General features: G+C 44.9%; 50 protein-coding genes and 1 pseudogene (2 of these 51 cut by a window edge). 7 read left to right on the top strand and 44 right to left on the bottom strand.

Going from position 1 to position 57671, the window contains the following annotated elements; all coding sequences use genetic code 11:
• The 19 genes from rpsN to ACH59B_RS11015 all read right to left on the bottom strand — a co-directional run.
• Positions 1–9: the start of a 30S ribosomal protein S14 gene (gene rpsN, locus ACH59B_RS11105; protein ID WP_016821123.1), read on the bottom strand. It extends 261 nt beyond the left edge of the window; the window shows 9 of its 270 coding nt (coding positions 1–9); its start codon is at positions 7–9; its stop codon lies beyond the left edge, outside the window.
• 264 nt (positions 10–273) lie between these two features.
• Positions 274–1242, bottom strand: a complete 969-nt coding sequence (locus tag ACH59B_RS11100) for an ABC transporter ATP-binding protein (protein ID WP_263560252.1) — start codon at positions 1240–1242, stop codon at positions 274–276.
• A complete protein-coding gene (locus ACH59B_RS11095; RefSeq protein WP_019687089.1) occupies positions 1235–2218 on the bottom strand; it encodes an ABC transporter ATP-binding protein in 984 nt (327 codons plus the stop codon). Before ACH59B_RS11095 ends, ACH59B_RS11100 begins: the two co-directional genes overlap by 8 nt.
• A 13-nt stretch (positions 2219–2231) precedes the next feature.
• Entirely contained in the window at positions 2232–3158 is a 927-nt protein-coding gene (gene opp4C / locus ACH59B_RS11090; protein WP_107734166.1) for an oligopeptide ABC transporter permease, read from the bottom strand.
• A gap of 15 nt (positions 3159–3173) precedes the next feature.
• Positions 3174–4127, bottom strand: coding sequence for an ABC transporter permease (locus tag ACH59B_RS11085; protein ID WP_090886983.1), 954 nt, complete (start codon positions 4125–4127; stop codon positions 3174–3176).
• Positions 4128–4234: 107 nt separating this feature from the next.
• Positions 4235–5959, bottom strand: coding sequence for an ABC transporter substrate-binding protein (locus tag ACH59B_RS11080; protein WP_167438425.1), 1725 nt, complete (start codon positions 5957–5959; stop codon positions 4235–4237).
• Positions 5960–6179: 220 nt separating this feature from the next.
• On the bottom strand, positions 6180–7094 hold the full coding sequence (locus ACH59B_RS11075; RefSeq protein ID WP_016821117.1) for a class I SAM-dependent methyltransferase: 915 nt from the start codon (positions 7092–7094) through the stop codon (positions 6180–6182).
• A gap of 127 nt (positions 7095–7221) precedes the next feature.
• Complete coding sequence (locus tag ACH59B_RS11070; RefSeq protein WP_167438426.1) at positions 7222–8160, bottom strand: ArsR family transcriptional regulator; 939 nt, start codon at positions 8158–8160, stop codon at positions 7222–7224.
• Positions 8161–8308: 148 nt separating this feature from the next.
• Positions 8309–9313, bottom strand: a complete 1005-nt coding sequence (locus ACH59B_RS11065) for a dockerin (protein ID WP_404303733.1) — start codon at positions 9311–9313, stop codon at positions 8309–8311.
• 191 nt (positions 9314–9504) lie between these two features.
• Complete coding sequence (locus ACH59B_RS11060) at positions 9505–10662, bottom strand: amidohydrolase (protein ID WP_167438427.1); 1158 nt, start codon at positions 10660–10662, stop codon at positions 9505–9507.
• A 54-nt stretch (positions 10663–10716) separates the two neighbouring features.
• On the bottom strand, positions 10717–11733 hold the full coding sequence (locus ACH59B_RS11055) for an LLM class flavin-dependent oxidoreductase (protein ID WP_167438428.1): 1017 nt from the start codon (positions 11731–11733) through the stop codon (positions 10717–10719).
• A gap of 14 nt (positions 11734–11747) precedes the next feature.
• Positions 11748–12500: an amino acid ABC transporter ATP-binding protein gene (locus ACH59B_RS11050; RefSeq protein ID WP_019687082.1), complete on the bottom strand. Its 753-nt coding sequence runs from the start codon at positions 12498–12500 to the stop codon at positions 11748–11750.
• A complete protein-coding gene (locus tag ACH59B_RS11045) occupies positions 12497–13207 on the bottom strand; it encodes an amino acid ABC transporter permease (RefSeq protein WP_016821111.1) in 711 nt (236 codons plus the stop codon). Before ACH59B_RS11045 ends, ACH59B_RS11050 begins: the two co-directional genes overlap by 4 nt.
• Positions 13204–13983 (bottom strand): amino acid ABC transporter permease, encoded by a 780-nt coding sequence (locus ACH59B_RS11040; RefSeq protein ID WP_164965526.1) that lies wholly within the window; start codon positions 13981–13983, stop codon positions 13204–13206. Before ACH59B_RS11040 ends, ACH59B_RS11045 begins: the two co-directional genes overlap by 4 nt.
• Before the next feature lie 76 nt (positions 13984–14059).
• Positions 14060–14911 carry a transporter substrate-binding domain-containing protein gene (locus ACH59B_RS11035; RefSeq protein WP_016821109.1) on the bottom strand — a complete coding sequence of 284 codons (852 nt, stop codon included), beginning with the start codon at positions 14909–14911 and terminating at the stop codon, positions 14060–14062.
• 160 nt (positions 14912–15071) lie between these two features.
• On the bottom strand, positions 15072–15962 hold the full coding sequence (locus ACH59B_RS11030; RefSeq protein ID WP_249507429.1) for a LysR family transcriptional regulator: 891 nt from the start codon (positions 15960–15962) through the stop codon (positions 15072–15074).
• 107 nt (positions 15963–16069) lie between these two features.
• Entirely contained in the window at positions 16070–16600 is a 531-nt protein-coding gene (gene ssuE / locus ACH59B_RS11025) for an NADPH-dependent FMN reductase (protein ID WP_249507428.1), read from the bottom strand.
• 17 nt (positions 16601–16617) lie between these two features.
• Positions 16618–17958, bottom strand: coding sequence for an LLM class flavin-dependent oxidoreductase (locus tag ACH59B_RS11020; protein ID WP_019687078.1), 1341 nt, complete (start codon positions 17956–17958; stop codon positions 16618–16620).
• Between the two features lie 29 nt (positions 17959–17987).
• Positions 17988–18257, bottom strand: coding sequence for a glutaredoxin family protein (locus ACH59B_RS11015; RefSeq protein WP_013370895.1), 270 nt, complete (start codon positions 18255–18257; stop codon positions 17988–17990).
• Between the two features lie 271 nt (positions 18258–18528).
• Here ACH59B_RS11015 and ACH59B_RS11010 point away from each other — a divergent pair, with 271 nt between their 5' ends.
• Positions 18529–19398 (top strand): DUF421 domain-containing protein, encoded by an 870-nt coding sequence (locus ACH59B_RS11010; RefSeq protein ID WP_019687077.1) that lies wholly within the window; start codon positions 18529–18531, stop codon positions 19396–19398.
• 120 nt (positions 19399–19518) lie between these two features.
• Here the strand turns inward: ACH59B_RS11010 and ACH59B_RS11005 are convergent, their stop codons facing one another.
• Complete coding sequence (locus ACH59B_RS11005) at positions 19519–19848, bottom strand: antibiotic biosynthesis monooxygenase (RefSeq protein WP_019687076.1); 330 nt, start codon at positions 19846–19848, stop codon at positions 19519–19521.
• A gap of 131 nt (positions 19849–19979) precedes the next feature.
• On the opposite strand from ACH59B_RS11005, the gene ACH59B_RS11000 reads away from it, so the two are divergent.
• Positions 19980–20846, top strand: a complete 867-nt coding sequence (locus tag ACH59B_RS11000; protein WP_017428365.1) for a LysR family transcriptional regulator — start codon at positions 19980–19982, stop codon at positions 20844–20846.
• Positions 20847–20851: 5 nt separating this feature from the next.
• Here the strand turns inward: ACH59B_RS11000 and ACH59B_RS10995 are convergent, their stop codons facing one another.
• Positions 20852–22039 (bottom strand): GTP-binding protein, encoded by a 1188-nt coding sequence (locus tag ACH59B_RS10995; protein WP_017428364.1) that lies wholly within the window; start codon positions 22037–22039, stop codon positions 20852–20854.
• A 183-nt stretch (positions 22040–22222) separates the two neighbouring features.
• Between ACH59B_RS10995 and ACH59B_RS10990 the strand changes: the two genes are divergently transcribed.
• Positions 22223–23203: a multidrug resistance efflux transporter family protein gene (locus ACH59B_RS10990; RefSeq protein WP_025364719.1), complete on the top strand. Its 981-nt coding sequence runs from the start codon at positions 22223–22225 to the stop codon at positions 23201–23203.
• A 69-nt stretch (positions 23204–23272) separates the two neighbouring features.
• Here the strand turns inward: ACH59B_RS10990 and ACH59B_RS10985 are convergent, their stop codons facing one another.
• The 4 genes from ACH59B_RS10985 to ACH59B_RS10970 all read right to left on the bottom strand — a co-directional run bounded on the left by ACH59B_RS10985 (position 23273) and on the right by ACH59B_RS10970 (position 30201).
• The gene (locus tag ACH59B_RS10985) at positions 23273–24247 is read right to left on the bottom strand and encodes an aldo/keto reductase (protein ID WP_126665651.1); all 975 of its coding nucleotides are present in this window, start codon (positions 24245–24247) and stop codon (positions 23273–23275) included.
• A gap of 273 nt (positions 24248–24520) precedes the next feature.
• The gene (locus ACH59B_RS10980; RefSeq protein WP_249507427.1) at positions 24521–27196 is read right to left on the bottom strand and encodes a YhgE/Pip domain-containing protein; all 2676 of its coding nucleotides are present in this window, start codon (positions 27194–27196) and stop codon (positions 24521–24523) included.
• Between the two features lie 929 nt (positions 27197–28125).
• Positions 28126–28755 carry a DapH/DapD/GlmU-related protein gene (locus ACH59B_RS10975; protein ID WP_016821095.1) on the bottom strand — a complete coding sequence of 210 codons (630 nt, stop codon included), beginning with the start codon at positions 28753–28755 and terminating at the stop codon, positions 28126–28128.
• Between the two features lie 69 nt (positions 28756–28824).
• Positions 28825–30201, bottom strand: coding sequence for an MATE family efflux transporter (locus ACH59B_RS10970; protein WP_025364717.1), 1377 nt, complete (start codon positions 30199–30201; stop codon positions 28825–28827).
• A gap of 120 nt (positions 30202–30321) precedes the next feature.
• On the opposite strand from ACH59B_RS10970, the gene ACH59B_RS10965 reads away from it, so the two are divergent.
• Entirely contained in the window at positions 30322–31212 is an 891-nt protein-coding gene (locus ACH59B_RS10965) for a helix-turn-helix domain-containing protein (protein ID WP_404303725.1), read from the top strand.
• Positions 31213–31410: 198 nt separating this feature from the next.
• On the opposite strand, the gene ACH59B_RS10960 is transcribed toward ACH59B_RS10965, so the two are convergent.
• The 6 genes and pseudogenes from ACH59B_RS10960 to ACH59B_RS10935 all read right to left on the bottom strand — a co-directional run bounded on the left by ACH59B_RS10960 (position 31411) and on the right by ACH59B_RS10935 (position 38583).
• Positions 31411–32211 carry a Cof-type HAD-IIB family hydrolase gene (locus ACH59B_RS10960; protein WP_025364715.1) on the bottom strand — a complete coding sequence of 267 codons (801 nt, stop codon included), beginning with the start codon at positions 32209–32211 and terminating at the stop codon, positions 31411–31413.
• Positions 32212–32559: 348 nt separating this feature from the next.
• Positions 32560–32865: pseudogene (locus ACH59B_RS10955) on the bottom strand (transposase); the annotation flags it as partial.
• Between the two features lie 203 nt (positions 32866–33068).
• Positions 33069–33677, bottom strand: a complete 609-nt coding sequence (locus tag ACH59B_RS10950) for a DUF2062 domain-containing protein (RefSeq protein ID WP_016821089.1) — start codon at positions 33675–33677, stop codon at positions 33069–33071.
• Positions 33678–33810: 133 nt separating this feature from the next.
• The gene (locus tag ACH59B_RS10945; RefSeq protein ID WP_103042390.1) at positions 33811–36264 is read right to left on the bottom strand and encodes a glycogen/starch/alpha-glucan phosphorylase; all 2454 of its coding nucleotides are present in this window, start codon (positions 36262–36264) and stop codon (positions 33811–33813) included.
• Positions 36265–36310: 46 nt separating this feature from the next.
• On the bottom strand, positions 36311–37414 hold the full coding sequence (gene glgD / locus ACH59B_RS10940; protein WP_016821087.1) for a glucose-1-phosphate adenylyltransferase subunit GlgD: 1104 nt from the start codon (positions 37412–37414) through the stop codon (positions 36311–36313).
• A gap of 23 nt (positions 37415–37437) precedes the next feature.
• Entirely contained in the window at positions 37438–38583 is a 1146-nt protein-coding gene (locus ACH59B_RS10935; RefSeq protein ID WP_039277181.1) for a glucose-1-phosphate adenylyltransferase, read from the bottom strand.
• Between the two features lie 255 nt (positions 38584–38838).
• On the opposite strand from ACH59B_RS10935, the gene ACH59B_RS10930 reads away from it, so the two are divergent.
• Complete coding sequence (locus ACH59B_RS10930) at positions 38839–38976, top strand: hypothetical protein (RefSeq protein ID WP_013370876.1); 138 nt, start codon at positions 38839–38841, stop codon at positions 38974–38976.
• 128 nt (positions 38977–39104) lie between these two features.
• On the opposite strand, the gene ACH59B_RS10925 is transcribed toward ACH59B_RS10930, so the two are convergent.
• From ACH59B_RS10925 to ACH59B_RS10900, 6 genes are all read right to left on the bottom strand, one after another.
• Positions 39105–39917: a DUF3891 family protein gene (locus tag ACH59B_RS10925; protein WP_039277178.1), complete on the bottom strand. Its 813-nt coding sequence runs from the start codon at positions 39915–39917 to the stop codon at positions 39105–39107.
• A gap of 135 nt (positions 39918–40052) precedes the next feature.
• Complete coding sequence (locus tag ACH59B_RS10920; RefSeq protein WP_045243821.1) at positions 40053–40853, bottom strand: response regulator; 801 nt, start codon at positions 40851–40853, stop codon at positions 40053–40055.
• Positions 40843–42765, bottom strand: coding sequence for a sensor histidine kinase (locus tag ACH59B_RS10915; RefSeq protein WP_045243822.1), 1923 nt, complete (start codon positions 42763–42765; stop codon positions 40843–40845). Before ACH59B_RS10915 ends, ACH59B_RS10920 begins: the two co-directional genes overlap by 11 nt.
• A gap of 44 nt (positions 42766–42809) precedes the next feature.
• Entirely contained in the window at positions 42810–44456 is a 1647-nt protein-coding gene (locus ACH59B_RS10910; protein WP_045244223.1) for an extracellular solute-binding protein, read from the bottom strand.
• A 26-nt stretch (positions 44457–44482) separates the two neighbouring features.
• Positions 44483–45370: a carbohydrate ABC transporter permease gene (locus tag ACH59B_RS10905; protein ID WP_045243823.1), complete on the bottom strand. Its 888-nt coding sequence runs from the start codon at positions 45368–45370 to the stop codon at positions 44483–44485.
• 14 nt (positions 45371–45384) lie between these two features.
• Positions 45385–46353, bottom strand: coding sequence for a sugar ABC transporter permease (locus ACH59B_RS10900; RefSeq protein ID WP_045243824.1), 969 nt, complete (start codon positions 46351–46353; stop codon positions 45385–45387).
• Positions 46354–46608: 255 nt separating this feature from the next.
• Between ACH59B_RS10900 and ACH59B_RS10895 the strand changes: the two genes are divergently transcribed.
• Entirely contained in the window at positions 46609–47499 is an 891-nt protein-coding gene (locus ACH59B_RS10895; RefSeq protein WP_045243825.1) for a hypothetical protein, read from the top strand.
• 168 nt (positions 47500–47667) lie between these two features.
• On the opposite strand, the gene ACH59B_RS10890 is transcribed toward ACH59B_RS10895, so the two are convergent.
• The 4 genes from ACH59B_RS10890 to ACH59B_RS10875 form a co-directional block, all read right to left on the bottom strand.
• Positions 47668–48525 (bottom strand): DNA-binding protein, encoded by an 858-nt coding sequence (locus ACH59B_RS10890; RefSeq protein WP_016821078.1) that lies wholly within the window; start codon positions 48523–48525, stop codon positions 47668–47670.
• A gap of 177 nt (positions 48526–48702) precedes the next feature.
• Positions 48703–49149 (bottom strand): acetyltransferase, encoded by a 447-nt coding sequence (locus tag ACH59B_RS10885; protein ID WP_045243826.1) that lies wholly within the window; start codon positions 49147–49149, stop codon positions 48703–48705.
• Between the two features lie 123 nt (positions 49150–49272).
• Positions 49273–50772, bottom strand: a complete 1500-nt coding sequence (locus tag ACH59B_RS10880) for a UxaA family hydrolase (RefSeq protein WP_016821076.1) — start codon at positions 50770–50772, stop codon at positions 49273–49275.
• 17 nt (positions 50773–50789) lie between these two features.
• Positions 50790–52283: a tagaturonate reductase gene (locus ACH59B_RS10875; protein ID WP_017428346.1), complete on the bottom strand. Its 1494-nt coding sequence runs from the start codon at positions 52281–52283 to the stop codon at positions 50790–50792.
• A gap of 314 nt (positions 52284–52597) precedes the next feature.
• Between ACH59B_RS10875 and poxB the strand changes: the two genes are divergently transcribed.
• Positions 52598–54322 carry a ubiquinone-dependent pyruvate dehydrogenase gene (gene poxB / locus ACH59B_RS10870; protein ID WP_045243828.1) on the top strand — a complete coding sequence of 575 codons (1725 nt, stop codon included), beginning with the start codon at positions 52598–52600 and terminating at the stop codon, positions 54320–54322.
• 102 nt (positions 54323–54424) lie between these two features.
• Here the strand turns inward: poxB and ACH59B_RS10865 are convergent, their stop codons facing one another.
• The 3 genes from ACH59B_RS10865 to uxaC form a co-directional block, all read right to left on the bottom strand.
• Positions 54425–55429: a LacI family DNA-binding transcriptional regulator gene (locus ACH59B_RS10865; protein ID WP_404303718.1), complete on the bottom strand. Its 1005-nt coding sequence runs from the start codon at positions 55427–55429 to the stop codon at positions 54425–54427.
• 86 nt (positions 55430–55515) lie between these two features.
• Positions 55516–56916: an MFS transporter gene (locus tag ACH59B_RS10860; RefSeq protein ID WP_016821072.1), complete on the bottom strand. Its 1401-nt coding sequence runs from the start codon at positions 56914–56916 to the stop codon at positions 55516–55518.
• Positions 56917–57067: 151 nt separating this feature from the next.
• Positions 57068–57671, bottom strand: the 3' portion of a protein-coding gene (uxaC, locus tag ACH59B_RS10855) for a glucuronate isomerase (RefSeq protein WP_404303716.1). The gene runs 821 nt beyond the window's last position; only the last 604 of its 1425 coding nucleotides appear in the window; its start codon lies beyond the right edge, outside the window; it ends in the stop codon at positions 57068–57070.

Here is a 57671-nt window from a genome sequence, read left to right as displayed (position 1 = left end):
CTTGGCCATGTACAATTCCTCCTTGTTATATATGCCAATCATAAAGGTTCCCCATCGCGATCGCGGGACGGAAGGACACAAATATGGACATGCTTTTGCATTTTAATAGTAATAATTACGATTAATGTTTAATATACCTCTGCTTCAAGTAGATTGTCAACTCAAACATTTCAAAACACTATACAGCAAAAAGCCGTTGCTCTAGCAGAACCGTTTCATTGCGGTGAACGGTCTGCCGTGACAACGGCACAAAACTTGCTGAGTTAACTTCGTTCATTCAGCCAAATGGCAAGCCACCCAGTGATCTGGGCGAGCTTCACGATAGAATGGAATCTCTTGAGAACAGCGGTCGATTGCAAAGGGGCAGCGCGTATGAAACTTGCAGCCCGAAGGCGGATTCACCGGACTTGGAATATCCCCTTTGAGCAAAATACGTTCTCTTTTCAGCTTCGGCACTGGTATAGGCACAGCCGACAGCAACGCCTTCGTATACGGATGCAGCGGATTGCCGAATAACTCGTCACGCGAAGCTGTTTCGACCATAGAGCCTAGGTACATCACGCCAATACGAGAACATAAATGTTCAACTACGCTCAAATCGTGGGAGATGAACAAATATGTCAGACCCCGCTCGGCCTGCAATTTGGCAAAAAGGTTAATAATCTGCGCCTGTATGGACACATCCAGCGCTGACACCGGCTCATCAGCGATGATCAGATCCGGTTGAAGCGCCAGCGCGCGGGCAATGCCAATCCGTTGACGCTGACCTCCCGAAAATTCATGCGGGAAACGGTCGATATGATATTCCGACAATCCACACAGCTTAAGTACGTCCAGCACGATCTGCCGGACCTCATCTTTGGTAGCTATACCGTGGTCGAGCAGCGCCTCACCAATGGCATCTCCGATCCGTACACGCGGATTCAGCGAGCTGTACGGGTCTTGAAAGATCAGCTGAATTTTAGGACGAAGTTCCTGCATCCCTTTGGCCGACAAGCCGTGGAGATCCACCCCTTTGTATTTTACGGTACCATCTGTTTTATCCGTCAATCTGACAATTGTGCGGCCCACCGTGCTTTTACCGCTCCCCGATTCCCCCACCAGACCGAAGGTTTCACCCTGACGGATCGTAAAGCTTATATCGTCTACTGCCCGCACGTGCCCTGTAGTACGATTCATAAAACCGGACTTCACCGGGAAGTATGTTTTTAAACGGTCTATTTCCAACAACGGTTCAGCCATAAACAACCGCCTCCTCATACAACCAGCAGGATGCTTTCTGCTGAGCTGAAACTTCTTTTAATGTAGGCTCCTTTACACGACAAATGTCCATGCAATGCCCGCAGCGGTCATGAAAATAACAGGAAGTCGTCAGCTCCAGTGGATTAGGTACCTGTCCGGGGATGGAATACAGCTCCTTTTGGCGCTGATTAAGCACCGGTTTGGACTTGAGCAACCCCTGTGTATAGGGATGCTTGGGGTGATTGAATAGCTGCACCACTTCGCCTTCCTCGACGATCTTGCCCGCATACATCACGATTACATAATCGGCCATCTCCGCAACAACACCCAGATCATGAGTGATTAGCATGAGCGACATATTGGATTGGGCTTTAAATTCACGCAGCATGTCGAGAATCTGTGCCTGAATTGTTACATCTAGTGCCGTGGTCGGCTCATCCGCAATAAGCAGCTTGGGTCCGCAAGAAACAGCAATAGCAATCATAATTCGCTGTAGCATCCCTCCGCTCAGTTCATGGGGGTAGCTTTTTAAAATCTGCTCCGGTCGGGATATGCCGACCTGTTCAATCAGCTCTAGCGCCCGCTTGCGAGCTTGCTTTCGGCCCATCTTTAAGTGCTCAATCAGTGGCTCAGACAGTTGTTCACCAATGGTCATCACCGGATTTAATGAAGACATCGGCTCCTGAAAAATCATGGAGATTTCATGTCCGCGAATCGTGCGCATCTCATTTCTACTAAGCTCTAGCAGATCGGTTTCCTCAAAACGGATACTTCCACCTGCCACTTTACCACCGGGACTCTGAATCAGGCCCATGATCGACATGGCGGTAATACTTTTGCCGCAGCCCGATTCACCGACAATGCATACCGTCTCCCCCGGCTTCACGCGAAAGCTGATATCATCCACCGCTTTGACCGTTCCTTCTTCTGTATAAAAATGAGTGCTTAAATGTTCAATGGAAAGTAAATTGTCCATGGTGCATGATCACCTACCTCTTATGTTTCGGGTCGAGTACATCCCGCAGCCCGTCACCAAAAATATTAATAGCGATGACTGTTGCAAAAATAGACAGGCCTGGTGGTATCCACAACCAAGGTCGTTGCTGAAAATCCAGTACATTGTTGGCGGCATCAATCATATTGCCCCAAGTCGGTGTCGTGGGCAACACGCCAAGACCAAAGAAGCTGAGTACAGATTCACTCAGGATGGCTCCGCCAATGTTCAATGTAGCGATAACGATCAACAATGGCAAAATATTCGGCAGCAGATGCTTAAAAAGCTTTCGGCGATTCGATAGTCCTAGTACCGTCGCTGCCTGCATAAATTCACGTTCTCGCAAACTAAGCATCTGACCTCTCACCATCCGTGCAATCCCCGGCCAGTTGACCAGACTCAGCATCAACATGACGATATACATCCGTTGATCAGGCGGAACCTTCCAGTCAGATAACAGCGCACCCATAATAAATAGCAATGGCAAACTGGGTATAGTCAGCAGCAAATCGGCAATGCGCATAATGATTTGATCCGCAATTCCGCGAAAATAGGCGGATATAACCCCCAGCGTTGCTCCTAAAAAGACAGACAACACCATAGAAGCCAAACCCACAGTAAGAGAAATTTGACCTGCCTGCATCACACGTGTCAGCACATCCCGTCCCAGCTTGTCTGTTCCTAGCCAGTGATGGATATTCGGCGCCTTGTTCATTATTAATATGTTCGTTTTGTTATCGGAATAAGGAGAAAATAACGGACCGATAAAACAGAGCAAAAACATAAATACCACGACGAGCAGCCCAGCCATAGCAAGCTTGTTTCTGAACAGCTGCCGGAGCGCTTGCTGCCACATTGAAGATTTGGCATTTAATCGCAGTCTGCGGTTGCTCTTGCTCAAATTACTGCTCACGGATGACATTCCATAGCCTCCTTCTTACACTTTCACACGCGGGTCAGCAATGCGATACAAAATATCGGATAACAGCGTCCCGATCACGCTCAATATGGCAATCAGCATCGTAAAGCCCATCAGCAGCGGATAATCCCGAAGCGAAAAAGACTGCATGTACAGCTGACCGATCCCGGGCCAGTTAAAAATCTTTTCGATAATCAGAGATCCGCCAAACAGCGCAGGCAATTCAAAGCCAACGAGCGTAATGGCAGGCAATAGTGCATTTCTCAATGCGTGTGTAAAAAGCACCTTTCTTTCCTTTAAGCCCTTTGCACGAGCTGTACGGATATAATCCTGCTGGATCACGTCGATCATATTGCTGCGGAAGTAACGGGTCAGCGACCCCAAGCCCAGCAGTGTCATCACGATCACCGGCAAGGTCATATGCTGGAGAACCTCCTTCACATACTCCATGCCTGTAGCGTTACTGCCCGTATTGAGCATCCCGCCCGGTGGCAGCCATTTCAGATCGACCGCCGCAATTTTGATCAGATACAGTCCGATAAAAAAAGAGGGAACAGACATCGCGGCAAAAATCACCACCATGACCAGCGTATCGAACCATGAATACTGCTTGTAAGCAGCAACCACACCAATAATGACTGCAATCAGCCAGGTCAGGAAGGTGGATACAATGGCCAACAAGAATGAATTCCAGATATATTCATTAAATAAGGTTAGCACCGGTTTCTGTTGAGCGAGCGAATAGCCGAAATTACCATGCAGCGCATTGCCTAGCCAGTTTCCGTAGCGCTCAAGAATAGGCTTATTCAACCCGTAAATTTCCCTCAGCTCCGCTTTTCTCTCCGGCGACAGCTTCAGATTACCGCTAATGAAATCTCCCGGTGTCATGGCATACAGAAAAAAAATCATCATCGAAGCGGCCAACAAAATAATAATCATGTACGTCAGTCTTTTCGTTAAAAACGAGCTCATGACAGACTCCTTTCAATTCATGGTCGGGCTACTCATTACGCGTCCTCCATTTGGCAGACCCCTTGATCCGAACCTGAAGTTCTTCACAAGGGGCCCGCAAAGGTGGCTTATTTGAGGGACCACTCGAACAGATTACCAGACAAACCAATGAATGGGCTGACCTTTACATGTTCCATTCGACCATTGTAAGCATATACGGTCTTCTTGTAGTTGGTGAAAATAACGGGTAGTTCATCATTTAGCAGTACATATAATTCCTTATATATTTTCTTACGCTCTTCCATATTCGTCGTAGCCAAACCTTTTTCATAGAGCTCTTTGAGATTCGGATTGTTATATCCCTTGATTTCACCATTGACGAACGGCTCGATTCCATCAGATGGGTCTGTCAGCATGGCTGTCGAGAAGGCGGCGAGATCATAATCTTTACCTTCCACTTTGGCGACCATTGCATTAAAGTCTGCAAAGATTTCCGGTTGCAAGTCAACGCCAATCGCTTTATAGTTTTCAGCCGCAAGCGCGATAAAGGTGTCTGTTTCTGGACGTTTGGAGGTCAGCAAGTGAATGGTCAGCTTCTGGCCGTTTTTCTCACGAATGCCATCACTGCCTTCTACCCAGCCCGCTTCATCCAGCAGCTTTTTCGCTTGCTCCGGGTCATAGTTGTATGGATTGATTCCATCGGTCGTGTATGACCAGAATATAGGAGAAGCTGGAATGTTGGCGACCGCCCCTGCTCCCTGTGCTGCGTCAACATAAATGCTTTTGCGATCCAATCCATAGGTCAACGCTTGACGAACCTTTTTATCCTTCAGCTTTTCATTTTCCAGATTGACTTGCAAATATCCATAGGTGCTCGGTGTATAAGGCAAAATATTCAAAAAGCCGAGTCCTTTCAGCTTGTCGATATTTTCTTGCGTTGCGGTAAAGGAAGCAAAATCGGTATCCCCTGTTTCGATGAATTGCCAAGCATCGCCTTCCGCTGTTTTATATATGAAGTGTTTCGTTTTCGGTTTGCCTTTAAAAAAGTGATCGTTTGCCTCCAGACGAACTTCTTGCCCTGGAATGAATTTTTCCAACTTATATGCCCCATTCCCCAGTGGGCTACCATGCAAATTTTTAAAATAATCCAGCTGTCCGAACTTATAATCCTTGCCGTAGTAAGCTTTGGACAATACATATTCACCGAGAATAGTCAGAGCCAGCGCGTTTGGCTTTTCCAATGTCACAGAAATAGTCTGTGGATCTATTACCTTAATTCCATCAATTTGTTGTGCCTTGCCTTCCGTATAGGCTTTGCCGCCTTTAATGTTCAGCTTTCGGATTTGGCTATCGCCCGGATAGGCTTTGTCATAGATTAACGTCCAGGTAAAAGCGACATCCTCTGCTGTCAAAGGTGAGCCATCGCTGAATTGGGTATTGGAAACCAGATGAAACGTATATGTTAAATTATCCTTGGAAATATCCCAGCTCTTCGCCAGATTGGGCAGCGGAAGTCCCTTCTCATCTACCGTAACCAGCGGAGTCCATAACTGCGAAATGACGTTGCCGTCATAACCGCTTTGGTTAAAATACGGCGTGAATACTCCGGCCGGGTCAGTCAGGCCTACAATAATGGTGTCGTTTCTTTTTTTGGACACTTCCGGCAATTTGGACATATCAGAAGCCTTTACCAGACTTGTTAATGGCTGCGCTGTAGCAGTTGTCTGTGTGTCCCCATTATTTTGGGCAGTAGTATTGTTGTTGCTTTCCGATCCACCGTTAGAGCAAGCTGCCAGCAAGGTAGAGCTCGCCAGAAGTAGACTGCTAAGTAAAATAATACCCTTTTTCAACATAATCCCCCCGAGTTAAATGATTAAATTCCGATAGAACAAGTTGTGATTAAGAAGATAAACCTCATTATAGGAATTTATTAGGGTTCTGTAAAGGGAGAACTGCATTTTTTTATATAAAAACTCTGCTCATCAATATCTATCCGAATTCTTGTACAAATATAAATAAAACCTCTCAATCCCTAATAGTAGATTGAGAGGCTGTCTCTTATTTATTGTTATATTATTTTTTTATAGCATGGATATAATGAATCGTTTCGAATGCGGACAAATAATCTGCCCTCTCACCAAAGAAAAGGCTATTTATTGTATCCGGGGATAGATGTTCATAAATTAGTAAATCTGAAGCTTCTAACATTCCCTCAATTTCATCATAAGCAAAGCATGATTTCATGGGTTCTCCACTTACTGAAGCCATTTTTACCATATTTTCAACTCGATTAGACATGCCTTTCTCTTTAAAAAGGTTTTCATCTGCATAGTCAAAAACGATCGAACTCCCCGACGGGACCTTGGTAAACAAATGATTTATTAATCTTGAAATTTCCTCCTTAGTTAAATAATAAGAAACACCCAGAAGGCTAAAGAATGTTTTTTTATTAGCAAACCCTTCATCCAATAGATTGGAATACGAAAATGGATGGGCAAAGTCCATAGAAACCAGATGAAGATTGCTCGGTATTTTTAAATTTGCATGAGCTAACCTTTTCTTTTTAGATTCCTGTGTTGCTGGATGATCCATTTCAAATATTTCTAAGCTATTTTTCAATTCTGGATGTCGGAAACAAAACGTATCTAACCCGGCCCCTAGTATGACATACTGCTGTAATCCTAACCTAACTTCATTAAGTAATACTTTTTCACAATATGCAGCACGTGCTAAGGTCGTTGGAGAAAGTTGAACTTGTGTAATCCATTTTAAAATTTCATCCGGATCATCTTTGAACCTTTGCGCAATATCTTTATTGAAAAACGCTATTCCTTTAATCATATTCTCTCTGATATCTGAAAACTCATTTTGGGAAATTAAATCTTTAGCCATAAAATCATCAAAAATTTTGGGTGTGTCATGTTGACTATGATATGCTCGGCCAAAAGCTGATATTAAGGAAGTTAAACTAGACTCATTTGGCTTCATACATTGATCCTCCTATAAAAACAATAATAAGATTCCCCTGGCCAGGAGAATCTTATTATAATATCAATAGGATTAATTGTAAATTATAGCACAAATAAATATTTTTGTCAATAATTAATATTGCGATCTACTTTCGCTCCATATAACCAAGGATACTCCAATGCATCTCATCCACAGCCGTAAGCCGTGCACTGTAGCCAAGCAATGTTTCGCCATCAAAATGTGCATGAATAAAGCCAGCGGCACGGAGCTTAAATATATGATCATGCGTGATTCCCTTGGATAGCTTGAGATGACGGACAATCTCAATAAAGGTTCGCGGAGACTGGCTTTGGTACAAATATTTTAAAATCTTGAGCCTGCTCTTCTCTCCCAAACTTCGAATCATTCGGTATTCCTGTGGTGATAAAAAATCATCCTCCTGAACATATACTCCTGCGGAATAATGACATAACAAAAGTGACCCAAATCGATAAATAATATTCATCGGCTGAAAATGATATTGCGGTACCAGCAACACTTGCGTCAGTCCAGCGGAAGGCTCGAATCGGAAGCCATTAGTTATACGATCCACCCGCTCCATAGAGCTATATGCGTTCTCCTCCCGTTTTCTGCATTCAGCTTCCAGTTCCAGGCCGCTAAGGATACTTGTATCCACGTGACGAAAATACTCCTCGTTCCAGCCGGATAGCAGTTGCAAAGCAAGTTTACGGAGGTTCTCCATGTCGTCAGACAGCGGAATCCCATAGGCTGATGCCTGTTGCTTTAGTTCCTGTAAAGACTGGCTTTCCAAACGATCCACGACCTCTTCAACGCCCCCCTGATCAGAAAGCATACATACAAGTCCATAAATAATTTTCCAGTCTGCATTGATTTCCATGGACTCCAGTAACGCGGACAGCCTCGGAGACAGCGTTCCACGCACTTGGTCCGCCCATCTGGATGCTATTAAATCTGTCTTCTTATACGCTTTACGACAAATAAAAGTGTGTAAGCTGCTGAGCAGCTCAAACACTGGTCCATATGCTACATGTACATCATAAGGAGCATTCACGTCGTGACTCATCGCTTTCTGTCCTCTTTTCTTTCATATCTGATGTCCATTATACATACTATCGTACATCCGTTCATTCTTAGTGATTCATTCATACGAAAATGAAGGCACAATACTGATGCAAAGCCAAAGTCAGTCCCATCCGAGTCAAACTGTTTATCTATAAAATAAAAAAGGTTGTCTCCCACCAAAAATCGCAGGAGACAACCTTTGAATACATACATTTTCTTTTAACGGGTGGGAAAACGAGAGGTGTCCTTCTTGACCTGGCTCCAGGTATAACGCAACATCCAGGTATCCCACTCCGTAATTTTAGGAGAATTTCCGGCCCACATAATCGTAGGCACAGGAACCCGCCAGGTGGACGCTCGTGCTCTTCATAGAAATCAGGCAAGCCGAATCCATGCCCCATCTCATGCTCTGTGATCTGAACTTCATCCGAATTCAAGGTGCTCAGGATATAATCATCAGGCATACGTTGTCCCCAGTCACCACCGGCTCCACCCTGAAAATTAGACGTTCCCCATAAGTACATATCAAATCGCTTGTCCAGTCCCCCCGGATACGTATAGTTAGGGTCCATAAAATGTTCAAATCTCGACAGTGCATTAGGAGCAACCGGAAGTTTTGCCGGAATATTGGGGTCTGTTTTACTCAAGTCATCGGTAATCGTATCCGTGTAAACGATTTCATTCGATTGTTTGTTAAGGATCTGCGACGGATTTGCAACGGCCCAGCCTACTATTTTTACAGTAATATAATCATACGGCCAGCCGTCATATCCTTTTAGCTGCTTATTCCAGTTATTTATTTGGCGACTTAGCATGGAAGCCATATCTTTACGTTGCTGAAGAGTGATATTTTTAGAGGATTGCCAGCGCACTACATAATTTATCGTTCCTTTTCCCGCATAAATTTGATCAAAAATCAAATTTTTACGGTTGGTCGAGCCTTCTTTGACTATCCTATTCTTCCAAACCCATTCTACCGAAGGCTTAAATCTAGCAGGTATTTCAGCGGCAGCCAAGCTATTACTGGTTATTTCTATATTCGAGGTGCTTTCATAATCTGAGGCTGCTGAACCGACATTAGCTCCGCCAACCAGTAAAGAAGCAGCCATTACCAATGAAAAAGAAGCCATGATCATTCCTTTTTTCTTCGGCATTTTTTCAACCTCCGTACCTGTTATTTTTACGAGCACATTCAAAATAACAAACGTTTATCTCTCACCTACACCCACTCTCAATTTTGAATTAAATAACAATTTTATATTATCATTGGAATAATATACCGTCAAACAAAAAGATCCCCTCTTCATAGAGAGGGGATCAGCATCCATAGAGTAGCGTTGTGTTCCTACTCTATGGATTTCAACGCCGATTCAGCCAGTGAAGCTAGCAGCTTCGCTGTTCCCGGCAGCGCGCGTTCGTCCAGATCAAAGGCAGGATGATGCCATTCCTGGCTTCCCGCAGTGCCGACAAAGACAAACACACCTGGGACGTTCTTCTGATAAAATCCAAAGTCCTCGCTTGCCGAGGAAGGTATGGGACGAACGACCTCCAGACCAACCGCTTCGGCCGCCTGCACCGCGATTACAGCCAACTTACCGTCGTTCAGTACAGGTGGCGGACCCTCGATCCAGCGAATGGTCGCTTTCGTGCCAAAAGCATCGGCTACGCCCTTGACGACCTGCTCGAAGCGTTCAGCCACCTGGGCTCGAACATTCTCGTCAAATGTGCGGATGGTTCCGTCCAAATGAGCGCGGTCTGGGATGATGTTCCAAGCATTGCCACTGTGCAGCTTCGTGACACTGATGACCGCGCTATCGAGCGGGTTAACGCTCCTGCTCACAATCGATTGCAGTGCCGTAATGATATGCGACGATACCACAATGGGGTCAATCCCTGCATGCGGAACTGCCGCATGTGTGCTCTGACCCTCCACCTCAATGTAAAATCCGTCTGCCGCTGCCATTAGCGGTCCTTCTTTGATACCGACCGTGCCTACGGGCAGGTCTGGTTTGTTATGCAGGCCGAAGATGGCCTGCACCCCTGCCAGCGCACCGCTGTCCAGCACTTGGGCAGCGCCTTTGGCTTTCTCCTCAGCTGGCTGGAACACCAGTCGAACCGTCCCTTTCAGCTTTTGCTCCCGCTGCTTCAGCAATGCGGCTGCACCTAACAGGGATGCCGTATGAAAATCATGCCCACAGGCATGCATCTTGCCAGGATGTAGCGAAGCATAGGGTAATCCCGTCTCCTCCTGGATGGGCAGTGCATCAATGTCTGCACGAAGCGCAACCGTTGGACCTTCCTGCTGTCCGCCGATTTCCGCTACCAATCCGGTACGCAGCGGCACATCCAAAATCGTTATATCCTGTTCTTTGAGCAGGCGGCGAATATAGGCGGTAGTTTCAACCTCCTCGTTAGACAGCTCGGGATAACGGTGCAGATGACGGCGAATCTCCACCAATTTCTGCTCCAAAACCTGCTCCTTCGTCCCGGTTGATCCACTCATCCCTATTCCTCCTTCTTGAATCCATATTGGTTACAATTTTTATGTCAATAGTATCTAGGACTGCACAGGCAACCCGGCAAAAGCTTCATGCAACAACTCGAATGAGCGCACACGCTTGCCGATATCCCGTATGCCTGTCGTTACAATCAGCTCATCTGCCTGATACTTCGCTTGTATTTCAGTCAGCGCAGTATAAATTTCATCTTTATTTCCTTTGTTAATTTGTGCTTGTGTGACTTCAATTGTATATTTTTCACCCGATTGCTTACCGAATTCCTCTGCACTTTCCAGCGCCCCCACTGTAGCCGTTTTGCCACTGGCCAGATGAATCTTGTACAGCTTCTGCTCACCTGCCAACTCCGCTGCTTCCTCGGAAGTGTCTGCCACAATAACCGATAGCGCAAAAAGTGCCTTTGGTTCACGCCCATAACTGTAATCGAAAGACTCCCGATACGTACGGAATGAATCCAGTGCAACCTGCTCACTACTGTTAATAAATTGCGAAAAAACATAGGGCAACCCCAAACGCGCAGCAATTCCAGCGCTGTCTGTACTTGTACCCAAAACATAAATCTCTGCTGGGATTTCTGGAATCGGATTCGCCTGTAATCCGGCCAGCGGTCCTTCTTCAATCGGGATATTATGAATATAGCGGCTTACTTCATCAATTTTCTCTTCAAGAGAAGGCGCATCATGCACGTTACGTTGTAACGCCTGTGTAGATTTCGGCAACCCGCCTGGCGCACGTCCGATACCTAAATCTACACGCCCCGGTGCAAGAGAGGCTAGCACATTAAAGTTTTCAGCCACTTTATATGGACTGTAATGCTGAAGCATTACCCCGCCAGACCCGATGGTAATACGCTCGGTACGTGCTAATAGATGGGAAATAAGCACCTCTGGTGATGAGCCTGCAACCTGCTCGGAATCATGATGTTCTGATACCCAAAAGCGTGTGAATCCCAGCTCTTCTACACGCTGCGCCAGCTTAATTGTGTTGCGAAGGGCCTGTGCCGCCGTTTCACCCTCGTGTATAGGGCTTTGATCCAATACTCCGATTTTTATGCTCATGTCTCCCTCTCCCGTCAAATGGAATAGTTATATTCTGGTGTAATTCGCTTCAGAAATTGCTGAGTACGTTCCTCTTTGGGGTGATTAAAAATAGCGTCCGGTGTGCCTTCCTCGATAATATGACCACCATCCATAAAAACCACATGATTAGAAACATCACGCGCAAAGCCCATCTCATGTGTCACAACAATCATTGTTATGCCTTCCTTTGCGATTTTGCGGATCACCGACAGAACCTCACCCACCAGTTCAGGATCTAATGCCGAAGTCGGCTCATCGAACAAAATCACCTCCGGGTTCAGCGCCAAAGCGCGCGCGATGCCGACACGCTGCTGCTGCCCGCCGGATAGCTGGCTCGGATAATGATTCAGTTTTTCGCCGAGGCCAACCTTTTCCAGCACTTCAATACTGATTTTTTTCGCTTCCTCCTGCTTAACCTTGCGGACAACAATGAGTCCCTCCATGACATTTTCCAGCGCAGTTTTATGCTTGAACAAATGATATTGCTGGAAGACCATAGCCGTCTTTTTACGCAAGGCCAAGACATCCTTCTTCGCAGGTCGCTTGCAGTTCACGGTAAAATCGCCAATGCTGACTTCTCCGTCATTCGGCTTTTCCAGATAATTAATGCAGCGTAGCAAGGTTGTTTTTCCTGAACCGCTTGGTCCTAAGATAACAACGACCTCGCCTTTGTTTACCGTCAAATCAATGCCTTTGAGCACTTCATGTTTGCCGAACGACTTTGTAATATTTTGCAGACGGATCATGATGCTCGACCTCCATTAAACACATTGATTTTTTTCTCCACCAAGCCGGATATTCGCTCAATCAATACCGTCAAGCCCCAAAATAGCAGTGCTGCCGCAATATACACCTCTAAATATTTCCAGTTGGTGGATGCCAGAATTTCAGCCTGTGCCTGGATTTCCGTGACCGAAACCGTGAAGGCCAAGGTAGAGCCATGCAGCATCCCAATAACCGAATTCGTCAGGTTCGGCAAACTCACCACAAACGCCTGTGGAAATACGATGCGTCTCAATACTTGCCATGTCGTCATACCAACCGCATAAGCCGCCTCAATTTGGCCCTTGTTGACCGACTGGATTCCGGAACGGACGACCTCAGACATATAGGCACCACTGGTAATGGAGAACGAAATGAGTGCAAATACCATATAAGGAACGTCTTTGGATTGCAGTGACCAACCGAAATGCTTCGCTCCTGCATCAATCAACAAGGGCAAACTGAAATAAATAAGCAGCAGATGCATCAGCATCGGTGTACCTCGGATAAAAGTAACGTAAGCGTGAGAGATTTGCGACAACACAGGAACGTTATAAATTCGTGCCAACGCCGTTATAATCCCGATGACCAACCCTGCCAGCACGGAAACCACTGTAATGATTAAAGTGTTGGGCAACGCCGAGAACAATCCCAAAAAGGCGGTGTATACAAATCCAAAGTCCAGACTCATATGCCTTTACCTCCTTTACTCAGACGAGGACTTCTCAGGTAACGCACCACAAAACCTTTTCGTTTTGCGGGCTCTTTCTGTACTGAATCTCTATGCTCATGCCGGAGAAGCGTATTTTCCAGCACCTTGAATAATTTTTGTACAATCAGACTGATCACCAGATAGATAAGAGACAACGCGATATACGTTTCAACAAAATGCTGGGTAGCCGAGCCTAATGTTTGCGATTTTCCTGTCATCTCCATCGCACCGATGGTAAACGCCAGCGAAGTATCCTTCAAATTACCAATGACCAGATTGGAAAATACGGGAACCACCACAGCCAGCGCTTGTGGCAAGATGATACGTGTAAAAGTCTGATAGCCTGACATGCCGACTGACTGTGCAGCCTCGATTTGTCCCCGTTCTACAGCTCCTACACCAGACCTGATAATTTCAGAAATAAAGGCTCCACTGTTGAGCGCATAGGTCGCTACAGCAAACCACAGCACATCCCACCTGGAGGAATTGATATCCACCAGCTTTAGTAGCTCTGGCAGGCCGTAATACACCAGAAACAATTGAATTAGAATAGGGGTTCCACGGAAAAAAGAAACATACACCTGAGAAACACGTTTGAGAAATGGAATGTTATACATGCGAGGCAGCGCAACCAACAGACCAATGATCAGTCCCAACACAAGCGAGCTTGCCACAATAAACAAGGTGATGTGCAAATAGGACAGCATTTTCGGGATAAAGCTAAAAACATAATCAATATTGAACTCTCTGCTCATATGCCTGCCTCCTTTCTATACATCAGCGGTCAGAATACATAAAGTACCCTGACCGCTGAAATGTCCAAGTCTGTCCTTACTTCTTACTGCTGGAACCTTCTTTTTTCACATCCTCCAGGGACTTTGTGAAGTCCTCTCCAAGCCATTTGATGCTCAGCTTCGACAACGTGCCGTCGTCCTTCACTTCCTGAATGGCTTTGTCCAGGTCATCCGCCAATCCTTGCTCATTTTTGTTCAGTACATACAGCACATCTGATTGAGTCAAAGGATCACCGACGGTTTTCAGAGCTACTTCTCCTTTTTCATCGGTGTTAAAACGGTTCGCAAAGTCTGTCGTAATGGTCGCATCTATTCGGCCGCTCGTAATTTGTTGCACCGTATCATTGGCTGCACCACTCGTATATACGATATTCAGAGCATCCCCGTGGGTTTTGTTATACTCTTTCAGCACATACGCCGCATTACTGGTTGGACTGGTAAGTACCTTTTTCCCTTTTAAATCATCAATGGAATGAATGCTATTATTATCCTTCGCTACAGCCACTCTGTTCAGAAAAATGCTATACGGATTTTTGTTGAACAGATACTTGGCTTCGCGTTCCGGGTTTTTCTCCATTTGATGCGATACCAGATCAATCTTGCCGGCATCGAGACTGAGCAGCAGATTTCCAAAATCCATCGTTTTGAATTCAAACTCGTATTGAGGCAGGCGCTTGTCCAGCTCCTTAATCAGCTCCACATCAAAGCCTGTTAAATTTCCATTTTCGTCAATAAAGCATACATTTTTAAATTGAGTACCTGTGCCTACGATAATTTTCTTCACGTCTCCGCTTGAACCTGACGCACTAGACGTGTCATCTGAGGAACCGCAGCCTGCCAACACCAGAATGATTGCCATAACAGACAATATTGCAAACCACTTTTTCATATGAATCCCCCTCATCTCTTTGCATATCAGCAGTTTGCGACATACATGGTAGCTATAACATTTGATATTTTATAATTCCTATAAACTTAATCGGTTTTAGGATGTGATTAATTTAACACTTGGAAATCAATACGTCAATCCACCAACCTATAGAACTTTTCTATAACAAAACAGCCTCCCGGAAGCCTTCTGTCAGTGCATCTGCAAAATCCGAGGTCACTGCGCAGTCTTCTTTGGTTGCGATTATGCTAATCTGCATAGATACCCCAGCCACCTCTGGAACATGAATGCGGAACAGCTTTTGATCCTTCACTTCACGGTTCACACAGACATCCGGTAAAAAGGCAATGCCCGCCTCTTGCAATACCAGCTTTTTGGCCGTGACCACATTGTCTACCTGAAAAGCTATATCCGGTGGCTGCTCCAGTGATTCAAAAGATCGATGAATCCTCATCCAATCTAATGATCCGCATTCAAAAAACACCAGTGTTTCACGTTGGATATCCTGTATGCTAGCCTTACCTGTCTTCGTAAACGGGTGGCCTTCATATACATACAGGGAAATCGGGTCTTCATAAAAGGCAAGCGTACGAATAGCCGGATGCATCACTTTACGGACAAAACTAATGTCTACCTCACGGTTCAACAGCTTATGTACCAGTTGATCCGTCGTAGCCGTCACAATTTTGTAGTTGATTTCCGGATACCGAGCACGAAGCTGCTTTAATATTTCAGGAATAATGTAGTTCGACACCGATATCGTGCAGCCGATTCGAATTTGCTGAGGGGCTTTCTTGCGCTGTTGAAGCTTTTGCTTCCCTTTTTGCAGCACTTGGAGCATCTGCTCCGCATAAGGAAGGAACTTTCGTCCATCCTCCGTTAGAATCGTTTGTTTGCTTTGACGGTCGAATAACTTACACTCAAGCTCGCGTTCCAGCGTCTGAATCCGGGCTGTGACAGAGGGCTGTGACAAGAACAACGCTTCTGCCGCCTTATTAAAACTTCCATAATGATTCACGTATACAAAGGCTTCCATATTATCGATATTCATACGCAAGTCCCCCAGTAAGTTTTATATACATTTATCCAATGAGTTAACTTGGTTTTTTGTATCATAAAACTCACTGAACGACCTGTCAATGGAAATATTGAAAATATCTATAACTTTAACAGTTCATTTAGTTCTTTAACCGAACGGTCCAATCGTACAACCAACTCTTCGGACAATCCATATGCTCCACCCGGCAGGCGCTCGACCCACTGATCCACCGCATACACCCCACCAAGAATATGTCTTCCCCCCAGCGCGTTGAGCACCGGCTTCAGGGCGTAGTCAATGACCAGCAGATGGGCCAGTGTACCGCCGATAAATAAAGGCAAGACAGGTTTCTCTCTCAGACCTTCCTGCGGAACCAGATCCAGAAATATTTTCAATAGCCCTGAATAGGCGGCTTTATATACTGGCGAAGCCACAATGACGGCATCTGCGTCTGCAAGCAACGCAAGCGATGCTGTGACGTCGGGACTATTAAAGTTAGCTTTGATCAAATCCTCAGCTGGCAAGTCGACCACATTCAGTAATGTAACCTCTGCTCCAGCCTCCCGTAACTGCTCAGTTGTATAGTAAATCAAGCCGTACAAACGGGATTGTGTAGATGGACTGCCTGATAGGATGACAACCTTGGACATCTCATTCCCTCCTTCTGTTATACGTCAACTTTCACTTTGGATCTGGCTGCTGTATAACGATTCTCAGGAATCGGTACGCCCAGGTTTTCACGCAATGTGCTAAATTCATAATCCTGACGGTAAATACCGCGCTCCTGCAAAATAGGCACAACTAGATTTACGAAATCATGTAGGCCCGTTGGTACGTCGGAACCGATAATGAATCCGTCTGCGCCTTTTCCTTCAAACCACTCTTGCACTCGATCCGCTACCTGCTCAGCAGTTCCAATAAAAGAGGTTCTCGGCGTAGCTGAACGTAATGCAACCTCACGCAGGGTCAAATTCTGCTCTTTGGCTGTTCGTTTGATTTTATCTGTACCGCTACGGAATGAATTACTGCCAATACCCTCAAGCTCAGGGAATGGCTCATCCAGCGGATATTGTGAGAAATCATGATGATCGAAGAAACGCCCCAAATATTTTAACGCAGCCTCGATCGTTACTAGATTGGTAATCTCCTCATACTTGCGTTCCGCTTCCTCTGGCGTACTGCCGATAATCGGCGAAATGCCTGGCAAAATGACAATATCCTCTTCTGATCTGCCATAGCGTACCGCACGTTCCTTCACATCACGGTAAAACTGCTGTGCTTCCTCCAAGGTTTCATGTCCTGTAAATACAGCATCCGCTTCCTTGGCAGCCAGGTTTTTGCCATCTTCTGAGGAACCCGCCTGGAAAATGACCGGCTGTCCCTGCTTGGATCGTCCAATGTTCAGCGGGCCCTGCACAGAGAAAAACTCACCTTTGTGGTTCAGTGTATGCAGCTTGTCGGGATCAAAGAATACGCCGGCTTCCTTATCACGAACGAACGCATCCTCTTCCCACGAGTCCCATAGTCCTTTGGTCACCTGCAAATATTCATCGGCAATTTTATAGCGCTGTGGATGCGATGGATGCTCCCCTTTGTTAAAGTTAAGAGCAGAACCTTCCAGCGGGGAAGTCACTACATTCCAGCCTGCACGACCTCCACTAATATGATCAATGGAAGAAAACTGGCGTGCTACCGTGAACGGTTCGCTATAGGAAGTCGACAATGTGCCGACCAGTCCGATATGCTTCGTCACCCCAGCCAAAGCAGACAAAATCGTAATTGGCTCAAAACGGTTCAGAAAGTGAGGAATGGATTTTTCGTTAATAAACAAACCGTCTGCGATAAATACGAGATCAAACTTCCCTTCCTCTGCCTTTTGCGCCTGCGTTTTATAAAATTCAAAATTAACACTGGCATCCGCCGGTACATCAGGGTGGCGCCAAGTCGTCATGCTTCCCCCAACACCGTGAATTATCGCACCCAATTTAATCTGTCTATTCTTAGCCATGGCTCTTCCACCTCTCCTGAATATAATTGTTATACCGCTTGATTATAACTTTCCAGCACTTTACCCAGCTCTTCCAGATCCGGGTTAAGAAGTGCTTCATATTTGTTATCTCCACCTATCTCTACGACAGGAACATAGCGGATACCATATTTGGTCTCCAACACATCACGCAGTGCATCATTACCGTCCACTTGGATATTTTCATACGGCTGATTTTGGGATTCTAGGTACGATTTTATCTCTCCACAAAAATGACAGCCGGTTTTGCTCCACACTACAACTTTAGGTTTGGATGACATATACATACCTCCGCGAGTTTAATGTTTATAATCCCGATTGATTAAATATGAATTATATCTATAATGTATCCTGCTCCCTCCTTTCCGTCAATCGCTTGACTAATAGACAATGGTAATTGAACGATAGAAAATTTTAATTTTATATTGCATTGAATCGGATAGGTGACAGCCTGTTATTTAAATTTGGGTAGATTAGAGTTTAAATGGGACTTGGCGCGGACATCCTTGGAATAGTAGCGCCCTTATGGCGAAATGAAATGAGGTTGGACAAATGCAGGAATGGACCATTGTAGCTTTACGTACGTTATTAGCCATCGTTATTCTTTTTGTGATTACCAAGATTCTCGGAAAACGTCAGGTATCACAGCTTTCCTTGTTCGAATATATAACTGGAATCACCATCGGTAACTTGGCTGCTTCTATCCCTTTGGAACGCGAATCCTCCTGGTACTTGGGTACTGTATCGTTAGCCGTATGGGTACTGACAACACTTGGCATTGAATTTTTGCAAATTAAAAGCAAGAAAGTCAGGGATTTATCAGATGGAAAGACGACAGTCCTAATCAAAGACGGCAAAATTTTAGAGGATAATCTGAGAAAAGAGCGACTCACCCTGGATGAACTCATGGAACAGCTTCGAAGCAAGAATGTATTCAAAGTAGCTGATGTAGAATTTGCTCTTATGGAAACTAGTGGCGAAGTTAATGTGCTGTTAACCAAAGACAAGCAGCCTGTGACGCTTAAGGATCTGAATATGCTGCAGCTACCGGAGAAGGAACCTACAGCAGTCATTATGGATGGACAACTTATGGAGCAACAAATGGCATACATGGGGATTACTCAGCAATGGCTGGATGCCAAGCTAAAGGAAAAGAGTCTAACGGTCAAAGATGTGTTTTTTGCCCAGGTGGACACACAAGGAGAACTATATATTGACCAATATAGCGATAATGTACAACAATCCAAGGTACAGGACTCTAATCAAGCCGTGCTGACTCTATTAGAACAGTGCACTACTGAATTGCAAAAGCTCGCATCTGGCTCCAGTGAGCAGCAAAGAAAACAACTATACGAACAATGCTCACAAAGTTTGAAAGAAGCTATACAGGAGATGAAGCCGGTAAATACATCTAACTCCTGAGCATATACACATAGCCCGTAAGAGTATAAGCATAGGAACAAAAAAAGGAGCGTCCTGCCAGCCGTTTATGGCTTGGAAGACGCTCCTTTTGTAATTACAGGGCCAGTGCGCATTTCATGTTTACACTGTAAAAAAATAATCTCGCTCTACCTTGCTCACTCTTAAACCGAATGCTGTATACCACTCGGATTTCCCTTTCTCCTGTGCTACCTTGTGCAACTCGTTATCCTTCCAATGTTTTATAGCGTCCAAAGACTCCCAATAGGACACTGTGATGCCCACTCCGTTTTGGTTACGAACACTTTCCACACCTAGAAAGCCAGGCTGCTTGGCAGCCAGTTCCACCATTTTGTCCCCCATCTTTCCGTATCCACCATCCCCTTCCGAACGTTCAGAAGTAAAAATAGCTGCATAATAAGGGGGTTGTGGTGTCTTTGCAATTGAACTCATAGGTACCTCCCAGAAATTAATGATTAATCGGCATTTTTCTCAAGTTCGATTATAACCACAAAGCTGAGATAAAAAAAATGAATATATGTGATATTATGTATGAATATATTTCATTCTAAGTTGGAGGACATATGAATTTGTTTAAATATAAGGTCTTTCTTAGCGTAATAGAAGCAGGAAGCTTTACCAAAGCAGGAGAACTTCTCAATCTTACACAATCCGCTATTAGCCATGCCGTTTCCGCTTTGGAGCAGGAATTGGGCCTGACTCTTTTAATTAGAGGACGTTCAGGCATCCAATTGACCAGCAACGGAGAACGTCTGATGAAGCATTTCAGAGAAATCATACAAATGAATGAAAAGCTGTATCAAGAGGTCGCCCTCATCAAAGGATTGGAAACCGGAACTGTAAAGATAGGCACATTCTCAAGTGTATCCATCCATTGGTTGCCTGGGATTATCCAAAAGTTTAACGAGCAGTTCCCACTTATTGAACTAAAGTTGCTTGACGGGAACTACCATGACATTGAAAAATGGATAGCCAGCGGAGAAGCTGATTTTGGCTTCGTTAATCTGCCTACTCTCGATGGACTGGAAGTATTACCGTTAAAAAAAGAAAGAATGCTGTGCGTACTTCCATCTAATCATGTGCTTCGGGAGCAAACAAGCATACGTGTGGATCAGCTTCTCCATGAACCCTTCATTATGCCGGCTTCAGGCTGTGACACAGATGTACAGAGAATTTTTTCCCAGCATAAGCTTGTTCCGAAAATCAAATATGAATTAGAAGATGATCATGCCATTATGGCTATGGTGCAAAATGGCCTGGGCGTAAGTATCCTGCCCGAAATGATTTTAGTGCAAAACCCTTATGAAATTTGTATTCGGCCCTTGGATGGACCATATTTCCGTTCCGTTGGTATCGCTACTGCCTCCTCAAAGAACATGGCTCCAGCCGCCAAAAAGTGTATGGATTTTATTACTGAATGGATCAACTAGTTTCTTCATGTTGGCCAAGGCAACGGATTCTCAAAGCTGGACCAGTCCATTTCCATTTCGCTATCGTCCAGCAGACATTCATCTAGCTCTTCTTCCAAGTTCAGCCGATTCATTCCGATACCGATCATAACGATTTCGTTCAAGCGGTCTCCCCATTGCTCATCCCAATGGTCCAGAACCTCAGGGTTGGCCGCGACGATTTCCTGCTGTTCTTCTTCTGGCAACGCCGCAAGCCAGCTTCCCGCTGGACCAAATTGAATAGATGGCCCTGCCTGGCTGATACTCGCTGCCCAATCCTGGGGGGCTGCAATCCAGGCCAAACCCTTGGCGCGAACGATTTCCTCCGGCCAGTAGCTCATAAATTCTGCCAATCTTGCAGGATGGAACGGTCTTCTGCGGCGATAAACAAAGGAGTTGATTCCATATTCGTCCGTCTCCGGTGTGTGGCTTTCCAGCTCCAGCTCGCGAATCCATCCAGCGGATTGACTAGCTTTGTCAAAGTTGAACAGCCCCGTATTTAAAATGTCCGTAGGCGTGACCTTTCCCTTGGAGGTGCGAATGATTCGGGCTTCAGGCTGCAATCTCCGCAGCACACCCTCCAGCTTGTCCAGCTCTGCGGGCTGAACCAGATCGCACTTATTCAGAATCAATACATCACAAGTTTCAATCTGGTCAATTAGCAAGTCCGAGATATCACGTGTGTCATCTTCTCCAGTAGCCTGCTTGCGATCCAGCAGCGTTTCTCCTGATTCAAAGTCATGCCAGAAACGGTTCGCATCGACTACAGTCACCATACAATCCAGTTTTGCCAGCGAAGCTAAATCAATGCCTGTTTCTTCATCAGCGTATGTGAAGGTTTGAGCGATGGGTACGGGTTCACTGATGCCTGTAGATTCGATTAATATATAATCAAACTCACCTTGTTCCGCCAGCTTCTTGACCTCAAGTAATAAATCTTCACGCAATGTACAGCAAATACAGCCATTAGACAACTCGACCAGTTTTTCTTCTGTTCGGGACAAGCCGCCCTCTTTCTTAACCAGCTCGGCATCTATATTCACTTCACTCATGTCATTAACGATGACTGCTACTTTCATTCCGTCTCGATTGTTTAATACATGATTCAGAATCGTCGTTTTTCCTGCACCCAAATACCCGCTCAACACGGTTACCGGGATTGGTTTCTTATTCATTGCTGGTGCACTCCCTTTAATATTGGTTTATTATTGTTTTAATCGTAATTATTACTATTAAATCAGCATTCAGAAATATACATTATTCCTTTTGCTTTGTCAACTGTAAAGAAACTCTTGAAATGAATGATCTTGAGTCATTAATATGAGAAATAACGACACTTAAAGAATTAGGAGAATGCTATGCGCTCAATCTGGTTAGGTGTGTTTGCAGCTTTCTTTTTTGCTTTTACATTTGTTCTCAATCGGTCTATGGAGCTGTCTGGAGGAAGCTGGATCTGGAGTGCTTCGTTACGTTATCTGTTTATGGTTCCTATGTTGTTTGTCATTGTCATGGCCCAGCATAAGCTTAAGCCTCTGTGGAAAGTTATGAAGGAACAACCGGGAAGGTGGCTGTGGTGGAGCTTCATCGGATTTGGTTTATTTTATGCTCCGTTATGCTTCGCATCGGCATATTCACCAGGTTGGTTGATCGCAGGAACTTGGCAAATAACCATTATTTCCGGTTCTTTGCTTGTTCCTTTATTTGCTGAGGTTGTCCATACGGAGAACGGACCTGTCAAAGTACGAGAAAAAATCCCTATCCAAGGACTATTGATGTCTCTGATTATTTTAATCGGAATTATTGTGATGCAGGTCGAACAGTCGCAATCTATTTCTACTCAAGATTTTTTATTCGGTATATTGCCTGTCATACTGGCTTCTTTCGCATACCCTTTAGGTAATCGTAAAATGATGGAAGTTTGTGCGGGGCGGTTAGATGCCTATCAACGTGTGCTCGGAATGACTATAGCCAGCCTGCCTTTTTGGTTATTGCTTTCGTTATACGGGGTTTTTAGCACAGGATTGCCAAGCAAGGATCAGACCATACAGTCTGCTCTGGTGGCCGTGTTCTCAGGGGTCATTGCTACGGTTTTATTTTTTAAAGCTACAGATCAGGTACGTGGAAATATGCAAAAGCTGGCCACAGTAGAAGCCACACAATCGCTGGAAGTGCTTTTTGCACTAATGGGGGAATTAATCTTTTTGTCTATCCCCATCCCATCTGCTTGGTCATGGCTGGGAATGTTCATCGTTATCCTTGGTATGAGTCTGCATAGCTATGTATCACATCAAAAAACGACTGTTCAGCAAATACGATCTAAAAAGGCAGATTCCGTTTAGTGCAAAAGCAGCAGATCATAGAAGAGGCTTCTGATCTGCTGCTTTTTGCCGATTTATGATCAATCCATATTACCAAGCGTAGGCTTCTGGTGCAGGTTTTCCCGGACCCGGGAAAATCTCATCCAGCTTGGCAAGCACATCTTCACTTAATTTAACCTCAGGTACCCGCAGCGCATCCTCTAACTGTTCTAATGTACGTGGTCCGATAATTGGAGCCGTCACGGCCGGATGAGATAGCACCCAAGCCAGGGCAATCACGTCTTCCTTTTCGCCCAGCTCGCGGGACAACGCTGCAAATTGCTCCAGCTTCGCACGATTCTGCTCTACCTTTTCCTTGGCACGTGCGCTGCGGGAACCAGTACCTGCTAATGCATTGCGTCCCAGCAGTCCGCCCGCCAACGGACTCCATGGAATCACACCCAGACCCAGCTCTTGAGCTGCCGGTAATACTTCAAGCTCAGCTGAGCGTTCGTTCAGGTTGTACAAATGCTGCTCCGATACCAGTCCCAGAAAACGCCGTGCCTTCGCTTCGGCCTGCGCCACCGCAATGTGCCAACCCGCAAAATTACTGGAACCGATATAGCCAACTTGTCCCCGATCCACCACGGACTCAAATACGCCCCATAGCTCATCCCATGACACGTTGCGGTCAATGTGATGCATTTGATATAGCTCTATATGTTCTGTTTGCAGACGTTTCAGCGACGCATCCAAATGACGGCGAATTTTGTATGCAGATAAGCCCGACCCTGCATTGGGTCCGTCATTTTCATTTTTCATGTCTCCATATACCTTGGTTGCCAATACGACCTTCTCGCGTCTTCCACCACCCTGTTGGAACCATCGTCCGATAATTTCTTCTGTCCAGCCTTTACGGTCATGGCCATATACATTAGCCGTATCAAAGAAATTAATGCCCGCATCCAGCGCGGCATCCATAATTTTAAAAGCATCCTTTTCTTCAGTTTCCGGTCCGAAATTCATTGTGCCTAGACATAACCGACTAACCTTCAAGCCTGACTTTCCTAAGTATGAATATTCCATACTATCTCCCGCCTTTGCTTAAGGATTTTTTGAAAATTCCGAAAAATTGCATAAAAAAAGACCATACCTACTTCATTCACCAGAATAACCCCCCTTTGAAACACCCCAAAATGCATTTAAAAAGGTAGATAGCGCATGCAAAAAAGCCTCCGCACCATGCCGAAGCATTACATGCGGAGGCCACCCCTACATACTACACGCCGAATGTTAAGAAAGTGAATTTACGGCGGAGCCGCTCACCTCAGCCACCGTAACTAACTCTCTTTTTAACAATCAAGGAATTAATTTTGTTTCTTTCGCTCGCTCTGCCATTTTCTTCGTATGCTTGCTGAGCGGCTTCTTAAGTACTAATCCAAACAAGAAGCAAATTCCGATAAACACAAACAGCATCACTACATCTCGTGTTACCGTTGAAGGCAACATTCCTCCTACCGTTTCCCGTAGTAGACTAACCGCATAGGTGAACGGTACGAACGGATTCAGGGTCTGAAAGAAAGCTGTACTCGTCGCAATAGGAAATGTGCCCCCTGAACTGGAGAATTGGAGCACCAGCAGGATGACTGCCAGACCCTTCCCGATATTGCCGAACACCGAAACCAAAGTATAGGTCATGGCCGTAAACACTAGACTGATCAGCATAGAGGAGAGTACAAATGCTACTTTGGCATCCACATATGTTCCCAACAGGAACAAATCACCGAGAGATACGCTCAGCGCCTGAAAAATACCAATTGTAGAAAACGTCATGAGCCGTCCAAAATACACCTGGTAGCTTTTATATTGACCTTCCGGGTCATCCACATCTACCCTGAACATGGAGACCAGCAGCATCGCACCTACCCAAATCGATAATGTAGTGTAAAAAGGTGACATCGCAGAACCATAGTTAGGAATCGGGTATATCCGCTCCTGCTTCAGTGATACCGGACTACCGAGGAAATCACTTTCCTTTTTTACATCTCCCTTAAGCAACGCAATAGCTCTTCCGAGGGCATTTTCGCCCTTAAGCTTACGGATCGTGTCTGCTGCCTGACGTATGGAATCCTCGGCAGCAGGAAGATCGGTTCTGACAAAATTGGCTACCTGGTGTACCGCTTTTTCAGCTTCAGGAAATTTGTTTTCAATCAAATCCGCCATTTTAACAAACTGTTGTTCCGCTTTCGGTAAATCATTACGTACAAAGTCTGCCGCCTGATGAATTTTACTTTTAACCGTTGGCAAATCGTGCTTCACGAAGTCTGCCGCTTTGTTCACAGCATTCGTAAACTCGCCCATGCGTCCCTGAATCGTCGTAGCGGCTTCATGCAGCTTTTGACGATATTGTGGCAAGTCCTGCTGGAGACGTGTTAGCTCTTGCTGCCCGAATTCGGCTGCGGCCTGTGCATCATTTAATAGCTTATCAATATTCGGGAGCTGCTCTTGAGCTGTGGTCAACACATTGGCAGAATTGCGGGCAACAGATTTGATTTGATCCAGCGCCTTTTGAATGGCAGGAGCATATTCCGTATCATAATTGTCCAAAATGCTGTCAATTCCGCTACTGATTTCTCCTGCAAGGCGGTCAGCATCATCCAGCAGATTTTGGGCAGGCTTCTCACCACGCTGAATAGCATCCCCAATGCTAGTGACCGTGCTATTCAATCGGCGGAAGCGATCCTCTACCCCGTTTACCCGGGAAATAAGTGAATTCAGTGGCTGGCTAGGCAAATATCCGTTCACACGGTTCAGCAGTTGAGAAATATGGTCCAGCACACCTACGGCAGTCGTGAGCCTACCGCTAATCCGATTCGCCGTAGCTTGTGCTGCTTTAGGATCAAAATCCACACCTCGAATGATGCCTGTAATCTGTGAAACTTCATTCGCAATTTGTTGCACCAGCTGTAAATCTTCTTTAACTATGGTTCCGATCGAATCAAGCGCACCTTCGTTTTTATCCAGAAAGTCAAGTATACCAGTTGTAAAATCCTTGCCTGTATCGGCTATTTTCTGTACTTCCGGCAGTGCTGTCCGGGCAGCATTAATGACCTTAAGGGCCGTTTGCGTGTCCTCCAAGGCGGTAGCGAGTGCACTTTCTACCTTACTGAAATTCTGATCCAGCTCAACAATTCGATCACCGGCTTTTTGAATATCGGGCAGTTTTTTTTGTATATCCAAAATAACTGCGGCCACCTTGTCCAGCTCAGGCAGGTTTTTGTCAATTTTAAGCACCAGGTCGCCAGCTCGGTTGATTTCAGGAATTTTTTCCTTCAATGCAATGATCTTTTGGCCCTGAGCCTTAATTTTCGGTAAATTCTGCTCCAGCTCTAATGCCTGCTTACCCAACCGATCGATATCAGGCAACCGATTATTCAGCTCCAACACCCGATTCTCAATGTTGCGAATCGTCGGCAACTCCTCTTCCAGCTTTACTCCGGCTTCCTTTAATTTCGTCAAAACCGCCTGGCTGGCCGTTTCAATAAAGTTTTGGCTAATTTGGTTTGTCAGAGAGGTTGCCCCTGAAGAAGTAATTTTCGGAGCGACCGCGTTGATTTTTTCATTCACAGCATAATCGATCTCCGGCTTCTGCGGATTTTCTGTAAGCACACTCGTAATTTTCTCTGAAAAATCTTTTGGGATCAGCAGGCTGGCATAATAATCACCGTTCAGCACCCCTTTTCGCGCTTCCGCTTCATTGACAAAAGTCCAACCCAGCTTCTTGTTATTTTGAAGGTTATGTATAACCTCGTCGCCGATATTAATCTTTTTACCATTTACCTCAGCACCCTGATCTTGGCTGGTTACTGCAATTTTAATACCAGATGTATTCGCATATGGGTCCCACATTGCTTTCAAATTCACCCATGCGTAGACGGAAGGCAAAAGAATGATGCCAATGACTAATAAAGTCCCGGTCGATACTTTGAATACATTTTTCCAGTCTGTTAAGTAGATTTGCCATATCTTCCGCAACTTCACCACTCCTCATATGTACATTAACCTATCGTCCAGTGTTGTATGCACACGTATTGTAAACGATTTGAGCGGCTGAAGCGAATGTAATAAACGAACTCCATTTGCAGGCATAGCCTCCAGCGAATAAAAAGCACCCTATTTATTGATTTGGGGACTCCTCCCCATTTGTGAGACAGGGATCAAAACATTGGTTCTTCGCCTTTTCGATACCACCTCATTCATGTTTGTAGCTGTGCCTTATTCTTTATTCCCAGTTGCTCCATAACCTCCTTATCGAAACTCTTGCCAATCTCATTTCAATAGCTTTCATCTTTGTTTCTAAGGATAACTCACTCTCGTTGCCAACGTAAAAACACCTCCAAGGTTATCTTCATATCTTACGACATGGCTTGATTCTCTTGAAGGTGTTTTGATTTGTCTCACGTTATGAGGGCTGTTCCTCTTAAGCTGAAGGCAGTTTTTTCTTTAGTTTGCGTCTTAGTTTATATTTTGCCAGCAACATATAAAGAGACGGTACCACAAATAAAGTCAGGAGTGTAGAAAACAGCAAACTGCCAGTTACCGCGATTGGAATCATGCAGCCGACCACGTTGATCGGTTGCCTTTTAAGTTTTATTGAGTTATCGTCTCCTGTTAGCTTAATAATGCATTGCTATCAATTTGATACAATATGCTGATCATTTTGATGCGCATCTTCATTAAAGTAATGTTCAAACTGTATTTCCATTTTATCGGCTACCAAGTTTGTGTGGCGTGAATGCACAATTGCTGTAATGACAAAATAAAGGGAAACTATTGTTAGAAAAAAATAAAGTATATTCATCGAAAAACCCCTCTCCAGAAGGTAGATGACCGAAGATTGTATGGTTCCATTTGACTTTATGTGAGCTGTATTTTTATTCTATAAAACTATTGGTCACTTTTTCTTACCATTCAACTTGATCAAAACGCATGTCTTTATAGTAGAACTCCCTATCACGATCCGTAATCTCACGAAGAACTCTGCATGGATTTCCAACAGCTATTACATTCGCAGGGATATCCTTGGTTACCACACTACCAGCACCAATTACACTCCCTTTGCCAATCGTGACTCCTGGAACAATAATCGCTCCGCTCCCGATCCATGCCCCATCCTCAATGACCACTGGTAATGCAAACATCCCGCCTTCTTTGCGCTTTTCTGGATGTACAGGATGATTCGTTACAGCAATCGTTACATTCGGGCCAAACATGACATCATTACCAATCGTAACTTTATAGTCGTCAACCACGGTTAGATTGAAATTGATATATACATTATTTCCTACAATCGTATTTGAACCATAAGACATGCGAATTGGCGGCTCCATCCATACATTTTCTCCAATGCTTGCAAAGAGTTGTTTCATTAACGTTTTGCGCATTTCAACATCATCCGGATGCAAATTATTAATTTCATAGCATATTGCCTTACCACGCTGGCGTGCTTTCGCCAACTCTGCAGCCTCTTTCGGATAATTAGCATCGTGATCTGTAAATAATTGTTTGCTAGCCATTCGTTCTTGGATATTCATGCAACATTCTCCCTTATAAATGCTTGTATTTATTAGAGTAAATTGCACAACCCTTAGTTATGATCAGGTTTATGCAAAGTTTCTAGTTATGTTGTTAAGCCACTTAAACTGTCGATATCGAATAAAAGCAATGGGTAATTTAATCATCTCGTCTAAGCTGATGACGATATACAAAAAGATAGGCGGCACTTGCCAAACAAAAGCACATAGGTAACTAAGCGGCAGAATAATAAGCCACATGACAACAGTGTCGCACCAAAATCCAAATTTGGAATCCCCACCAGCCGTAAATATACCCGCTATAGTTGTGGAGTTTAACGATTTGGCCATACAATAATACGCACTAATGTAAAGCATTCCATCTAGGTAACTTTGAGCAATTGAATTCAAATTGACGATGGAGTATACCAATGGTTTAATGGACAGAATCGTGCAGCCTGCAATAACTCCAAATATCAAAGCATAAAAACACATTTTGTTGCCCGCATGCTTTGCCTTCTCGATGTCACCCTGTCCCAAATACTTTCCAACAAGTACAGAGCCTCCAGTAGCTATGCCTCCACAGAGAACAACTGCTAGGTTTTTAACTACAGACGCTATCGAGTTAGCTGCTACCATATCGGAGTTAACATGGCCAATAATTGCAGCCGTAGCGGTAAGAGCTCCTCCCCATACAATATAATTCCCCTGTACAGGCAGAGTATATTTTAAGAAATCTTTTAATAAATTTCGTTGAATGCCATCACGTACAGGCAAACGAAAACGAATGCCCCCCTTGGTTACGGAGTGAATCATACAACATACTAGTTCAATAATCCGTGCTAAAACCGTGGCAAGAGCTACTGCGGAAATGGCCAGTTCGGGTCTTGATGGGAATAAAATAAAAATGCAAAAGGCATTGAACAAAATGTTTAAGATCAAACATAAGGAGCTAATCCACGCACTGAGTTTTGCATTTTCCATACTTCTAATCACACTGAGATACATCTGCGATATTCCCATCACGAGATAAGAAAAGGAATTCATTTGTAAAAACTTTGAGCCATATTGAATCAGTTCAGTATCATTGGTGAATAAATACATAAGTGCCTCTGGAAGAAAGAAGGAAGTCAAAAAAAACAAAATGGAGATACAAAAGGAGAACATGCAAGCAATACTAAGAATGCGCTGTATGGTTGGTAAATCCTCCCTTCCCCAGTATTGCGCAGTCAGGATACTTGCCCCCGCTGACATCCCCATGTAAAACAATGTTAATGCAAAAGTAATTTGCCCTGCGAGTGATACGGCTGACATTGCAGATTGACTAATCATACCCAGCATAAATACATCAACGGATATCACGGTTGCTGATATTAAATTTTGTAATGCAATGGGAATGACGAGCATCATTAACTCTCGATTAAAATCACGATTGCTAGATCCTCTAAATTGTATACGGTTTCTCACCTATACCCTGTCCTCTCGTTGATTTCCACAATATAAGAATAGGATAGTATCATTGTTATTTCCATTAAAATTGGCTATAATTTTATAAAAATCGTATATATTCAAAGGATGATTTTGTTGATGACAAATTTAGAGGTGTTTTCTGATTTATCAGAACATTTGAATTATAATATTCCTGATTTACCACTTTACGTAAGAAAGGGAAGCCTTCATCAATTTAACAATCATACAGCAGTAGCGCATTGGCATGTGGACGTGGAGTTTATCTACGTATTAAAAGGAGCGATGGATTTCTCTGTTAATGGAACTATCACTCGATTGCAGCAGGGAGATGGACTTTTTGTGAATAGCCAACGTTTGCATTTCGGTTATTCTCTTGCAAACCACAACGATTGTTTATTCCTTGTCATCGTCATTCATCCTTCTATCCTTGGTGTGAAGCCTTCATTTGTTCAAACATACTGGGGGGATAAGTTTAGTTTAATGATGGATGATTTTGTCGTGCTTACAAATCAGATTGATTGGCAGCAAAGAGTATTACTTTCCATTCAAGAAATCTATCAGGAAATGCACAAGGACCATACTCCTCCCAATCCGCTTCGTCTGGCATCACAAGCTTTATCTTTGTGTGCTACTATAGGGGATCATTTGCAACCCATTTCTGGGCAATCTGGAGTATTGACACATGTTCAGGAAATGACTCGTTTCATTCATCAAAACTATGATCAAAAAATAACTCTTGAGGAGATCGCATCTGCAGGAGCTGTTTGCAGAAGCCGTTGCTGTACATTATTTAACAAATATGTGGGCCAGACGCCCAACAACTATGTCACTCAATATCGCCTTCAAAAAAGTTGCGAAATGTTAAAAGAAACACGAAGATCCATTAGTGAAATCGCACTTGCCTGCGGTTTTCAAAGTGCTAGCTATTTTTCGTCCATTTTCCATAAACAGATGGGTGTAGTTCCGCAAAATTATCGAAAACAAGTTTCGAATAACGATTCAACTTGAATGGAAGTAATACAAGCCGATTTGAAATCATCTGGATTACAACAGTCTTCCAACTCAAATATTATTTTGTCAAAAGCGTAATATAGAAATTCAAACAATAAGGAGTACGGGCACTGCAACTCATATGATAAAAGAGCGGGGCAATCACACCATTGCCTCGCTCTTTTACAGAATACAATACCATTTGACAGACAAGGGTCACTGCAAATCCAGTATTTTTTGAATCGTGAGAAGAACACCATTTTCTTCGTTTGACTTAGTAATGAAGTTTGCTGCCTTTTTAGTATTTTCACAAGCATTACTCACTGCAAAACTGTATTTCGCGATTGCCATGAGTTCCACATCATTCTCGCCGTCACCAAATGACATTGTTTCCTCGTATGTGACGCCCAACATTTCTTGCAGTTTCTTTACTGTCTCACCTTTGTGCGTATGCAATGCCGTGATATCCAGCCATCTAGCTTCAGAATCAACAATATAAATTTGTCCACCCAACGTATTCTCAACATGTGCTCTTAATGCTGTACTTCGCCCCTCCGTGTCGAAGACCGTGATTTTGATAAAACGGCTATCTATGTTTGCAAAAGAGTCTGTTTTTAATACACGTTCATAGGAGCCTTTAACAACTTTATACATATCTTCTGAAATGGAAGAATGAACGTACGCAGCATCACTTGCACATACAATAAGCGTCATATTGTTGTCGAAGTCTTGAATTTGATCAATCGCCTGTAGAGCTAGATTCCGATCAATACTAAACTCTTTAACCACTTGGCCATCTTTTTTAATTCGAGCAGCACTGTCACCCAGTATCCAAACTCCCTTGCCATGTTCGTCAAACAATTTTTCAACACGTTCACATTGTTTACCTGTACATGCGACAAATGTGACTCCTTTTTGCTGCATCTCTGCATAAACTTTTTTGAAAAGTTCGACATCGTACTGACTTTTATTGTTCAGAAATGTTCCGTCTAGATCCGTGACTACAAGTTTAATCATACTTATGCCCTCCAGTTTTTTGCTTGTCTTTTTTGTCCTTTTGATTAAAATGATCTACATGTTTCACTTGCATGTTTTCCACAAGAATTTGAATTTTTTTGCGAATATACAATTGCGCTGATGATAAAATACGAACCTATCAAAATGCATGTGGTCAATATAATTCCCACTAATATTCCCATGAGTATTCGCTTCCTGTGAAGTTCATAAAGGTCTTTTTTTATATACTTTATAATGAATGTTTAAAAAGTATCTAAAAAAATTCAAAACGAGTTGGTAACATGCTTATCTATGATCTCTCGCTACAAAACAAGATTAAAATATGTAACTGGTTTCATGTCAATAAATTAATTTCAGTACATCAGACTTTAGCGTGGAATGAAACGATTCGATAGGGGCATAATCAGCAGGTGTTCCTTTACGGGACATGCTCATGGTCATGCCTTTTCCCTTTACTACAGCTTGATAAGCCTGTGACGTATATACGCTTCCCTGAACGCTGTGGAGCAGCATGCTTGTCTATTTTGGAAGTTGATTCAGCGTACCCACAACCAAGGACGTATCTTGCTTGTCCGCTATACTGTAAGCCATAATCTCCCCGTTGTACAGGTCTAGAATGCTAGAGAAGTACAATATCTTTCCGCCAAACGGTAAATTTTTCCCACAACAGTAGTCGTGCCTTTTTTAAGAATGTATATTCGTTTTTCTATATTTTCACGGTATATCCATCCAGGTTAATCCCAAAAAGAAACATACACATAATCCTTAGACGTGGCATAAAAGTAAAGATTTGCTTAACCCAAAAGAAGCCCCTCAAGGCCTAAACGATAGGCTCAAGGAGCTTCTGATGTACAACATTATCCATTCTTCAGCAATCTGGTCGGCGAAAATCCTGCGCCATGACGCAGTTTCCGCTTTTCCAACCGTTTGTGCAGCGAACGGTTATACAGAACCTGAATGACAAAATACGAAATTATGCCCAGCACCACACCGAAAATAGACATGCCGATCAGGATGTGGAGGCCTCCGTGCAGTAAGTCTCTGAATACAGACCAGTTGCCGTGAAAAAGCTCCATAAAAGAATGCTCGTGAAGTCGACCGCCCCTGACATGTACCGGATAATGTGATGGATAAATCCAAGCTCCCAGTTGCTTGGCGAATGGCATCAGTACAATCGGCAAAAAGGTCAGCTTGCCGACAACGTTACCCACAATGGCGGCAGGCAGCGAACCACCGGACAGCCGAACAATCGGGTAAAACACGAGGTATACGAGAGAGGCCGTGGAAATTACGATCATCTCCAGACCAAAGCCAATGGCGAAGCCCAAAGAGATCTTTTTAACTCCACCAGGGGCGCGCAACAGCTTAATAAAATTCAGACGAATCGCCCGCCATATATTTTGAAACACATTGTATTTCTTCCTTGATTTATGAGGTTTGAGCCTTTTCGGATTGAACTTTATCAATAGGAGGACTCCTTCAACAGTACAATTTCAAGTTTAGGAATGAGTTCAAATAACTCCCCATCCTTACTTAGTCTATACTGTCATTATAACCCTCAGCGTTCGAAAAGCAATGCTATCCGCCTGTTTCGCTATTTTAGAACACAATTCGCTTATTGACATCGCTGGATAGAGGTACAAGGTCCCAAATCTCAGCCGCGTATTGCTGGATTGTACAATCACTGGAGAATTTCCCAGAATGGGCCATATTTACAATAGCACGTCGTGTCCACTCCGAAGGATTGCGATACACCTGTTCAATATGAACCTGCGTATCTACATAAGCTGCAAAATCCTTAAGCACAAAGTATTCATCATTATGATCAATCAGAGATTGATAAATGGCCTCAAATTCCCGTTCATGCCGCGTAAAAGGTGCATCGTTTACCAGTTGATCCAGCACTTCACGCAATCTTTCATCACTGTTGGCTGTTTTGCGTGCCGAATACTGTCCATTCCGATAATAGTCTTCAATCTGATCTACCTTCAATCCAAAAATGAACATGTTGGCATCGCCTACCATTTCATGCATTTCAACATTAGCTCCGTCCAATGTACCCAGTGTGAGCGCGCCGTTCATCATAAATTTCATGTTCCCTGTGCCTGATGCTTCCTTGCCTGCCGTAGAAATCTGTTCACTGACATCCGCTGCAGGAATAATCAGCTCCGCCAGCGAGACCGAATAATTTTCAAGGAAAACGACTTTCAGCTTGTCCTTAACATCTACATCCCGATTGATCGTGTCCGCCACATTATTTATGAGCTTAATCGTCTGTTTAGCGAGAAAATAACCGGGGGCTGCTTTCGCGCCAAAAATAAATGTGCGTGGCGTAACATCCAGCGCAGGATTACTTTTGAGCTGGTTATATAGATGCATCACATGCAAAATATTGAGCAGTTGTCGCTTATATCCGTGCAACCGTTTGACCTGTACATCAAAAATGGAGGATGTATCCAGTCGTACGCCCTGTTTTGCAAACACATGCTCAGCAAGCCTGACCTTATTATTTCGCTTAATCACCTGAATCCGTTCTTGGAACGATTCGTCCCCACTGTAGCGAAGCAGGTCAATGAGTTCTCGTGGACGGGTTCTCCAACGTGTACCGATAGTCTCATCATACAAGCTTGCCAGCTCCGGGTTGGCATGCATCAGCCAACGTCTATGGGCAATCCCGTTTGTTTTATTATTAAACCGGTCAGGATACAATTCATGAAAGGACTTCATCTCTCGTTCCTTCAAGATTTGCGTATGCAGTGCAGCTACCCCATTAACACTGTAGCTGCCAACGATGGCCATATGAGCCATACGTATTTGTTCACTGTGAATAATCGCCATTTCACCAATTTTGATGTCCTGACCCGGATAACGCTCTAATAGCATAGCGCAATAACGTTTGTTCATTTCTTCAATGATCAAGTAAATCCGGGGGAGCAGTTCTCTCACCATGTTGACGGGCCATTGTTCCAGCGCCTCACTTAATATCGTATGATTCGTATATGAAACGGTCCGTGTCGTAATATCCCATGCTTCGTCCCACCCCAAGCCTTTCACGTCCATCAAAATACGCATCAGTTCCGGTATAACCAGTGTCGGATGGGTATCGTTAATGTGCAGTGCTATTTTATCAGGCAATTGACTGTAAGGTAAACGAAGCTTCTCAAACGTACGCAAAATGCTCTGTAATCCGGCCGAGCAGAGGAAATACTGCTGCTTCAAGCGAAGCAGCTTACCCTCATAATTGGAATCATCCGGATAGAGAAATGCCGAGATGGACTCTACCGATCGATTGTAATCGAGAAAGCGGTAATATCCGCCCTCGCCTCGAATCGGTCCTCGAACGGGATCAAGCGCGGATTCCGCACTCCAAATCCGTAGCGTATTCACCTGCGCATGACCATAGCCGACCAGCGGAATATCGTAAGGGACGGCCCAGACCGTCTCGGCATCCTGTGTCTCGAATACAAGACGCCCCTCCTGTTCACGAGTTTCCACACGTCCCCAAAAATGAACCTCGACCTTTTTGTCAGGACGACGTTCCTCCCATACATTCCCTTTCTGTAGCCAGTAATCCGGCAGTTCCACCTGATTTCCGTCTACAATACGCTGCTCAAACAGGCCATATTTATATCGAATCCCGCAGCCATGCCCTGCATAGCCAAGGGATGCTAATGAGTCCATGAAGCAAGCCGCCAGACGGCCGAGACCCCCATTGCCTAGCCCTGCGTCTGCTTCCTGTTCCTCGATTTCCTCCAGATTCCATCCCAATTCCCCCAATGCCTGCCGAACCATATCCAATACGCCCAAATTCAGCAAATTACTACCCAATAGACGACCTATTAAAAATTCCAATGAAAAATAATAAATCTGCTTCACTTGTCCTTCTTTGTAGGCTTGGTTCGTTTCTGCCCAATTCTTGCCGACTTGTTCACGAATCATGCCGCCCAAAACCTTATATACGTCTTCCGACTGAGCCTCCTGCATCGGTTTACCCAGTCTTCCGACTAGTTGCTCTCGAAAGGCCTGCTTAAATGCTTCTTTATTGCTGAACAAAGTGGTACCTCCTGTTAATTCCGTTTTAATGGCTAAGTATGATCTTTTAAATCACGCTATTCTTGGCAATCACATAGGGAACTTTAATGTCTCCAATCAGAGTTCGATCTGGTGAAAGCTGTACATCCTTATCTAAAACCACATTCTGCACAACTGCGCCTTTACGGATGATGCATTTTTGCATAATAATCGAGTTGCTTACCCGCGCGCCTTCCTCTACTTGCACGCCACGAAAAAGAATGCTGTTCTCGACCTTCCCCCCAATGGTGCAGCCATTGGCAACAAGGGAATGATCCACCTCGGCGCTATACGTATAACGCGTCGGAGCTTCATACTTGATTTTGGTATGCACCGGCTGATTCTGGAACAGGGCTTGATATTGCTCCTGATCCAGCAGTTTCATGCTATTTTTATAATAGCTCTCGATAGAATTAATAACTGCATGATAACCATCATAGCGATACGCGTAGATGCGCAGGCCACTTGGATTTTTCTGAATCGCATCGCGAAAGAAATGATTATCCTGATGAGCAATGCAATGCTTTACCTGATCCAGATACAAGCTTTTGTCCATCACAAACATTTCTAGATAAATATTATGATGATCCTGCTCCTGATGAATACCGGTCACTCGTCCGCTGTCGTCAATCTCCAGCCGTACACACGGTGCATGCTCAGTTTCGAGCTGGTGAATGGGTTTATATACGAGGGTGACATCCGCATTCTTTTCCAGATGATATCGGTATACATCCTCTAAATCAACCTTGTTGATATGCTGAGTTCCTGCATGTACAATGGTTTGCCCCGATGAGCGATGGAAAAAATCCAGATTATTGTGCACATGCTGCAAGTCCCCACGTGATGTGTCCGTCGGATCGTTCCAGTCCGGTGGCAAAATAAACAACCCACCCCTTCTGCGGTCTAAATCCCATGGCCGACCTTCACCCAAATGATCCAGCAGCGAACGGTATTTGCGACGGATAAACAGTGCAATATCCTGCATCCCTGCATGCATCATATTGGATAAGGTGAAATCAATGAGCCGATATCGACTAGCAAAGGGTACTGCTGCCCCGCACCGGAAATAAGTCAACTCCTTCAATTGATCCAATTCGTGATCCAGGTTGATCACTCCAATGAGCCGGCTCATAGCGGACACCGTCCTTATCCGAGTTATATTCGTGCGTGAAGCTGGCTTTCCTGATCGAACAAAATAATCTCATCTAGGCTATCTTCAGGTCCAATGGCTGCGTTGTCTTCAATAACCATGTTCTCATTCACGATGGCCCGGTGAATACGTACATTGCGTCCGATTTTTACATTCGGCATGATGACAGAATCGGTAATAACGCTCCCCTCACCGACTTCAACCCCATAAAACAGTACGGAGTGTCTTACTTCTCCATCCACCATGCAGCCTTCATTTACGATGCTGTTTTTCAGGATCGCCCGCTGGGTGATGTACTGGGCAGGTTGATTGGGGCTGCGGGTATAGATGCGCCAGAACGGGTCATTCAGATCTAGCGGCGGGTCCTGAACCAGAAGATCCATATTAGACTCCCACAAGCTCTGAATGGTGCCCACATCCTTCCAGTACCCAGCAAACGGGTATGCATACAGCGACCGGCCATGCTGAAGCAATAGCGGAATGATGTCTTTACCAAAATCATGTGAAGATTCAGAATCACTTGCGCTTTCCAGTAAGTAGTGACGCAACACATCCCATTTGAATAAATAAATACCCATAGAGGCCAATGTGCTTTTCGGCTGTTCAGGCTTCTCCTCAAAGTCGTATATCTTCAGGTCCTCATCGGCGTTCAGTATCCCAAATCGTTGGGCCTCCTGAATCGTGACATTGATAACAGAAATGGTGCAATCGGCTCCCTTTTCCTTGTGATAGTGGAGCATTCGACTGTAATCCATTTTATAAATGTGATCCCCTGACAGAATGAGCACATGCTCCGGGTCATACTGATCCAGGAAATGCAGGTTCCGATAAATCGCATCCGCTGTTCCACGGTACCAATTATTCCCATTCTCTTTCTCGTGCGGTGGTAAAACGAAAACTCCTCCATCCAGGCGATCCAAATCCCAGTCGCTGCCTACGCCGATATAGGAATGAAGCACCAACGGCTCATATTGGGTCAATACGCCCACGGTGTCTATTCCCGAATGAGAGCAATTGCTGAGAGGGAAATCAATAATACGATAAGTTCCTCCAAAAAATACTGCCGGTTTGGCCAGTGTGCGGGTTAGTCCTTTGAGTCTTTTGCCTTGTCCGCCGGCGAGCAGCATGGCAACCACTTCCTTCTTTCTCATAACAAAGACCTCCCTGTCATGTGCGTCTGAAGCAATTGTGGCAGGATATTTGATAATATCCATTAAACGTGAAAAGACAGTCGTAATCGTTTCATTACCAATGGAACGGGTAAGATGTGATGGAAAGGGTAAATCATAGTTATGCGGAACGAGTGCAAGGAATCACTAAATCGTAAAATCCCGTTCATCATTTCACATTTTGGATGCTTTTTAGGCATTAGCGTATGACAACATGATCATAAGGAGGCGTTATTGATGAAGAATAAAAAATGGGTAGTAGCAGCATTGGGAATGGGTGTTACGTATCTGATGAAAAATAAAGGAGCGCGTGATAAAGTGTTGAATAAGGTACAGACGATGGTCAACCGTGCAAAAACATCTGCAAAATCTTAATCGTAAATTTTAAAGCCAGAAACAAACGAGCCTCTCTGAAAAATTGTTCAGAGAGGCTCTGCTCTGACGCTACTCAGCAACCACGAACAATGCACAACACATCGGTTCGAGGCTGAATCATTAGACGTTCAGGCATTCTCCTTTTGCTCTTCTACTTCCATGATATGTTCGATGGTAAAGGTTCGATGCGTGCATTCGGAGGAACGGTACGCTTCTAGAAGACCCGAGGTACGAATGTTCTCTTTACTCACCTTCTTGAAGGTATGAGTAATCTCTACTTTACCCTTGAAAGGGAAAAAGGACAGACCTACTGTCTGGTCCGATAACCACTCAGCCCGAACCCGTCCGCTTTCATGACGAACAGCCGGGAAGCTCAAACCTTCAGCAAACCATTCATAATCTGCTGTAGGGGTACCCGGCTCTCGGCTGCATAAAAACAGACTCAATTCGTCGCAAAACAACATTCTCCGTACATCCGTCCGCACTTGATGTTCGAAGGTTACACCGCATGCCAACTCCTGTCTGAGCCTCTGGCGACGCTGTTCCTCCGCCTCTTGATAAGCATGCGTAATCTGCTTGTCCTGAGCTTTTTCATGCTCGGTCCGTCCGACGAGCTCCTTGTACATCAAGCTGCACAGCAACGCCGCATACGCATTCTCTTGCTCGACTTCATCAATCCCGAGACGATAAAAAACAAAACGTGGACTAAGCGGAAAATCAATAAACGTATAAGGTGCTGACACATAATCATTCCAGAAAGGAGCAGCGTCCAGCCTAATCCAACCCCGGTCATGCTCCCTCGCTGCATATATAAAATCCTGTTTATGACGTCTATTTTTAAAGGCACTGTCTTCCCATTGTGAAGCCAACTCACCTGAAATACGGGCATGGTCATGCTGCGTCGTCATGATATAAGCTTGATCCGTTTCATAAATAACCATATGCTATCCCCTTCCGTTAGGCGTCTATCTGATATGTGTACAAACTTTCTGATCGAAGGCCATGGTTATGTTTACCTTCATTCATTATATCAGCATAAGGGTAAAAAGGCAGTGAAGTTTTCTCCATCCTTACTTTCAATTACCCCTTAGATTCTTCAGCCGAAACTGCTGCGGAGTCATCCCTTCCATTTCACGGAACACCTTGTTAAAATGCTTGGCATTGTCAAAGCCCACAGTAGCCGCAATTTCATAAATCTTGCCCTCTTGACGCCCTAGCAGCTTTTTGGCTTCTGCAATGCGCAGCCTTTTTAAATATTGAACAAAACTAAGACCTGTATAGGCTTTGAACGCCTGACTAAAATACGTATAATTCAAGGATACTACATTAGATACTACCGCCATGTTCAAATCCTCGCTGAAATGAGCATGGATGTACTGGATTGCTCTCGTCAAGCTGCCGCTTCTATCGGCAATCGCACTAGCAACGTTCGTTCTTCCAGTCAGTCTATCTATCTCCCCGCTATTCACACAATCGTTTATTAGAGAGTTCCTTTGCTGTAATTCTTCGTTCAAAACTGCTAACGCACTGAACAGTTCCTCTCTCACGATCGGCTTCAGCAAATACTCCCGCGCTCCACAACGAATCGCTTCGCGCGCATATTGGAACTCGTCATATCCACTGAGAATGATTACTAAAGGTCTGTCTCTTGGCTCCAGCTTGCGAATATGCTGCATCAGCATAATTCCATCCATAACAGGCATACGGATATCTGTTATCACCAACTCGGGTGAAAACTCCTTTACATGCTGCCAGGCTTCGCCTCCGTCCTTGACCAGCACGCATTCATAGAGATCGGAATACTCCCGTTCGATCATAGCTTGTAGCCCCATTCGAATGTTCTTCTCGTCATCTGCAATCAACAGCTTAGTCGTCATGGTTCGCCCCCCTCGTGATGTGACGTCTAGGCAAAATCAGGGTTACTGTCGTCGATTGTCCAGGAATGCTGGCCAGTTTTATGCCAAACCCTAGGCCATACTGCATACTCAAACGGCGATGCACATTATACAAACCGATCCCCCTATTTACCCCGGGCTCGTGGGAACCCATATCCGTCTGTTCCAGACCAGCCATGATGGCGTTTTTTCTTTCTTCAGACATTCCCACTCCGTTATCCTGTATACGCAGTTCAACGATATCTTGCTTGGAGAAGGCTTCAATGGTGATGCGCAGCGGGCTTTGTAATGCACTCCAACCGTGCTTTATCGCATTTTCGACTACAGGCTGCAGCGACATTTTCAGTATTTCCAGTTCCATAAACGTCGACGACAGGCGAATGTCCAGTGCAATTTGGTTATCATGGCGGATGTTCATAATGGCTACATAATGCTGAATATGACGGATTTCATCCCGCAAAGAAACACACGGCCCAGACCATTGGAGATTATAGCGCATCATCGAACCAAGGGAGGTGAGCGCATCCGACAACGGATACTGTCGCTCGATCTCCGCCATCATTTTTAGATTTTCCAATGTATTATATAGAAAATGGGAATCAATCTGATGTTTGAGTCCTTGTAGCTCGGCCTCCTGAGCAGCGGCCTGCTTCTGTACAGCCTCAGCAATGAGCACGTTAATCCGACTTAGCAAACTGCGAAAATATAGTGCCAGCTCCGCGACTTCTCCCCGCCCATATACGGGGATTGTAAGCTGAAAGTCGCCCTCCTGCTGTACTTTTTTCATAGATTCACGCAGTGTATGCAGCTGCTTGAGAATAAGGGCGTGCAAGGTATAAGAAATGACGGACATTAGCAATATCAATATACAAATAATGAGCAGCATGGCATTGCGTTTTTGACGAAGGTCACCCAGCGGACCGTCCAGCGCCACTACATTTAGCAGATAGGCATCTAGTCCTTCTATATAACGGTACAAACCGAGATAGGGCTTATTTCCATAGGTAAAGTCAAAAGCACCACCCTGTCCCTGAATGCGGGACTGTAACAGATGGTGCACATGGGACAGAGGGATCGGAATGGGATCAGGTTGAAAGGAAGCTGTAGCTATATCGGTAGAAGACACTGATTTTCCACCGTTCAGGATGAACATTTGCCATGCATAATCACGTGGTGCGGTTCCGAATACTCTAGGTGAAAAGAGCTCCAGCCTCATGTTGGTTTCCACCAAGCCTGCGTGTTTTCCCCCGCTAGCCTGAATTTCACGCAGCAATGCTATATACCGTACCGCTTCACTTTCCTGCCCTGCTTGCCCCAGCAATAAGCTCTTAGGTCCCTTGTATATATCCCACCATATTTTTCCTTGCTGATGTTGAGCCGTTGTCAGCCAGGAAGCCTTGGGCAGGCGTGATTCATTGAAAATCATGGGCCATATCTCATGTGCCTGGGGATTACTCGTATATAGCCGGATATTCTCTACGTTGGGATTGCTGTATAGCAAGTGCTGTAAATTGGGAAACACATTTAAGTTGAATTGAACCAGTTCATCGCTGCTTATTTCACGTTCCTCGGTTAGATAACGAAGTACGTTGCGATCTGAAATCGCAAGCTGTGCGGTCCGCTCCATAATTTCCATATTGCTGTGAATCTGGGCCAGCTCTGTATCCAGTACATACTGATTTTGTACGGTAATGTCATGCATGGTGTTCTCGTACAATTGATGAAAGGTATATAGCGAGAACAATACCACCGGGATTAAAATGACGCCGATATAAGCGACAATGAGCTTGACTTGAAGGGAGCAACCGCCTAGCCGATCGACCGTATCCGTCAGCCACTGCCATATATGGCGGCGCAGCAGGCTCTTCAGCTGTGAACGTACACGGCCTGACATGAAATCACATCCTTAACATTCAATAGATAAATGATTGAGCGAGATCATTTTGTGAACTGTTTCATTTTTTTGAGGTTTTCCTCATAGGCTTTTTGTTGATAAGCCATTACTTTGTCATAGCCTGCTTTTCTGCGGTCTTCCAAAAAGCGGGCAAACAGCTGATCGAACTCCTCATCCGAGGAAGCTAGCAGCAGCTTCGGTAATGCCTTGCCCCAAATTTTGTCTATCTGGCCTGAAGCAATGCCTTCTGCCGAGGTTCCGGTCGGTTTGATATTTTCATATTGGGAGAAGCTGTGGGTCTTGCCTTTCGTCCAATCTTCCGGCTGCTTATACGGCTCGACGCTGGGCGGCGCCCACTGCAAATTCATATTCGTATCCATCAGCATCCAGAAAGTGAAGGAGGCGCCATACTTTTTGTCAAAAGCAGAGCGATCCTTGTTCAGCAGTTCCAGTACCTCCGGCTTGAAGGCTGGCTTACCGTTAACCGTGTCCCACAGCTTTCCTTGCTCCCCTAGATATAGATCACGGTTCCCTTCCTCGCTAATCAGATAAGTCAGAAATTCAATAGCCCGCTCCTTGTCTTTGACATCCTTCGAAATGAGCGTCACCGTCCAACCGGAAATGCCCGGACCGGCCAGCGTCGGCGGGTCCAGCTTACTGTTGGAGGGTCCATCCACCGCAATGTAGACGGAGTTCGGGTCCTTCGCATGTAACATCACCTGTTGTGTAGCAAAGTCGGAACGCTGATATAGCATGGCAAAATATCGGCCTTGTGCCACCTTTTCCTCCATTTGCGGACGTTTGTCGATAAATACGTCCTTGGCGATCAGACCCTGCTCATTTGCTTGACGGAATGTTTTGAGCCAGCGAATGTATTCTTCGTCTGAACGACGGTCGTACAGCTTTCCATCCTTTTCATGCGGAATGGCTAGAAAATTGAGTAAATAGTCTTCAAAAGAATAATTCCCGTTATCCGTAAATTCGTGGAACCCTATCGGGATCAACGGCTGACCGTTCACCTCTGGAAATTTCTCTTTCGCTTTTTGAAGCGCTTTCAAAAATCCTTCCGGTGTTCTCATATCCGGCTTGCCAATCGCCTCATACATATCCTTCCGAACCATAAACGTCTGATTGGAGACAAAATTTTGGCCGTATTTTTGGTAGTCCTGCGGTGAAGAGGACGCGTTGGGATACCCATATACATTCCCGTCTGTTTGACGATACCAGGACATTTTGGCCGGGTCAGCCATTTTAATCAGATACGGATCGTATTTCTCGGCCAGCTTGTTAAGTGGGAGAACCATCTTGCCCTCGATCATTTTTTTGACCGCATCTTCCCCCCAACCAAGCGTGACAAAATCAGGCAGCTTACCGGAGGCGAGCATGGTATTCAGCTTTTCATTTTCATTCCCAGCAGGTACGATAAAATTGACACTGACTCCAGTCTTTTGCGTCACATATTTCGAAGTCATATCCGTCCCCCACTTGTTCGGGAACCAGGAAAAATTTAAATACCAGTCAAACGTAATCGGCTCTGTATCGGCCTTCCATCCTGGCGCATCTGCCGAAGCCTTAGTCTTCTCGTCCTTCAATTCCGTGACAGCGCCACTTCCACCGGATGTACATCCCACGAGCGTTCCTACCAGTAGAACAACAGCCAACAGCCCCTTCTGCCATTTGCGAATGTTCATCATAAATCTCCCCCTTGGATGATATGCTAGCCCTTAACCGAGCCGATCATTAGCCCTTTGACAAAATATTTTTGCAGAAATGGATATACAAGTACAATCGGCAACGTTGTTATGACCATCGTCGCCAGCTTGATGGACTGCGAAGTAACGGACTGGGCGACAATCCCGGGTGCGGCAGACATCATTTGATTAGAGCTGGATTGGGCAACAACCCGGTACAAATACGTCTGAATCGGCTGAAGATCCGTATTATTGATATAGATCATTCCTGTAAAATAATCGTTCCACTGGTACACCCCATGAAACAACGAAATGGTCGCTACTACAGGCATCGATACAGGAAATACGATCCGGCAGAAGATGCTGAAGTCGTTAGCACCGTCTATTTTCGCCGCCTCCTCCAACGCATCCGGCAGCTCCCGGAAAAAAGCCATAAAAATAATAAGGTCAAAAAAGCTGAACATTGCAGGAATGATGTACACCCAAAAGCTGTCCAGCAGCCCAAGATCACGGATCAGCAAATACGTAGGAATCAAACCTCCACCGAAAAATAGGGTAATGGTGCCGATCAGCATATACAGCTTACGCCCGATCAGCTCTCTACGGGAATATGCATATGCAATCATTGCGGTAAAAAACACATGTACAATCGTACCAATTAGCGTCTTGGCAACCGTTACCCCCATCGCAGTCATGATGCCGCTGTTGGCAAAAACAGCCTGATAGCTATCCAGACTAAAGATTCTCGGCCACCAGTAAATGCCGCCTCGCATTGCGTCAGCTCCTTCGTTAAAGGAGTTCACCAGCACATACCACACGGGATATAAGGTCACAAAACAAATAACCAGCATGAAGATGTTGTTGAAGAAATCGAATATCGCTTCGCCTGCTGTTCTGCGTCGCAATAACTGCATACATCCGTCCTCCTTCAAAATAGAGAGGTATTATTCATCCGTTTGGTCACCGAATTGGCTATCAGCAGCAAAATGAGAGCAAGAACTGATTTTAGCAATCCCACCGCAGTAGAATACGAGAAGCGTCCCTGCTGAATGCCCACCTGATATACATAAATATCAACTACATTACTTGCACTTTCATTTAGCGAGTTACGCAGGACAAGAATTTGATCAAAGTTGGAGTTCAATATGCCGCTGACCGCTAAAATAAACAAAATGGATATTGTGCCCTTGATGGCGGGAAGTGTGACGTACCACATTTTCTGAAACCGTCCCGCTCCGTCAATGGTGGCTGCTTCGTACATGTCTGTAGATACGCCCGCCATGGCTGCCAAATAAATAATAGCTGACCATCCAAGCTCCTTCCAAATATCCGAGCTGACGACGATAGTCCAAAAATAGCCTGGCTCCGCTAAATAACTAATTGGCTGGTCGATCCAGCCCCAAGCCAGCAACAGTTGATTGATCATCCCGGTATCTGCCAGCCATGTGGTTAAAATTCCGCCAAGAATGACCCATGATAGAAAGTGAGGAAGGTACGAAATGGTCTGAATGGATTTTTTAAACCGCGTAGACCGGATTTCATTTAGAAACAGAGCAAATACAATAGGTAACGGGAACCCGATTGCCAGCTTGAGCAGGCTAATGCCCAGTGTATTTTTGACAATATACCAGAAGTTATCATCCTCTAAGAAGGCATGAAAATGTTCTAACCCCGCCCATGGTGCGCTTGATATAGTACCAATAATGTCAAAATGTTTGAAAGCAATCAAAATGCCGTACATCGGAATGTAATGGAAAATAATCATCCATACCACTCCAAGCAGTGCCATGGTCTGCAAATGTTTTTGCCCCCTCCATCTGCGGGCTAGTGACGTCCATCTCCCCGATCGGATCGGCGGCTGCGGCTGTGGCTGTGGACTCTTCCATCCTGTACTCATACAGAAGACCTCCCTTCTCCATAATGTAAGCACTTACATTAATTATTTTAGGGGCTTCTGCTTTTAATGAGTAGTACTGGATTTTTTGATTTTGGTGTCTAAAGTTCAGGTGAAGATAGGATAATACGCAAAAAAATTATCCCAGCCCTTGGATTTTCTATTTCTATTAATTTACGAAAAAGACTATCAGATGGTACGATAAGACTATATAGAATTCCAATCATTACCTATGTACCTAGATCAGGAGGATTAAGAATGGAAGAATTAGTTCGTTCGATTCAGAAACAGGTTCGGATTAAAAGGTTTGCCTGCTGGGCAGGGTTCTTCATGTTTGGCCTGTGTACTTTAGTCGGCGTGGCAGCTCAGGAATGGTTTATGACCCTCCTGGGGCTCGGGATGACAGTCCTATCGATTTATGGATTGACCATGCTACGCGGTATGACAAAGTTAAGTAAAGAGTATCAGCCAGGAAAGGGCTATGGTTATTATCGCCGTACGGCACAACAAAAGCTGCGTTATTTGACTTGGGGACAGTGGTTACTCGGCGGCTTTATCGTTTTGATGTTCTTTATATACCACGTCCGCCTTAGTGCTTTTCTTATAGCTATCTTGGGGATCTTGACCATTCAATTCAGTATCAAAAAACGAATTAAAAATCATCAGGAGCCCGACGTCACAGAGTTGGATGAGTTTGTACGGATGGGGATTGTCTCTCCGCATGAGCAAACTATTGGAGTGTATAAAGATTTCCTACACCTTAGCCATACGTTTCAGGGTAACCAAATTGTTATCGTTACTGACAAACGGCTGATATCTGTGTTTGTAGAGGAACAAGGACGTGCGTTGAAAACAGAAATACTACTTTCAGGTATAAACAAAGTACGCGCCATCGGTACGGGTTTTCAGGGTCAAGGTTTATTACTGTCTGTAAGCAACCGTGACCATAACGAGCTTCACATTCATATGGTCGGGAAAAACATTTACTTTTCGCCAGAGCAATTCGTGGGCTGCTTGCTACGAGCACTGGACGCAGCATTAAAAATTGGATCATACAGTACAGAAGAAACATTCCCCGCTTACCAACAGACAAGGATTTCATTGCATCCATTAGAACAAGGTTTGTTGCACAAGCCTACAACCGCTTAAATATTCCTCATAAAAAAAGCTAAATAGCAAGTAAGCTCTGATCTTCATGAGCTTACTTGCTATTTGGTTAATCAAAACATCCTACTTTTTACCATTCTCACTTATTAATGATTGGCTCCATGATAAAACACGGTGATGAGATCATGACTAGTAACAAACACCAGCAAACTAAACAGACTGAGCGACAACGGGCGTGAAATCAATTTTTTCATCCTTTAACACTCCTTTTAGAATAGTTATATATTGGTCTTGCTGTGTTGCCGTAGCTTGGGATCTGAAAATCTCAAATATAGCAGTACATTTCCTAAACTCATGCTCATGTTCCATACCCAGAGTATCGGACAGCTTGAGAGATTGCAGGATATAGCCCAACGCAACCCTAAACTGCCGCAGTTTTATATAATAAAGAGCCAACTGATAGCAGAAGCGAAAATAATATGAAACATTCACAGGCTCTTCAAAATATTTAAAATCCTCAATTTGTTCGGCAAATGATTCAAGCACGCGCTCCAAAGGATAGTCGTGTCTGGTCGCTCCCTCAACAATGGAAAGAAGTCCTGGTAACAGCTCTTCCGGATTGTCACGAAGAAATTGAACGTATTCCTGCAACATTTCGGAACGACCTGACAAAATATCAAGAGCATATAAATTAGCTCTCGCAGCATGGCGATAATAATCCACTTCTGCTTCTCCATATGGATCGAGACCATTAAACCAGCCTAACTCTGCATATTTTTCAATGCAGTCTCGGGCGGCCTCATACTTGCCCTGTTTTTGGAAGGCCATGCCTTTCATAAGATGACTGTAGCCGTAATAGTAGACTAACGGCCGTTTGGTATGTATCGGTTGTATAGGTTTCTTGAATGCTTTGTAGAGCTGCCACTCTTGATACTTCTGGTTGACGTGGTAATACAGCTGATCGCATAAAGCGATCATATGGGTACCATCCATAAACGAAAAGGACAGCTTAATCATGTTAACAAGTGTGTCTAGATCTGTGATGTCGGAGTGAACAAGATCATCCACCCTCCCCACCTCCTTGTCCGACTTTTGTACTCATCAAACAAACCATGATCTATATCCCAATCAAAAATAACTTAATTACGTATTTATAACGTAATTAAGTTATATCATGAAATCAAACATATGACAAGGAAAATTATAAAATATTCCAGTTTTCAAAATGTAGATCCTATAGAGCATTCATTTGTTCAGTTCCATATGAAGCAACGGAAATGCCCGGCCTGATCCATCCAGCGCAGATCGTCCTGTTTGTTTAAAGCCATAATGTCTATAGAAAGCATGCGCCTTCTCGTTTTGCTCATTCACATCTACTTTGAGGTGCGTCCCTTTTATTTTTTCAGCATGCTTGATAAGTCGGCTGCCTGTGCCCTGTCCATGCCGTTCTGGGTCGACAAACAGCATCTCTATTTTCCGCCCGTCCAGCCCGATAAAACCCGTGGGCTCCTGAAGTTCAGTACATTCTACCCAAACCTCAAGTTCTCTAAAAGCGCCGTTACTTACGATGTGATGGTAAAATTGAATGTCCTCTTCAGACAAAAATGTGTGCGTTTGGCGTACTGCCCGAAGCCAAATATCTACGAGTTGATCATGATTTTCTTCTCGATAAGCAATAATGTCATGTGGCACTGTATTTCCCCCTTATGCGAATATCCGTATAGTATGGTTTGCAGTAAGTCTAACATGTGTATTTAGCAGCATTCAAACACAAAAAGGAGGCGGATTCTTCCGCCTCCTTTAGGTTACAACCCTTTACAATGTAACACCATTTTTGAAGATAGCAAGCTCCCTGAAATTGTTTTTCTCATTATTCACCCAGGTTCCACTGGCTACGTCAATAATGTAATCTACAAAGTTGCGTAGCGCATCTTCCATACTGACATCCTCCACCAGTGAACCAGCGTTATAGTCGATCCAGTGAGGTTTAGCCTTATATAGCGGCGAGTTGGTCGACACCTTCATCGTCGGAACGAACGAGCCAAAAGGCGTGCCTCGCCCGGTTGTGAATATGACGAGCTGACAGCCCGCTGCAGCAAGCGCCGAAGAAGCAACCAGATCGTTCCCCGGCGCGCTGAGCAGATTAAGTCCCTTGGTCTTGAGACGCTCCCCGTACTGAATAACATCGGTGACCGTGGAGGACCCGGATTTTTGCGTACAGCCCAGTGATTTATCCTCCAGTGTCGTGATGCCGCCTGCTTTATTGCCTGGTGACGGATTTTCGTATACTGGCTGCTTATAATCCAGAAAATATTGTTTAAAATCGTTAATCAAATGTACGATCTTATCGAATACTTGCTCATCGGCAGCGCGCTCCATTAAAATCGTCTCCGCGCCGAACATTTCGGGTACCTCCGTCAGTACGGTCGTTCCACCCTGTGCTGCCATATAATCCGACAATCGTCCAAGCAGTGGATTGGCAGTAATACCCGACAGACCGTCAGATCCACCGCATTTCAAGCCGATGTTCAGCTCAGACAAAGGTACAGGCTCCCTTCGATCTTCTTGCACAGCTGCAAAAATTTCATGGAGCAGCTTTACCCCTTCCTCCACTTCATCCGACACCTCCTGGGAAAGTAAAAACTTCACCCGCTCCGCGTCATATTCCCCGATGGCTTCTTTAAATTCTTTCATTTCATTGTTCTCACAGCCCAAACCAAGTACTAGTACGCCACCTGCATTCGCGTGTTTCACTGCATCAATCAAAATCGTGCGCGTATGTGCATGGTCGTCGCCCAACTGAGAACATCCATAGTTATGCTTGAGCACAAGTGCATTTTCAAAAGGTGAGATATCTCCCACTTCCTGCTTGAAGCGGTTTAAAATGAGTTCGGCAATTCCGTTCACACAGCCTACCGTCGGCACAATCCACAACTCATTGCGAATCCCTACACGACCATCCTTGCGCCGAAATCCTTGAAACGTCCGACTCTCCTGTTCATAAATATGAGGAGCTGGCTTAGGCTTGTAAGTATATTCCTCCACACCTGTCAGATTCGTTTTCGTATTATGCGTATGCACATGTTGACCTGCCTGAATGGGCTGAATGGCATGACCGATGGGATATCCGTATTTCAGGACATGCGCACCTTCAGGGATGTCCTGCAACGCAATTTTGTGCCCACGCGCTACATCCTCCGCCAGCTCCACGCATTGTTCTTGTTGTGCTCCCCATGCCAGCGTCTCTCCCTGTTTGTAATCACGCAAAGCGACAGCCACGTTATCTTGATCATGAATTTGAATGAATTCCAGCATTCCAGTCTCCTCCTTGCTTATGCTCCAGGTACGCTGTTCCCGGTTAGAGAATCGAGCGTCTCCTTCATTCCTCTGCTTGTAATTTCATACACGTGCTGCGCCGTTTGTTCAGCCAGCCCTTCGATCTGATTCAGATCTTGACCCCACCATGTCTGTTTGCTGAGTACCTGCTCGGTCAATTGCTTCGCTCCAGCGAGAGATCCGTCATACGTACTCCACAATTCGCCAAACGTGCTCAATACTTCCGCTTCGTCGGCCAATGCAATCGACTCACCATTTCTGTCTCCCCGGTAAAATACGAGTAAGGATGCTAGCGAAAATACGATTTTGGCAGGCAACGCCTTACGCTGTGCCACATACTGTAGCAAGGATGGCAAGTTCCGTGTCTTGAACTTGGATACCGAATTCAATGCGATGCTCATGACATAATGACTTACATAGGGATTACGGAACCGTTCAATCACATCGTCGGCATATACATTCAATTCCGCTGCTGGCGAGTCCAGTGTCGGAATAATTTCTTCTCGAATCAACGACTGGATATATTCGCCCATAACCTTATGCTCGACCGCTTGCCCCACTGTATCCAGGCCATATAGATAGGCTACTGGGGTAAGCGCCGTATGTGCTCCATTCAAAATGCGCACCTTCCGTGTACGATATGGCGCCATATCGTCGACAATCAGTACATTCAATCCAGCCAAATGAGCAGGTAATTCTTCTTTAAGCCACTGTGGCCCTTCAATAACCCATAAATGATACTGCTCGCCCACAACAACCAAATCGTCCTTGTAACCCAATTCCGCTTGGATTTCATGAATCCGGTCTTTGGGATAACCAGGTACAATCCGATCCACCAAACTGTTGCAGAACGTATTCGCTTTCTCTAGCCATGCAATAAATTCGGCCCCAAGCTCCCATTGGTTCGCATATTTTAGCACGATTTCCTTGAGAGCGTCTCCATTACGGTCGATGAGTTCGCACGGAATAATGACCAGTCCCTTGCTTTGATCGCCCTTGAAAAATTGAAAGCGCTTGTACAGAAAGGCGGTCAGCTTGCCTGGAAAGCTTTTTTGCGGGCGATCTTCCAATTGATCCTCAGGTGTATAAGCGATCCCTGCCTCCGTTGTGTTTGAAACAATAAAGCGCAGCTCTGGCTTTTGGGATAATGCTTCATACTCCATGAATTCCGGGCCGTATGGATTAATACCACGAGTGACGCACTCCACAACGGTATGCTCTTTCATGGCTTTCCCGTCCTTAATTCCTTCAAGGATAACCGTATAGAGACCATCCTGTACGTTAAGCTTCTCCACAAGGCCTCCTGGCTGCGGTTGTACAATCACAACCCCTGTATTCCATTCTGCCAGCTTATTCATTTTGTCAATTTGCCAGTCTACAAAAGCACGCAGGAAGTTCCCTTCCCCGAATTGCAGTACCCTCTCGGGATGTGGTTCTGTAATGATAAAGCTTTTTCTGTTTAATTGGTCTAATTCATCTACATGTTTCATCTGGAGTAGCCTCCCACTAGTACCATAATGATTTCACCGTTATTTTATCACAATGCACACGTTAACAAAATAGTTTTATCAACATTTTTAGTTTAAAAAAATAATAATGACAATAATATGAACACGTTAACATATACGTTTATATAAAAATATGCAAGTATATTGTCCTTCTTGCGTTGTTTCGCACCTGTTCCAAGACGGTTAAGGCTAACTATTACCCTATCCCGAGACCTTGTTCATATATACATTTCAGCAGAATAGACGCAAGAAAGCACGGGCAGGATAACACTACTTACTAGGCAGGAGGAGCATCTATGAAGACAATCGCAGATACTATTGTACAAGTTTTAGTTAATGCAGGGGTCAAGCGGATCTATGGCATCGTTGGAGATTCATTAAATAATATAGTGGATTCCATTCGCAGCAATGGTCAAATTGAATGGATTCATGTAAGGCACGAAGAAGTGGCTGCCTTTGCAGCTGGAGCAGATGCTGATCTTAGTGGCAGCATTGCCGTATGTGCCGGTAGTAGCGGCCCCGGGAATCTGCATCTGATTAACGGTTTATATGATTGCCACCGCAATCGAGTGCCTGTACTTGCTATTGCGGCTCATATTCCAAGTGATGAAATCGGAAGTGAATATTTTCAGGCTACACACCCTGAGCATCTTTTTGGAGAATGCAGTCACTTTTGTGAGGTAATTACGACACCGCGTCAAATTCCAAGAACAGTGACCATGGCTATTCAGGAGGCAGTTTCACGTTCAGGTGTTTCCGTCATTGTTCTTCCCGGTGACGTAGCAGCTTTGGAAGCGGAAAAGGTGCCCACTCCTGAACATGTCTATCACCCCACAGCACCTGTCGTCCATCCGTCCGCTTCTGAAATTTCCCGGCTGGCCGAATATTTAAATAACGGTAAACGAATTACGCTGCTTTGTGGCGCTGGTTGTGCTCACTCTCACGACTTGCTTATGCAGCTGTGCGACAAGCTAAAGTCTCCCATGGTATCCGCTCTGCGAGGCAAGGAATATCTGGAATATAACAACCCTTATTATGCTGGATTGACGGGGCTGATCGGGTATTCTTCCGGGTACCATGCCTTGATGGATTGTGACGTCCTGCTCATGCTCGGAACAGACTTTCCTTACAGACAATTTTATCCTGAAGATGCGATTGTCCTACAGGTAGATATAGATCCTTCCCATCTCGGCAGACGAACTCCGTTGACGTATGGTTTATGCGGGGATGTAAGGGCAACGTTGGAAATGCTGCTTCCTCATTTAACGTCGAAGCATGATACCAAGCATCTGGAAAAAACCGTCTCCCATTATGCCAAGGTACGCCAGGAGCTGGACGATCTGGCGGTTGGTAAGCCAGGTCATATGCCGATCCATCCGCAATATCTCGCCAAGGTTATCAGTGATGCCGCCCAGGAAAATGCTATTTTCACTTGTGATGTCGGTACTCCCACAGTATGGGCAGCACGTTATTTGCAAATGAACGGTCAGCGCCGACTTCTCGGTTCCTTCAATCATGGTACGATGGCAAATGCACTGCCGCAGGCGATCGGTGCGCAAGCCACTGAGCCTGACCGACAGGTGATTGCCCTCTCAGGCGATGGTGGACTCACGATGCTGATGGGCGACCTGCTCACCCTAAAACAGCATCAACTGCCTGTAAAAGTTATTGTTTTCAACAATGGCGCTCTCGGCTTTGTCGAGTTGGAAATGAAAGCAGCCGGATTCTTGGAAAACGGGACTGAACTGGTTAACCCTGATTTTGGTGCTGTAGCACAAGCCATGGGACTTAAGGGCATTCGGGTTGAAGATCCGACCATGCTGGAGGATGCCATTCAGCAAGCATTGACTCATGACGGCCCTGTTGTGGTAGATGTGGTGGTGAACCGTCAGGAACTATCCATGCCACCTAAAATTAATCTTAAGCAAGCAGAGGGCTTTACACTGTGGATGATGAAAGCCGTGCTGAACGGACGCGGGGACGAGATTGTTGAACTGGCAAAAACCAATCTCTTTCGTTAAATACATGACGAAGCAGTGCTCATTTCAACAAAAAAGGGGCAGGAACAGTGCTTGAACATTGTTCCTGCCCCTTTGGGGCTTGCCTCTTTTACATAACAAAACTCAGCGTAGTCTGTCTGCCGTCGATTTCCGCTTCATGAGCGCGGTTTCCATAAATATAAGCTCGCCCTCATTGGACGGTGACTGAATTCGTTCCAGAATGCAAGCGGCTCCGCGCTCGCTAATCTGCTCAATCGGTCTTTTGACCGTCGTTAACGGTGGAGTCGTATACATTGAGAAGCCGATATCGTCAAACCCAATGATAGAGATATCCTCCGGTACTTTCAAGCCATTTTCAAATACCGCATTCATCGCACCAATAGCCATATCATCGTTAGAGCAAAACACTGCTGTCGGTGGTTCTTCCAAGGCAAGCAGTTGCTTCATTGCCAGACTTCCGCTTTCCGTATCATAGTGACCCTGCACAATATATTCGTGTCGGATCGGCTTACCACGATCAATTAATGCATTCATGAAACCCTCGCGGCGTTGCTGGGTCGACTTGAAGCCTTCTACCCCCTCGATAATCGCAATGCGTTCATGCCCACTTTCAATGAGAAAGGAAACAGCTTCATAGGAGCCTTCCTTATCATTAGAAATCACATTTACAATCCCAGCCCCAGACACCTGCCGGTTCAGTACAACTAGCGGAATGCCTTGACCTAGCACATGATAAATAAAAGAGTTGTCCGCTTCGCTTTGGCTCATCAGAATGATGCCATCAAAACGCTTGCGATGAATAGCAGAAAAATCAGCGTAATCGTCAATTCCTCGCACAAACAGATTGTAATCCACCCCAATGACGTTGTTAACTCCACGGATGGTATCCGCAAAAAAGCTGGAGCTGGTGCCTTCTGAAATACTGGTGAAAAACAGGCCTATCGTATGCGAGCGCTGGAGAACCAGGCTTTTAGCATTGTAATTTGGAATGTAATTGAGCTGCTCTGCCAACTCCATAATTTTGCGTTTCGTATCTTCTTTAATCAGCGGGCTGTTATTGAGCGCCCGGGAGACGGTTGTATGGGAAACATTAGCCAGTTTGGCAATGTCTTTAATAGTAGCTGCCATATACGTATCCTTTCCTTAGTAAGGCTCTAAAAAATTATATACTCACCATACCACAGGAGCCGCCCGGAAAAGAAGACCTTCACAAATTATACGCGGTTGTCCGCATGTCGACGCTGTAATTCTTGAACCATTTCTGCATGTCTGCTGTCCGTCAGTTTGTACATTTTACCGATTACCAGCATGGCCAATGCCAAGGCAACAGCCGGATAAAGACAAAGTAAGGCTTTGATTCCAAGCAGCGTTCCAGAGGATTGAATCACATTCGGTACATATCCTACAAGCGCCAGTCCAATACCCGATAGAAAGCCGGACAAGGATTGAGCCAATTTACGTGAAAAGTTAAATAGTGAGTAGGTAATCCCTTCCTTGCGCTCCCCGGATGACCATTCGCCGTAATCAATGATATCGGACACAAATGCCCAGGTAACCCCGTTGGGAATACTAATACCAATGAACGAAATACTCGCCAGAATTGTGAAAATATATACGTTGGAAGGCATCAAAAAGTTAATCGAATCGGCAATAACGCTAACTAGCATCCCTAAGATTGCTGTTTTACGTTTACCAAAACGCCGTACCAGTTTGGGCAGGAACAATACACCCAGCAGTGACGAACCGATAATAATAAAATTCATATACGCCATTAATTCTACATGTCCCAAATTATATTCGGCAAAATAGATCAACAGTGCGGACTTGATATTGTAAGCGGAAATGGTGAAAATCGTCATTAAAACGAGCACCAGCAAGGGTTTATTATTCGTAAAGGTGTGCACAATCACGCCTAAAGATAGCTTCTCTTTTGGCCCGGACTGGCTAATAATACGTTCTTTCGTTCCTCGGTAACATATGATGAAAGCGATCACACCAATGAATGACATGATCCCCATGACCACCGGATAGCCAACATGATGGTTAGGAAACAATAAAATAAGCGGCATGACCACGACACTGGTTACGAATAATGCACCTAGTGATCCCGCCTGACGGAAAGATGACAACGAAGCACGTTGCTGAGTATCCTGCGTAATGGCAGCACCCAACGAGCCGTATGGAATGTTTACAATAGAGTAACCAATCCCCCAGATCATATAGGACGCGTAGGCGTAAATGAGTTTGCCTGTGGGTGAAATATTCGGCGAAATAAAGGTAAGAACCGTAAGAATTGCTAGGATAACGCTTCCAACGACAAGAAAAGGTCTAAATTTTCCGCGTGTACCGATATGTTTGCGATAATCAACAAAGGACCCTACAATGGGATCACAGACGGCGGCAAACAGCTTGCTGACCAAGAAAATGCCTGCGGCGGCTCCTGCAGAAACCCCTGCTACATCCGTAAAAAATTTCAGCAAATACAACTGCCCCAAATCAAACATGAATCCGTTTCCAAAGTCACCCATACCATACGAAATCTTTTCTTTCAGGCTAATATGCTCACCTGTCTTGTTGTCAGTTTGGACGCTCTCCTGCACGATAGGCACTCCCATACCTACACACTCCTCTACACTTGTAATTATTTTCACATACTCATTGATATCTATTTTGGTTTTTAATTGCTCTTGCCGGGAGTTGGGTACAAGCTCCTAGCAAGAGCTCCTTTTCTCTGAAGTTAGTGAGTCCTCACTTTAGAATGTAGCGTCACTTACTATGAACAACCGTTGGGAAGTTAAAATATTGCTCGGCGTTATTGTAGCAAATATTTTGTACCACGGCTCCGAGCAGTTCCAGATCCTCAGGGGCCTTGCCCTCCTGAACCCACGTTCCGATTAAATCGCAAAGGATACGGCGGAAATATTCATGACGTGTGTAAGATAGAAAGCTGCGCGAATCCGTCAGCATGCCAATAAAGCGGGATAGCACTCCGTAATTAGCCAGCAGCTTCATCTGCTCCTGCATGCCTTCGATATGGTCATTAAACCACCAAGCGGTACCAAACTGGATTTTCCCTACTGTACCACCGGATTGGAAACTGCCTGCGAGACTTGCCAATACTGGATAGTCAACCGAATTAAGCGAATACAAAATGGTTCTTGGCAATCCTCCTGCCAGTTCCTGTGCGTCCAGTAGTGCTGCCAGTGGACGGGCGAGGGAACCATCATTAACAGCATCGTAGCCTGTATCCGGTCCCAAACGACGGAACATCGCAGTGTTGTTGTTACGCAGCGCGTGAATATGGTACTGCATCGCCCAGCCGTGTTCTGCATACTGTTTGCCAAGGAAGACCAGCACGTACGACTTATAT

It is taken from the genome of Paenibacillus sp. DP01 (assembly GCF_044784315.1).
Lineage (GTDB): Bacteria > Bacillota > Bacilli > Paenibacillales > Paenibacillaceae > Paenibacillus > Paenibacillus polymyxa.
Note: the sequence above shows the minus strand (reverse complement) of the source record. Positions and strands in the feature narration are given on the sequence as shown.

Excerpts from the sequence above, each read along its gene's own strand:
- ssuE (WP_249507428.1), bottom strand. The coding sequence starts at position 16,600 with ATGTCCAAGGTTGTCATCCTATCAGGCAGTCCATCTACACAATCCCGT.
- ACH59B_RS11050 (WP_019687082.1), bottom strand. The coding sequence starts at position 12,500 with ATGATCCGTCTGCAAAATATTACAAAGTCGTTCGGCAAACATGAAGTG.
- ACH59B_RS10960 (WP_025364715.1), bottom strand. The coding sequence starts at position 32,211 with ATGATTAAACTTGTAGTCACGGATCTAGACGGAACATTTCTGAACAAT.
- ACH59B_RS11080 (WP_167438425.1), bottom strand. The coding sequence starts at position 5,959 with ATGTTGAAAAAGGGTATTATTTTACTTAGCAGTCTACTTCTGGCGAGC.
- ACH59B_RS11085 (WP_090886983.1), bottom strand. The coding sequence starts at position 4,127 with ATGAGCTCGTTTTTAACGAAAAGACTGACGTACATGATTATTATTTTG.
- ACH59B_RS11055 (WP_167438428.1), bottom strand. The coding sequence starts at position 11,733 with ATGAGCATAAAAATCGGAGTATTGGATCAAAGCCCTATACACGAGGGT.
- ACH59B_RS10895 (WP_045243825.1), top strand. The coding sequence starts at position 46,609 with ATGGAAGAATTAGTTCGTTCGATTCAGAAACAGGTTCGGATTAAAAGG.
- ACH59B_RS10875 (WP_017428346.1), bottom strand. The coding sequence starts at position 52,283 with ATGAAACATGTAGATGAATTAGACCAATTAAACAGAAAAAGCTTTATC.
- ACH59B_RS11060 (WP_167438427.1), bottom strand. The coding sequence starts at position 10,662 with ATGAGTGGATCAACCGGGACGAAGGAGCAGGTTTTGGAGCAGAAATTG.
- ACH59B_RS11020 (WP_019687078.1), bottom strand. The coding sequence starts at position 17,958 with ATGGCTAAGAATAGACAGATTAAATTGGGTGCGATAATTCACGGTGTT.
- ACH59B_RS11070 (WP_167438426.1), bottom strand. The coding sequence starts at position 8,160 with ATGAGTCACGACGTGAATGCTCCTTATGATGTACATGTAGCATATGGA.
- ACH59B_RS10995 (WP_017428364.1), bottom strand. The coding sequence starts at position 22,039 with ATGAATAAGAAACCAATCCCGGTAACCGTGTTGAGCGGGTATTTGGGT.
- ACH59B_RS10865 (WP_404303718.1), bottom strand. The coding sequence starts at position 55,429 with ATGGCAGCTACTATTAAAGACATTGCCAAACTGGCTAATGTTTCCCAT.
- ACH59B_RS10900 (WP_045243824.1), bottom strand. The coding sequence starts at position 46,353 with ATGAGTACAGGATGGAAGAGTCCACAGCCACAGCCGCAGCCGCCGATC.
- ACH59B_RS11030 (WP_249507429.1), bottom strand. The coding sequence starts at position 15,962 with ATGAATATCGATAATATGGAAGCCTTTGTATACGTGAATCATTATGGA.
- ACH59B_RS11010 (WP_019687077.1), top strand. The coding sequence starts at position 18,529 with ATGCAGGAATGGACCATTGTAGCTTTACGTACGTTATTAGCCATCGTT.
- ACH59B_RS11075 (WP_016821117.1), bottom strand. The coding sequence starts at position 7,094 with ATGAAGCCAAATGAGTCTAGTTTAACTTCCTTAATATCAGCTTTTGGC.
- ACH59B_RS10965 (WP_404303725.1), top strand. The coding sequence starts at position 30,322 with ATGACAAATTTAGAGGTGTTTTCTGATTTATCAGAACATTTGAATTAT.
- glgD (WP_016821087.1), bottom strand. The coding sequence starts at position 37,414 with ATGAGCCGGCTCATTGGAGTGATCAACCTGGATCACGAATTGGATCAA.
- ACH59B_RS11015 (WP_013370895.1), bottom strand. The coding sequence starts at position 18,257 with ATGTCATCCAAACCTAAAGTTGTAGTGTGGAGCAAAACCGGCTGTCAT.
- ACH59B_RS11035 (WP_016821109.1), bottom strand. The coding sequence starts at position 14,911 with ATGAAAAAGTGGTTTGCAATATTGTCTGTTATGGCAATCATTCTGGTG.
- ACH59B_RS10905 (WP_045243823.1), bottom strand. The coding sequence starts at position 45,370 with ATGCAGTTATTGCGACGCAGAACAGCAGGCGAAGCGATATTCGATTTC.
- ACH59B_RS10985 (WP_126665651.1), bottom strand. The coding sequence starts at position 24,247 with ATGGAATATTCATACTTAGGAAAGTCAGGCTTGAAGGTTAGTCGGTTA.
- ACH59B_RS11065 (WP_404303733.1), bottom strand. The coding sequence starts at position 9,313 with ATGCCGAAGAAAAAAGGAATGATCATGGCTTCTTTTTCATTGGTAATG.
- poxB (WP_045243828.1), top strand. The coding sequence starts at position 52,598 with ATGAAGACAATCGCAGATACTATTGTACAAGTTTTAGTTAATGCAGGG.
- ACH59B_RS10880 (WP_016821076.1), bottom strand. The coding sequence starts at position 50,772 with ATGCTGGAATTCATTCAAATTCATGATCAAGATAACGTGGCTGTCGCT.
- ACH59B_RS11005 (WP_019687076.1), bottom strand. The coding sequence starts at position 19,848 with ATGAGTTCAATTGCAAAGACACCACAACCCCCTTATTATGCAGCTATT.
- ACH59B_RS10910 (WP_045244223.1), bottom strand. The coding sequence starts at position 44,456 with ATGAACATTCGCAAATGGCAGAAGGGGCTGTTGGCTGTTGTTCTACTG.
- ACH59B_RS10935 (WP_039277181.1), bottom strand. The coding sequence starts at position 38,583 with ATGAGAAAGAAGGAAGTGGTTGCCATGCTGCTCGCCGGCGGACAAGGC.
- ACH59B_RS11040 (WP_164965526.1), bottom strand. The coding sequence starts at position 13,983 with ATGAGCAGAGAGTTCAATATTGATTATGTTTTTAGCTTTATCCCGAAA.
- ACH59B_RS10915 (WP_045243822.1), bottom strand. The coding sequence starts at position 42,765 with ATGTCAGGCCGTGTACGTTCACAGCTGAAGAGCCTGCTGCGCCGCCAT.
- ACH59B_RS10975 (WP_016821095.1), bottom strand. The coding sequence starts at position 28,755 with ATGAATATCCAAGAACGAATGGCTAGCAAACAATTATTTACAGATCAC.
- ACH59B_RS10920 (WP_045243821.1), bottom strand. The coding sequence starts at position 40,853 with ATGACGACTAAGCTGTTGATTGCAGATGACGAGAAGAACATTCGAATG.
- opp4C (WP_107734166.1), bottom strand. The coding sequence starts at position 3,158 with ATGTCATCCGTGAGCAGTAATTTGAGCAAGAGCAACCGCAGACTGCGA.
- ACH59B_RS10925 (WP_039277178.1), bottom strand. The coding sequence starts at position 39,917 with ATGGTTATTTATGAAACGGATCAAGCTTATATCATGACGACGCAGCAT.
- ACH59B_RS10990 (WP_025364719.1), top strand. The coding sequence starts at position 22,223 with ATGCGCTCAATCTGGTTAGGTGTGTTTGCAGCTTTCTTTTTTGCTTTT.
- ACH59B_RS11100 (WP_263560252.1), bottom strand. The coding sequence starts at position 1,242 with ATGGCTGAACCGTTGTTGGAAATAGACCGTTTAAAAACATACTTCCCG.
- ACH59B_RS11045 (WP_016821111.1), bottom strand. The coding sequence starts at position 13,207 with ATGAGTCTGGACTTTGGATTTGTATACACCGCCTTTTTGGGATTGTTC.
- ACH59B_RS10860 (WP_016821072.1), bottom strand. The coding sequence starts at position 56,916 with ATGGGAGTGCCTATCGTGCAGGAGAGCGTCCAAACTGACAACAAGACA.
- ACH59B_RS11095 (WP_019687089.1), bottom strand. The coding sequence starts at position 2,218 with ATGGACAATTTACTTTCCATTGAACATTTAAGCACTCATTTTTATACA.
- ACH59B_RS10930 (WP_013370876.1), top strand. The coding sequence starts at position 38,839 with ATGAAGAATAAAAAATGGGTAGTAGCAGCATTGGGAATGGGTGTTACG.
- ACH59B_RS11000 (WP_017428365.1), top strand. The coding sequence starts at position 19,980 with ATGAATTTGTTTAAATATAAGGTCTTTCTTAGCGTAATAGAAGCAGGA.